The sequence below is a fragment of the Rhodococcus sp. NPDC057529 genome, from assembly GCF_042802055.1.
Taxonomy (GTDB): domain Bacteria; phylum Actinomycetota; class Actinomycetes; order Mycobacteriales; family Mycobacteriaceae; genus Rhodococcus_F.
This window is the reverse complement of record NZ_JBHVEY010000001.1, coordinates 230,687-287,083: the sequence shown is the minus strand read 5'-3', so window position 1 is coordinate 287,083 and position 56,397 is coordinate 230,687. Positions and strand designations below refer to the sequence as shown.

Genomic DNA, 56,397 nt, shown 5'->3' with positions numbered 1-56,397 from the left:
ACCCCCAGCGCGCTCCCACCGCGGCCACCGGGAGGTGGCAAAGTCGCGGGTCGAGGAGATCTCGCCGGCACTGCTCGAGTCGGCGTTCCCGGATCCACCCGCCCACAGGGGTGCCGTCCGCCTCGAAGATCTTCTGCAGATGCCGCACCGAAATATGATGCGCGGCAGCGACCATCGTAGTATCGAGGCCCGGATCCGACAGGTGATCGTCGATGAACGCACCGACCCGAACGCGGAGCGCTGTATGCCGCGATTCGAGCGACAGACTGTCGGTGATCTGCAGCTGTTCGGCAAATGCCGCGGCGAGCACATCGAGGACCGCGTCGTTGAGATGCACCGCCACCGCGGGCGCGGTATCGAAGACCCGCTCCCCCAGATCCTTGACGAACGGAGCGACCAGCGCGCCCATGCCCTGGCGGCCGGAGATCCTCCGCGCCGTGAGCTCGGCTATTCCTGTGGGCGGGACCCGCAGCAGCTCGCGCGGGAACATCATGACCAGCATCCGGAACCGGTCGTCGAACGAGAGTTGATAGGGCCTCGTCGTGTCGTAGATCGCGAAGTCACCCGGCGTCAACGCCGCCTCGCGGTCGTCCTGCGTCAGCACGCAGTAGCCGCGGACTTGCAACCCCACCTTGTAGAAGCCCGGATCGCTCGCGCGGATCGTCCTCGGTGTGCGGCGCACGGTGTGCGCCGAGGCGACAACCTCGGCAACCTGGACCTGACCGAGGGAGGTGCCGTGGATGTAGCCCTCGAAATCGGTGTCCGGGGCAATCGACGTCTCCAGGGGGACGAAGCTGTCGATCACCGAGGCTCGGAACGTGTCGAGATCGACGGATCGATTCCGACGTTCGACGATCTCACCCATAGGTGACTCGCTCCTCGATAGCGGAGCGCAGGTGCTCCGTCGGCTTCGACGAAGACGGCGATGCTTCTCGCCCGGATCTGCTCTGCTGGAGCAGGGCTCGCAGATGCGTGAGGGATCGTTCGGTCAACTCGGGGCAGCCGATGGTGATGTGATGGAAAACCAGGCCGTCGGCGGCCGCATAGATCAGGTGGCTCAAGGCGGGGTCGGGGTCCATCCCGGCGCACTCGAGTTCGAACTGGAGCCCATCGATGTACGCCTGGTAGATCGACTCGACGTACGGGCGCAGTTCCGGCCGGCGTCGGCACTCGAGGATCAGCTCGTACTGGAAGGCTTGATCGTCGGGGTTGTTCTCCACCATCCTCACCAACCCGGCGAAGACGGCGTCGAGATCACCACTTCCCGGACGGGTGCTGATAGAGGTCACGCTGTTGTCCAGGGAGAACTGCAGCGCCGCTTCGAGGAGCGCATCGCGAGAGCCGAAGTGATGGGCCACCAACCCGTGAGCGACGCCGGCCTCGCGCGCCACCGCCCGGTACGTCAATTTCCGGAGTCCCTGCTCGGCGACCACACGCACGGCCGCTGACAGGAGGGCGGTGCGGCCCTCTCCGTAGCGGGGCGCCTGACGGGCGGGGTCTTCCTGCGAGCTGCTCATCGTGGTCATTCTCCGATTCTGTACGCGGTCGTCGCCAACCTGGGCCGTTCCGGACCCTGCGAAGAAATTTCTCCCTGTCCACTTGACCAGTTTCTCCACGAGGTGCATTGTATGTGCCATAAGTCACTGCTGTCCAGATGGACAGTTCTCGGCCGGGCGGAAACCCCCCATGGCACCCGCGCTCGCCCGACCCACTGCCGCGGCAACGAATTCGTCCTTCACTTCTCAGGAGTACTGACATGCATTACGACACCGACGTGATCGTCGTCGGCGGTGGATTCGCCGGAATCACCGCCGCCCGGGAACTGACCCGACAAGGTGTGCGAACCGTCGTCCTCGAAGCACGCGACCGCATCGGGGGGCGCACCTGGACCCGCGACACCACCCTCGGGCGGGCGCTGGACATGGGCGGCACCTGGGTGCACTGGATCCAACCGCACGTGTGGGCCGAGATCAGCCGCTACAACCTGGACCTGGTCGCCAGCCCCGAACTCGACACCGCCTACTGGCGGGTCGGCGACGAGGTCCGCACCGGGACCGCCGACGCCATGCTCGATCTACTCGACGCATCGATGACCGAGGTCCTCGCCGAGTCCCGCCGGATTCTGCCCCAGCCGTACGACTATTTTCCGCTCTCCGAGGAGTTGAAGACCCTCGACCAGGTCAGCGTGGCCGACAAGATCGCCGGGCTCGACCTCGACCCGCAGCAACGCGCCCTCCTCGACGGCATGTGGGCACTGAACTTCAGCGGCGACCCCGCCCGCAGCGGTTACACCCAGGCCCTGCGCTGGTGTGCCCTCTCCGGCGGCGACTGGAAACTGATGTTCGAGGCATGCGCCACCTACAAAATCGCCCACGGAACCAAGTCGCTTCTCGACGCGATCGCCGCCGACGCGACCGGCGCCGACATCCGCCTGAACACCACCGTCACCAGCATCGACGAAACAGCCGACGGGGTCACCGTCACCTGCGGCGAGGGAACCAGCCTGCGCGGCAGAAGGGTGGTGATCACCGTGCCGCTCAACATTCTGGGCAGCATCACCGTCACCCCCGGCCTCGGCCATGGCCTCGAGGCGGTCGCCGCCGAGGGGCAGGCATCCAGCGGAGTGAAGGTCTGGATCCGCGTCAAGGGCGACATCGGGAAGTTCGCCGCCCTGGCCGACAGCGACGCCGTCCTGAACTTCGCACAGTACGAGTACCCGGTGGACGGCGACAGCCTGATCGTGGCCTTCGGACCCCGGTCCGGACTCATCGACCTCACCGACGCCCGCGCCGTGGAAACCGAACTACGCAAGTGGCGCCCCGACCTCGAGGTCGTCGCCGTCGACGCCCACGACTGGACCGCGGACCCGCTGTCGGGCGAAACGTGGCCGATGCTGGCCCCGCATCAACTCGACGCCGTCGCCCACGCCGCCCGCGACACCACCCGCCGAATCCGACTCGCCGGCAGCGACTACGCCCGCGGCTGGGCCGGATTCATCGACGGCGCCATCGAATCCGGGCTGCAAACCGCCCGGCACCTCGTCACCGAACTCGAAAGCGAGAACTGACCATGAGCTACTGCGTCGAACTTGTCCGATTCACCGTCGCCGACGCCGATGTCGACACCTTTCTCGAACGCCGACAGGAGGCGATCAAGGAGGTCAAGGCAGCCCATCCCGCGCTGTGGTCGGTGCCGCTGTGCTCGCGGAGGACGGACGGGACATGGATCGACGTCTGGATCTACGACACCGAGGACGCCGCCGATGCCGCCAACGCCGACGTGGAGAACCTGCCGAAGTTCCTGGCGATGGCGGCACTGATCGACAACGTCGAGATCGAGGCCACCGAGATGCCCACCGGCGCCGTCAGCCCGATCTGACCCCCGACAGCCCCTCCCCCATCCACCTCCCCGTTTCGAGGTAAACCCATGTCCGACAACACCATATCCCCGGCACACTCCACCGAGTCCCATCCCCCCAAGACCCTGCGCTGGTACGACGGGTTCATGCTCGCCCTGCCGATCGCCAACGGCCTGTTCGTCTCCGTCGGGTACGCAATCGGCGCCATCGGCGCCGTCCCCGCGGCGGCGATCTGCGTGCTGCTGTCAGTGGTGGCCCTCTGCCAGAACAAGCTGTTCGCCGAAATGGCCGCCATGTTCGCCGACAAGGCCGGCGGTGTGGCGATGTTCGCGGCCGAAGGCTGGAAGCGATACTTCACCCCCATCGCCCCGATCGCCGCCTTCGGCTACTGGTGCGGCTGGGCGCTGGTGCTCTCGCTCGTCGGTCTGACCATCGGTCAACTCGTGGCAGCGCAATGGTTCCCCGGCAACACCTGGACGCTGTTCACTCTCGGCAACGTCGCCTTCGGCCTACCCCATGCGATCTCGGCGTGCACCGTCGTCGCGTGCACCGCGCTGAACGTGCTCGGCATCCGCGTCGCGCTGCGCTTCAACCAGGTCATCGGCGTCGCCTTCGTCGTCGTGCTCCTCGCGCTGGCGATCGGGCCGTTCGCCTCCGGGCAGTGGTCGACCGCCAATCTGACCTCCCACCTGGACGGGAACTGGACGGCCTTCGTCGTGTGGCTCTACGTGTCCGCATGGGCGATCTACGGGTCCGAACTGTGCGCGGTCTTCGCCCCGGAATACCGCGACACCACCCGGGACACCTCCCGCGCCCTGACGTCGATCGCCCTGTTCATGGTCGGCGCCTACACCATCGTCCCGATCGCTACCGCCGGGCAGCTGACCGAGGACGAGTTCCTCGCCAACCCGATCACCTACGGCATCGTCAGCATCGGGCACATCTCCGGTGGACTGTCCGGGCTGATCACCGTCATCCTCTGCGGTGCACTGTTTCTGAGCATGGTCTCCTCCTCCGCCGACGCCGGCCGCGCCCTCTATGGACTCTCGGCGGACAAGATGTCGATTACCCAACTCGACCAACTCAACTCCCGCGGCGTGCCCAGCCGCGCACTGTGGGCGACGATGGTCGTCAACCTCGGCATCCTGGCCTTCGTCGGCAACCCGGTCGCCATCCTCATCGCCAGCAACCTCGGTTACATCCTGGCCATCACCCTCGCGGTGATCGCGTTTCTGCTGCTGCGCAAGGACCGCCCCGACTGGCCCCGCCCGATCCGGCTGCCGAGTATCTGGATCCCGATCGCCGTCGTCGTCGCCGCCTTCAACCTGATCATCCTCGTCGTCGGCGCCCTCAACCCCGGGCTGAGCTATGTCGGCAGCGTCAAAGAGGTGTTCCTCGGCCTGGCCCTGCTCCTGATCGGAGTCGTCCTGTTCGTCTACCGCAAACTCGTCCAGGATCGGGTTCCGCTGACCCTGCGCGAACCCGCAGAGAATCCGCCGGTACCCACACAAACACAGACATCGGACCCCACCCCGGCTGAAGGATTGCGATGACCAACCTGACCCCACCCCGACATGCCCCCGACAGTGTCACCGCATCGTTGGACGCCGGCTGGCAACTGCCGGCCGCCATGTACTCCGACCCCGATACGTTCGAGGCCGAGAAGGAACTGATCTTCTCGAAGGCCTGGCAGTACGTCGGCCCCGAACGGGAACTCGCCGAGCCCGGCGCGTATCTCACCGCGCAACTCGGCGATCTTCCCGTCGTCGTTGTCCGCGATCGCGACGGCGCCCTGCACGGGCACGTCAACGTCTGCCGCCACCGCCTGCATCCCGTCGCCGAAGGGAGCGGCTGCCGGCAGCTGTTCCAATGCCGCTACCACGGATGGACCTACACCCACGACGGGTCACTGCGCTCGGCGCCGGGCCTGCAGAACGAGGATGCCTTCGACCGGCAGACCCTGGGACTGCGACCGGTGCAGGTCGACACCTTTCACGGCTTCGTCTTCGCCAACCCCGACATCGAAGCTGCACCGCTGCACGAGTTCCTGACCGGCGCCCACGAGGTGATCGACGAACTGGACTTCGATTTCGCGGACTGGGAGTTCAGCGGCACCTACACCTACGACATCCCGGCGAACTGGAAGCTGTTCACCGAGAACGCCCTCGAGTGCTACCACTGCCCATTGGTCCACCAGGACACCTACGCCACCGTCTTCGACACCACCACCAAGAACTACCTCTGCACAGAGTTCGAGAACGTCGCGGTCCAGGTCGCGGCGCCCACTGCGGTGACCGAACGGCTCGCCGAGCGTGCCGAACTGGACGGCTTCCGGCTGCTGTACCTGTGGCCGGTGACGTTCCTGTCCGTCGACGACTTCATCGGGATCATCGCCCGCACGATACCGACGGGCTCACACGGCAGTCGGTTCGTCGTCGACACGTTCGTCAAACCCGGCACCGACCCGAAGGTGCTGGGGCAATGGCTCGACGTCTACGACCGCACCTTCGACGAAGACAAGACAGTCGTCGCCGCCCAGCAGGGCGGATACGACTCCGGCGCGGTCCCGCAGGGCCGGTTGATGACCAATTGCGAGTCGTCCATCGCCATGTTCCAACGCAGAACCTGGCAGGCCATGGCCGCCACTCACACCGCCGTCCGCCGGCGCCCGGCAGTGTCCGCGTCGGTGACCGAAGTACCGGCGAGTCCGCCTGTCCCCCGACGCACGCTGTGGGAGGCCGACCTGGTGGTCGAGGCCGTAGAAACCGAAGCCGACGGCGTCGTCTCCCTCACCCTCACACCACCCGCCGGGGTCACGCTCCCCACCTGGGAGCCGGGCGCTCATATCGACCTGTGCCTGAGCGACACCCTGACTCGTCAATACTCTCTGTGCGGCGACCCCCACGACCACGACAGGTGGCGCGTCGCCGTCCTGCGCGAACCCCGCTCCCGCGGAGGATCGGCGCACGTGCACGACCACCTCGCGGTCGGCGCATCGATCCGCGTTCGTGGCCCTCGCAACCACTTCCGCATGCCCGACGCCGAGTCGTACGTCTTCGTCGCCGGTGGCATCGGCATCACCCCGATCCTGCCGATGATCGAGGACGCCGAGCGACGCGCACAACCGTGGAAGCTGCTCTACGGCGGACGAACCCGATCGTCGATGGCCTTTCTGTCGCGCCTCGAACGCCACGGAGACAAGGTCCTCGTCAGCCCGCAGGACACCGACGGGCTTCTCGACCTCGAAGCGTTCCTCGGTTCCGCGGATCCGGGCACGACGGTCCTGGCCTGTGGGCCCGCGCCGCTCCTCGACGCGCTCGCTGCCGCGTGCAGCGCCGCAGACCTCACGCTTCAGACCGAACGTTTCAGCGCCCCGGCCCAGCACGACGAGATCGATACCGCATTCGAGGTCGTACTCGCCCGCAGCGGCGCCATCCTGCACGTCGAGCAGAACCGCTCCATCCTCGACGTGGTCCGCGAGCACGGGGTCCCGGTGCTCTCGTCGTGCCGGGAAGGGCTGTGCGGCACCTGCGAAACACCGGTCCTCGACGGCAGGCCCGAGCACCGCGACACCGTCCTGACCGGCGACGAGCGCGAGCGTGGCGACACCATGATGATCTGCGTATCGCGGTGCACGTCCGACCGACTGGTACTCGATCTGTGAATCGAAATGCCTCTGCCGGGCGGGAACCCCGCCCTAGACTCGGCCCCATGGGAAGGACCGACCGCGCCAGCCGGGTGATCGCGGCATCACCGACGACCGTGTACGACGCCCTGCTCGATCGGGAATCCGTCGAGGCCTGGCTGCCGCCGGAGGGCATGCGGGGTCGGATCGAGCGGTGGGACCCTCGGCCGGGTGGCGGGTTCCGGATGGTCCTCACCTACCTCGATCCCGCCGACAGCCCCGGCAAGAGTTCGGCGGCGACGGATGTCGTCGACGTCGGGTTCGCTGCCCTGGTGCCGCCGGAGCGGGTGGTGCAGCAGGCGGTGTTCGAGGCCGACGACCCGTCGTTCGCGGGCATCATGACGATGACCTGGCACCTCACCGCCACCGGTGACGGAACCGAGGTGACCGTCACCGCCACGGACGTGCCACCGGGCATCAGCCAAGCGGACCACGAGGCCGGCATCGCGTCCTCGCTTGCCAACCTGGCGTCGTATGTCGAAGTCTCCGGCTGACTTACCCGGTGACCGTCGCTGCGCTGCGAGCGCGTTCGAGGGTGTCGACGGCGAGGGCGACGGACTCGCGCTGGCCGAGGGTGTAGTCCTCGTTCTCGATCGAGAGCGGTCCGGAGTAGCCCGCGTCCCGGAGCGCGTAGACGAACGCGGCCCAGAATTCGACTCCCTGTGGGTGGCCGGTGCCGACCGCCACGTAGTTCCAGGCCCGCTCCCCGGTCCGCTCGTTGGGGGTGGTCTCGAGCCGTGACGCGACGGCGGCACGGTCTTCCATGCGGGTGTCCTTGGCGTGCACGTGGTGGATCGCACCGGTGAGCGCGCCGATCGCGGCGATCGGATCGGCTCCCATCCACATCAGATGGGAGGGATCGAAGTTCGCGCCGAGCGTGTCGCCGACGGCCTCACGCAGGCGCAGCAGTCCCGGCACGCTGTATACGAGTTGGTTGGCGTGCATCTCGATCGCCAACCGGACCCCGCGCCGTCGGGCCTCGTCGGCGATCCGGCCCCAGTAGTCGACGGCGACCGACCACTGGTGGTCGAGCAGTTCCAGATTCTCCGGCGGCCACACCGTCGTGATCCAGGCCGGAAAGCGGTCGCCGGGTGCCGCCGGTAGACCCGACATCGCCACCACGGTGTCGACCTCGAACTCCTCTGCCAAGTGCAATGCGCTGCGCAGGATGTGGTCGTCGGCGGCGCCGTTCACCGGGTGCAGCGGATTGCCCGCGGCGTTGAGGGCTTCGAATCGCAGACCGCGGGACGTGATGTCGCGCTGCAACCCCGCCCGGGCGCCGGGGTCTGCGAGCAGTTCGGCCAGGTCTGCGTGCGGGGCGGGCGACCACCCGCCGTGGTGGCCGCCGAGACCGATCTCGACGGTCTCGATCCCGAGTTCGGCTGCGGTGTCGAGGGCTTCGGCGCGAGTCAGCGTCGACAGGCTGTCGGTGAGCAGGCCGATCTGCATGTCAGACTCCTTCGGGGGTGAGGCCGAACAGGCTCCGGCGACGGACCGGGGACGTTTCGGGGACGTCGAGGTCGGCGAGACCGATGACACCGCGGCGGTGGGTGGGACCATCGACGGGCAGCGGGAGGCCGATGGTGGTGCCGAGCGCCGCGGACGTATATGCGGCGACGGTGGCTTCGAGGGTGCGCAGCGCGTCCCGTCCGGGTGCGGCCGGGGCCCGCCCGGAGTTCACGGCGTCGGCGAAGTCGACGACGGTCGAGTGCAGCGCCGCGGAGATCAGCGGGGCGAGTTCCTGACCGGCAGGGACGTCGACGGTTTCGGTGCCGGTCTCGGTGGTGAGGGTCATCGATTCGAACGGCGCCCACGGCATGGTGCCCTCGTCGCGGTACCGCAGGACGAGGCGTCCCTTTCTGCCGGTGATCCGGATCCCACCGGGCCCGTGGCCCCAGCCGATGTTGACCAGCGCCGCACGGTCGGCGGTTTCGAGGCGGCACAGGGCCAGTCCCTCCACGGCGTCGCCGGGGGTGGCCGCGTCGACGTACGCCGAGACCCGTTCGACGGGTTCGACGACGAGGTGCTCGGCGAGGTAGACCCCGTGCAGCATGTCCATCAGCACTCCGCCACCGGCGGCGGCCGGGTCGTGGCGCCACTGCGGGCGGTATCCGGCGGCACCGGGCGAGTCGACGACACCGAGCATGTCGACGACGACGCCCCGCACCTCGCCGATCGTCCCGCTGTCGATGAGTGTGCGGGCGGCGACGATCTCGGGGAAGAACAGGTAGTTGTGCACCACCCCGAGCACGACGCCGGCGGCGTCGGCCGCCTCGACCATGGCCGCGGCGTCGGCAGGGGTTGCAGCCAAGGGCTTTTCGCACAGGACGTGCTTGCCGGCGGCAGCTGCGGCGACCACCAGGTCGCGGTGCAGGTGCTGCGGGGTGCACACGTCGACGACGTCGACGTCGTCGCGGGCGAGCAGTTCGAGGGCGTCGGCGTGCACCTGGTGCGGTGCGAGTCCGGTACTCGCACGGCCGAGTTCGAGCCGCTCGGGCGTGGGGTCGGCCAGCGCGGTGATGGTGAACTGTTCCGGAGCGGCCTGGTAGGCGGGGACGTGGAAGTTCAGGGCGACGTTGCCGCATCCGACGATTCCGACACGCATGGTCATTCGATCTCTCCTCAGGAGCGTGCCGTCAGCGCGGGGTCTGCGACTGACGGGGCGGGGGTGACGGGCCTGCCGAGTTCGGCGGCCCGGCGGACGGCGTCCACGACGGCGGCCTGATCGATCGCGTCGGCGCGGCCGAAGAGCGGGGTCTCGCCGTGGCGGATGGCGTGGGAGGCGGCGTCGAACTCGATGCGGTACGCGTCGGTGTTCTCCGGGTCCTCGGCGTGGGTCAGCGCGTAGTTGTCGTCGGGGTCGACGTCCATGCGGCGGGTGTGGCCGTCGATTTCGAGTTCGATGTAGCCGGGGCGGCACAACCAGGGGTCGGGGACGGTGATCTTGCCCTTCGTGCCGATGACCTCGAGTTCGTCGCGGCGCGGGAAGTCCAGTGCGACATCGAGTTGAGCGAGGACGTCGTCGGGCATCTCCAGGGTGGCGGCCAGGCGCAGATCGCCGCCTTCGGCGCCGGGGGCGGTGTCGAGGACGCGGGCGGCGTGCACCCGGGTGGGGTGCCCGGCGAGCAGCCGGATCGCGCTGACGCAGTAGCAGCCCAGGTCCAGGGACGCTCCCCCGCCGAGGGCGGTGGTGCGCCGGATGTCTCCGGGGTCGACCGACACGGTCAACGCGGCGCGCACGTGCGCGAGCCGGCCGATCGCGCCGTCGGCGATCAGGCGCTGCACCAGCCGAGTCTGCGGGTGGTGCCGGTACATCAGGCCCTCGATGCACAACCGGTCGGCGGCCTCGGCGGCATCGAAGCATCGCTCGGCGTCGGCGGCGGTGACCGCGAACGGCTTCTCGCACAACACGTGCTTGCCGGCCTCGAGCGCCTTGACGGTCCACTCGGTGTGCATCGAGATCGGCACCGGGATGTACACGGCCTCGACGTCGTCGCAGGCGAGCACTTCCTCGTAGGAGCCGAAGCTGGTGGGAACGCCGATCTCGTCGGCATAGCGACGTGCCCGGCCGGCGTCGCGGCCGCCGACGGCGACCAGTTCCGCGTGCGGCGAGGACGCCATCGCGGCGGCGGCCACCCGGCCGATCCCCGCGGTCGAGAGCATTCCCCAGCGGACCGCGCTCATCGCCGTCCCCCTGCCGTGGTCGCGGCGGCCGCGTCGACGGCGACCGCACGCCCGGTCCGCAGGCTCTCCTCGGCCGCGTCGGCCAGCACCAGTGCGGCGCGGCCGTCCTCGAATCCGGGTTCGGGCGCCGAGTCGTCGAGAATCGACTGCACGAAGTGGTCGAGCTCGGCACGATAGGCCGGGGTGTAGCGGTCCAGGAAGAAGTCCAGGTAAGGGGCCGCGCTCTCGGTGCTCTGCGCGGTGAACGCGCGCACCCCGTCCGGGCGCAGGTTGTCCACGGACAGCATCCCGAGCGACCCGAAGGCCTCGAGGCGCTGGTCGTAGCCGAACGTGCAGCGGCGGCTGTTGGTGATGTGGCACAGCGCCCCGTCGGCGCCGCGCAGCGTCACCACCGCCCCGTCGATGTCGCCGAGTTCGGCGATGTAGTCGGCGACCAGGTTGCTGCCCATCGCCGAGACCTCGACGACGTCGCCGAGGAAGAACCGTGCCATGTCGAAGTCGTGAATCGTCATGTCGCGGAACAACCCTCCCGAGCCGGCGAGGTATGCGGCAGGAGACGGCGCCGGGTCCCGGCTGACGATGATCAGCTGCTCGAGCCGGCCGATCTCCCCGCCCGCCACCCGCTCGCGCACCGCGCGGAACGAGGGGTCGAAGCGGCGATTGAATCCGACCATCACCCTCGACTCGGCCGCCCCGATGCGCGTGCGGCATTCGTCGACCCGCGCCAGGTCGAGGTCGATCGGCTTCTCGCACAGCACGGCCTTGCCTGCCTCCACCGCCCGCGCGAGCAGGTCGACGTGGGTCGGTGTGGGCGACGCGACGACCACCGCGTCAATGGCCGGGTCGGCGAGCACGGCGTCGACGTCGGAGCCGGGAACACCGCCGAACCGGTCGGCCACCTCACGGGCGGACGCCTCCACGGCGTCGCAGACCCGGGTGAGTTCGGCCCGCGGATGCAGCGCGATCGACTCGGCGTGGACGCGTCCGATGCGCCCGCATCCGATCAGGGCGAAGTGCATGGAATTCTCCTACTTAGATCGTTCTAAACGGCGTGGTTCTCACAGTATGTGTGGGTTGGGTCTCACCCGTCAAGAGGAAATTTAGATCGTTCTATACTGGGAACCGCTGCGGCGGGAAATTCCTGCCGCGGACAGCGCTGGGAGGTTTCATGCCGGTACCGACGCCCGAGACGCAGCCCGGTTCGGCGCAGGCCCGCGCCGAGCGACGGCCGACGCTGGTCGATGTCGCCAAGCGCGCGGGCGTCTCACGCGCCACCGCGTCGCTGGTCATCCGGGACGCACCGGGCCCGAGCGCCGCATCGCGCGAGCGGGTGCGCGCCGCCGCGGCGGAACTCGGGTACCGCCCCGACGTCGCCGCGCAGGCCCTGCGGCGCAGGCAGAGTCGCCTGCTCGGGGTGATGTTCAGCGCGCACGACCCGTTCCACGCCGACCTGATCGAGAGCATCTACGCCGCCACCGAGGACGCCGGTTACAACGTCGTGCTCAGTGCCGTCGTCCCCAGCCGGGACGAGCACCGCGCGTTCGAGGCGCTCACCGCGTCCCGGTGCGCGGCAGTGATCCTTCTCGGCGCCAGCGAGGCCGGCGCCACCGACTTCGGCAGTCAACTGCCGGTGGTCGAGATCGGCCGCCCCCCGAAGGGAACGCAGTTCGACGCCGTGCACACCGCGGACGACGAGGGCGCGCGCCTGGCGGTCGATCACCTCGTGTCCCTCGGCCACCGCGACATCGTGCACATCGACGGCGGCGACCGCCCCGGCGCCGCCGAGCGGCGGGCCGGCTACCTCGAAGCGATGCACTCCCACGGACTCGAACAGCAGGCGCGGGTCCTGCCCGGCGACTACACCGAACAGTCCGGGTCCGCGGCCGCACGCACCCTCCTCGACGGCGGTGAACTGCCGACCGCCGTGGTCGCGGGCAACGACCAGTGCGCGGTCGGCGTACTCGACGAACTGCGCCGGTCGGGTGTCGACGTCCCCGGGCAGGTGTCGATCGTCGGGTACGACGACAGCCGCCTCGCCCGTCTCGCGCACGTCGATCTGACCACCGTCCGCCAGGACGCCGAGCAACTCGTCCGGCTCGCGGTCACCAGCGTCGTCGAACGTCTCGACGGCGGAAGGGAAGTCGATCCCGCACCCCGCGTCTTCTCGCTGTCCCCGCACCTGGTGGTTCGGGGATCCACCGCCCCCGCCCGTCTCACGCGTACTGACGGCTGAACCGTTCCTCGAGCTCCTCGAGGGACGTGCCGCGCGTTTCGGGAACCGCGCGGGTCACGAACCAGATCGCGCCGACCCCCAGGACCGCGAACGCGAAGAAGGTGTTGGCGATACCCAGCGCCTGCACGACCGGCGGAAATGCCCACGCCACCACGGCATTGGCGATCCACAGCGCGAACACGCTGACGCCGATGGCCAGACTTCTGATCTTCAGCGGGAAGATCTCCGACAGGATGACCCACACCAGCGGACCGATCGTGGCCTGCATCGAGAACACGAACAGCACGACGAACGTGAGGGTCAGGTACGACTTGGCGTCACCGTCGGGCAGGAGTCGCGCCGAGAGACCGACCAGCAGATGGAAAGTCGTCGTGGCGACGAAACCGGCGATCAGCATCTTCCGGCGGTCGATCTTGTTCATCAGCAGCAGGCCGATGGTCATGCCGATCACACTGAACAGGCCGTTGAAGGTATTGGCGATGATCGCCGAACTGGCCGAAAACCCTGCATCACTGAGCAGCTGGGTGCCGTAGTACATGATCGAATTGATCCCGGTGAACTGCTGGGCGATACCCAGACCGGCCCCGATCAACACAAGCCGACGAATCCACCGCACGCCCAGATCGATCGCGCCGGCGGTCTTCGCCTGCTCCTCCTCGGCGGCCAGCCGGTTCACCTCGCCCATCTCCGCCTCGGCGCGCTCGGGAGACCGGATCTGCCGCAGCACTGCGAGGGCGTCGCCTTCGCGGCCCTGAGAGACCAGCCAACGGGGACTTTCCGGCATCCGCAGCATGCCGACGAACAAGGCAATGGCGGGCAGGACCGCCACCAGGAGCATCACACGCCAGATGCCCTGCACGCTCTCACCCCAGACGTTGAAGATGACGGCGTTGACGACGAACGCCGCGAGTTGGCCGACGACGACCATCACCTCGTTGCGGCAGACGATTCCGCCGCGACGCTCGGTCGGGGCGACCTCGGCGAGGTAGACCGGGACGGTCGCGGAGGCCCCGCCGACCGCCAACCCGAGGATGAACCGGAACACGGCGAGGACCTGCCACGACGGGGCCACCACACACCCCAGCGTCCCGATGACGAAGACGATCGCGAGGACCAGGATGTTGTGGCGGCGTCCGTAGCGGTCCGAGAAGTACCCCCCGGCAAGGGCTCCGAAGGCGGCGCCGATGATCAGGATGCTCACCACGAAACCCTCGGTGAACGAGGACAACCCGAGATCTTCCTTCAGCGGGGCGAGCGCACCGTTGATGACGCCGGTGTCGTACCCGAAGAGCAGGCCACCGAACGTCGCGACGACGACCACGAGGCCGAGCCGACGCGAGTGCGGTCCGGGACGATCCGCCGGGAGCGCAGACGTCGGGGCAGGGGTGTCAGTTGTTGAGCGCATGAAACTGTCTCCTATCGCCGGGATCCGAGCGCAGGGCGCGGCCGATCCCGCGGGCCGTCGCATCCGAGACGCGACCACCACGTAAGGCCAGTGAGTGAGAACGTTCCGACTCCCAGCACCTTGGGCTTAGAACGTTCTAAGTTGCGAGGGCAATGCTGCGGGAAAGTGTGACGTGTGTCAAGCCCGGTAGGTTCGCGCTCACGGTCGCATGTTGCGTCGCGGCGGCCTGCGGACTCGTCGCTCGTTCACTGAATGACCACGGCAATCCGCATCAATTCCCTGGCATTCTCCAGCGATCAGGAAGCAGGAGCTGTTGCGACTGCTTGCGGAAGGCGCCGGGCATCACAAGCCCCACCAGCCGCATCAGCAAGCCGCTGAACCGGTATTCGCTCTCACTCACCCAGAGCGTCATCTCCGGACCGGCTTCGGTGAACCGGTCGCGCACGGCGCTCCACATGCCCTCGCCGACGATCTCGCGGTCGAAGTGAACGACGCTCCCTTTCGGGATCCCGTGCAGGTCTGCCGGTTCCCGACGCGTGATGGTCTCGGTGCACTCGAGCCTCTGCTTGCAATCGTCAGTCGGACCGAATTGCTAACGAGCCACATTCACCAGACGAGCGTCTGACCGTGCACACGAACACGTCCGAAGAACCGCTTCTCGCCGTCCGTGCCGTGGCGGTTGTATCCGTTCATGAGTTCCGCCAGTTCGTCAGCCAGCACTCGTAGTTCCGCGCTGGGGGTCTCGATTCCGCCTTCCGATACCCATCCCCAATCACGAGGGACGCCGTCGATGGTGATGACGATGCCTGCGTCATGTGGCGTCTCGACCGCGTAAGTGATCCCGGGAGGAGCATCGCGGATCGGATCGATCAGCGCCGGCCGTCCCGGCAGGGTTTCTGTCGAGACGACCACCCGCGCGAGCGCGATGTCTTCGCGCACCATGTCCGCGATGCGCGACAGACCAGCATGTCGGCCCACACGATCGTGGCGCGCACCAAACCTACGACCACCTGAGCCATCCTGGGTGTGGATGTTGCTCAGAATACGATCGAGCATCCGCTGGGCCGCGGCCCGCTCGCTATTGCCCGTGCGGGGATGCTCGATCAGAGCCCGCAGGCGCCCGATTCGAAGGCTTGCGTTGCCGGCCACCCATGCAGAGTATCGCCCCGACGCCTCGGTGTCGGTGGAAGATCCGCTTCCGGGGTCGGTGAAGGCTCACGGTTCGGACGATGCGTGTCGGTCCCCGACCCGCAAACCCGGGGCGAGACCGCCAACGGCACCCGGGGCCTTTACTTCGCGATGCCGCCAGAGCACCCTGGCAGTTGGTTCCCGCATTCCCTTTCCAATCACAGACGCGGAGGTCCGTCAATGCGACCACACCACCGACTCCGCGACACCTCGCTCGTCGCCGGAGCCGCCGTCGCAGTCGCGGGCGCGTTGCTGTTCGGGGCGCCGCGGGCCGCCGCGGTGCCGACCGAGACCGTCTTCCCCATTCCGATCGCCGGGATCAGCGCTGGCGTGACCGGACTCCTCAGCGCAGGTCACTTCTACATGACCGCCACCCCAGACCCGGACACACCGGGGATCACCCGTGTGGGGCCCTACACCGGAGTCTTCGTCCACTGGCGAAACATCTCGACCGGCGAGGGCGGCATCACGTACCTCGACAACCCCGGCGGCACACAAGTTCGAACCGGTTCTGGGACGGTGGTTGCTGCGATCACGGTGCCCGACGGGCCGGGAACCCGAATACTCGCCCTCCTGCCCGGCGCCGGCGCCTGGTCCGTGCCGTGACTGTCTGACACCCGCGGGTGTGGTTGCGGCACATAGGATGCCCGGTATCAGATCTTTCCCGGACAAGGCGCGTTGAGACACCTCAGCAGGTGTCCCGGTAGCCGACGGTTTAGCGGGACCGCACGCCGACGCCTCACGTGGTGTGGTCCGGGCTGATGCGGACAGTCCGTTCCCGCAACGGTCCGAGGAATGGTGTCCATCTCTTCGTCGAACCCACAGTGCAAAAGAGATTGTCGGAACTCTGCGTAACCACATCCTAAAACCTCATTAATAGTCGACTCTTGGGGTTCGCACTTGTTTGTGAATATGCAATAATTGAAGAATCTTAACCGTGGGTGCCGGGGTGCTCCCAGGAAGGGGATCGGTTGTGGCGACTCGTCGACCTCGCGATCGCAAGCAGCAAATCCTCGCTGCTGCGAGCGAATTGTTTCGCGAGCACGGTTATCACAATGTGTCGGTCGCCGACGTGACCACCAAGGTCGACATCGCCGCGTCTGCACTCTATCGGCACTATCGGAACAAGCACGACCTGCTTTACTACGCCGTTCTCTCCGGACTCGATTCTCTCCAGGAATCGGTCTCCGGTTCGACCGACCTGGACGCGCTGCTGTCGACGCTGTCGGTGACCTCTACCGGACGCCGCGGCCTGCCCATCCTGTGGCAACGAGAGGCTCGCTACCTCGACGGCGAGCCGCGAGCGGAACTGCGCACTCGGCTGCGGGCGGTGACCGCGGATGTGTCCCGACGGATCGCGATGGATCGCCCCGACCTGTCCGCCGCCGATTGCGAGCTGCTTGCCTACTCGGTCCTGGCACTGTTCAGCAGCGTGTCCGGACACCGCGTCACCTTGCCGCGTCGCCGCATGCAGGCGCTGCTGCGCTCGCTGTCCGAGCGCGTCGCCCGGTGCCCCCTCGGGACCGGCCCGCAGACCGCGGCTCCGCCTGTCGCCGGGGTGGCGATTCCGTTGTCGCGGCGGGAACAGCTGCTCACCGAGGCCATCCGCTTGTTCGACGAGCGCGGATATCACACGGTGAACAACGAGGACATCGGTGAGGCCTGTGGGATGTCCGGGCCGAACGTGTACAACCACTTCGACGCGAAAATTGATCTCCTTGTCACTGCGATCACACGGGGCTTCGACCGCCGCGGACTGGCTGCGCGGCAGGGGTTGGCTCGGGCCACCGGGCCTCGGGAGGCCTTCGGGAACCTGCTCCGCGCACATATCGCGTTCGCGCTCGAGGACGGTCATCTGATCGGTGCGATGGTCACCGAACTCGGCCATCTCCCGGACAATGTCCGCAGAGCGTGCGTGCAGGAGCAGCGCGACTACCTCGACCTGTGGGTACGGGTACTCGACGCGGTGCGCCCCGGACTGGACGACGCGCAGGCACGGATCACGATCAGCGCGGCGATGACCATCGTCGCGAACGCCGCCCGCACCGGTCGTTTTCGTCATCGCACGGACCTGGCGGATCGACTCGCGGAGATGTGCACGGCCCTGTTGCTCGACACGTCGTCGACGGACGAGGTGGGCGTCGTCGCCGGTACGTCGTCGACGACGGTCGGCTGAAGGTCCGGGCGCCGTGCCGCTCTTCCTGGTAGTTGCTGTTACGGGACGAGTGCCGGTTCCGGGGTGGTCGTCGATCGACGTGTGCGCAGCAGGACCTCCTGGTTGACGGTGGCGACCAGGGTGCCGGTCCTGGTCCATACCTGACCGGTGGTCAGCCCGCGGCCGTCACCGGAGGTCGGGCTGTGGTGGACGAACAGGAGCCAGTCGTCGGCGCGGCAGGGCCGGTGGAACCAGATCGCGTGGTCGAGCGAGGCGAGATACAGGTTCTGTGCCGGTGTCCCGGTTGTCCCGGTTGCGCGCAGGTGCCCGAGTGCGGCGGTGCGCGCCACGGTCAGGTCGGAGCAGTAGGTGAGTGCCGCAGCATGCACGGCGGGGTCGTCCGGCATGTCGGAAGCGATCCGGAACCACATGCGCCGATGCTGTCCGCCGGTTTCAGCGCCACTGCCGCCGTCGTCGGCGTCTCCGAGTACCGGTCGTACGTCCACGACCCGGCGGATCGGTGAGGCGGGGTCGATGCCGGACCACAACCGGTTCGCGGCCTCGCTCTGAGTGGGCAGTGCCGCCGGATCGGGTGCCGGTGGCATGACGACGTGCCGGTCCGCGGCCTCCTCCACCTTTTTGAACGACGCGGTGAGGGTGAACAATTCGTCCCCGCGCTGACGGGCTGTGACGTGCCGTAGCGCGTAGGTGCCGCCGTCGCGGAGGGTCTGCACCTCGTACCGCACTTGTTCGTCGGGGCGGCCCATGCTGAGGAAGTAGCCGTGCAGTGAGTGCACCGCCCGCTCGGGGTCGACTGTGCGGTGGGCGGCGAGTACCGCGTGCGCGGCGATGTGGCCGCCGTAGGCGCGGCCGCGCCCACCGGCGGCGCAGACGCCGTGGTAGGTGTTCGGGTGCGGATTGTCGAGATGCAGGACTTCACGCATGACAGGTGGTCTCCTACAGTCCGAGCGACTTGGCGATGATCGTTTTCATCACTTCGCTGGTGCCGCCGTAGATTCGGGAGACACGGGTGTCGGCGTACAGGCGGGCGATGGGGTATTCGAGGATGTATCCGTAGCCGCCGTGCAGTTGCAGGCACTTGTCGATGACACGGCCGGCCATCTCGGTGCAGAACAGTTTGCAGTGGGCTGCGTCGACGGCGGTCAGTTCGTGGGCGTCGTCGAGTTCGATCGCCTTGTCGACCATGGCTTGGGCGGCTTCGAGTTCGGCCGCGCATTCGGCCAGGACGAACTTGGTGTTCTGGAAGGCGGCGACGGGTTGGCCGAACACGTGCCGATCGCGGGTGTAGGCGAGGGCGTGTTCGATCGCGGCGCGGGCGGTGGCGCACCCGCCGACGGCGATGGCCAGACGCTCGCGGGGCAGATTGTTGCCGAGGTAGGAGAACGCGGCGCCTTCCTCGCCGAGCAGATCGGATGCGGGAACTTCGACGTCGCGGAACGAGACCTCGCAGGTGTCGCTGAATTTGAGGCCGATCTTGTCGAGTCGACGACCGACCTCGAATCCGTCGGAGGTGGTGTCGACGACGAACAGGGACAGTCCTCTGCGGCGGTCGGTGGAATCGGCGGGTGCGGTGCGCGCCACGACGACCATGAGATCGGACTGAGAGCCGTTGGTGATGAAAGTTTTTGCGCCGTTGAGGATGTAGTGGTCACCGTCGCGGCGGGCCGTGGTGCGGATGGCGGCGAGGTCGGATCCGGTGCCGGGTTCGGTCATCGCGACCGCGAGGACCGTCTCGCCGGCGGCGCAGCCGGGCAGCCAGCGTTTCTTCTGCTCGTCGTCTGCGAGCGTGAGCAGGTAGGGCAGCACGATGCCGGTGGTGACACCGTAGTTTCCGAGGGAGACCCCGGCGAGGGCGGCTTCTTCGGTCATGATGGTGATGTACTTGTAGCTGGTGGGTCCGGTGCCGCCGTACTCGACGGGGATGTCGAAGCCCATCACCCCCAGTGCCCCGAGTTTGCGGTAGAACCCGTGCGGGGCATAGCCCTGTTCCTCCCACTTGGGGAATTCCGGCACGACCTCCCGTTCGAGGAAGTTGCGGAACATTGTCCGGAAGTCCTGGTGCTGGTCGTCGAATATGGTGCGCTTCATGGGAAGTCTCCTCGGCCGGTGGCCGTCGGTTGCTCGAGTGTGTGTTGGCGGAGTGCGCGCTTGTCGATCTTGCCGGTGGCGGTGGTCGCCAGTGTCTGCACGAGTTCGATGGTGCGCGGGGCTTTGAAACCGGCGAGCCGCGTCTTGACGTGCTCGCGGATTTCCTCCACGGTCACCGTCTGACCGGGTTGCGGGACGATGATCGCGTGGACGCGCTCACCCCACTGCTCGTCCGGGACGCCGATGACCGCGCAACGCAGCACGGCGGGGTGATGGCTGAGCACGTTCTCGACCTCTGTCGAGTAGACGTTTTCGCCACCGGTGATGATCATGTCTTTCGCCCGGTCGACGATGAAGATGTAGCCCTCCTCGTCCATGTAGGCGAGGTCTCCGGTGTGGAGCCAGCCGCCGCGTAGCGCCGCCGCGGTTTCCTCCGGACGATTCCAGTACCCGAGCATGATGTTGTCGCCGCGGGTGAGGATTTCCCCGACGGTTCCGCGGGGCACCTCGTTTCCGTCCTCGTCGGCGATGATGATCTGTACGTGCAGGGTAGCGCGGCCCGCCGACTTCAGACGGGGCCCCCCGAGCCGGTGGGTGGCCCCGAGCAGGGAGGCGATGACGGCGGTTTCGGTCATCCCGTAGCCCTGCACGAACTGGGCGTTCGGAAAGGCGGCCATGGCCCGGGTGAGGACGGCTTCGGGCATCGGAGCCGCTCCGTAGACGATGGTGGTGAGCGAGGTTACGTCGGCGGCGGGGAAGCTGGGGTGGGTGTAGAGCAGTTGCAGCATGCCCGGGGTGGAGGTCATGGTCGTGACCCGGTGCCGGCCGAGAAGCTGCAGGACCTCGCCCGGTTCGAACCGGTTCGCGAACACCAGGGTGCCGCCCACCAGGGTTTGCGCCATCATGCCCAGCAGCGCCGCGATGTGAAAGACCGGGGCCATCACCAATGTGGCGCCGTCGGGCTCGCTGGAGCGGGCATACCCCATGCTTCCGAGCAGGGCGGTGGACAGGGATCGATGCGAATGCATGGCGGCTTTCGCAGCGCCGGTGGTGCCGCCGGTGTAGATGAGGGCGGCGAGCGTGTCACCGTGGGCTCGTATGTCCTCCACCGCCGGAGCGGTAGCGATCAGGTCCTCGTAGCGGACGGTGCCGGGCGGGGCCGTTCCGTCACCGAGGTGCACGATCACCGGGCCGTCCAGGTCCGCGATCAACGGCATGCAGTCCTCGTCGACCAGGAGGCAGCGACTGCCGGCATCGGCGACGGCATCGGCGACCTCCCGGAGCGACCAGCGACAGTTCAGCAGGGTGACCACGCCCCCGATCCACCAGGTGGCCATCACCGCCTCGAAGTAGCGGTCCGAATTGAACGCCAGGATGCACACCCGGTCCCCCGGCGCCACCCCCCGCTCTCGCAGACCGCCGGCCAGGCGCGCCACCCGATCGGCGACCTGACCGGCGGTGCGCTGGCGGGCACCGTACACGGTCAGCGGTTGGTGGGGCTGTTGTTGCACCGCCTTGTGCAGCAGCTGTGTCAGGTGCATGGCTCACGTTCTCCTCGAAGGTGGTAGCGGTAGGGGCGGGGTGCGCACAGCTGGTGCGCACCCCGGCCGTGGTCAGTCGAGCAGGAATTCTGCGTCACCGACCAGCGCGTTCACACCGCTCTGGCGGGCACAGGTCATCTCGATGCGCACCCGGCGACCGTCCTCGGCATCGAAGATGTCGACGACCTTCGCAGAACAGGTCAGTTCGTCTCCGGGCCAGACCTTTTCGGCGAACCGGATCTTGAATCGACGCAGGTTCTCCACGCCCAGCCAGTCGGTGACGTAGCTGGCGAGCATGCCGGCCTGCAGCATGCCGACCGAGAACACCGAGGGAAACCCGGTTTCGAGGGCATAGGTCTCGTCGTGGTGCAGCGGGTGGAAGTCGCCGGACGCGCCCTGGTATTTGACGAAGTCGGTTCGGGTCAGTGGTGGGTACGTCCGCGGCGGGGCCTGCTGGCCGATCACCGGTGTGCTGGTCGCGGTGGTCATCACTTGGTCCCTTCCGAGCTGCCCGTGGTCGCGGTCTCGATGATGGTGCTGTTCTGTGTCGCGACCAGGCGGCCGGTCTCGTCCCGGAACTCGGTGATCATCTTCGCGAACGTCATGACCCCGCCCCGCTTGCCGGGTTTTTCGAAGGTCTCCCCGATGCGGGTCTCCGCGGTCAGGGTCTGCCCGGCGCGCGGGAGCGGTCCGTGGAAGAGGTACTCCTCCTCACCGTGCAGGATCCGGCGCCGGTCGAACCCGAGCTTGGCGAAACCGGATTGCTCGGCCGGCTCCCAGATCATCCGGCCGCTGGTGAGCATCGTCGGTGGGATCACCGGTTTCGCGCCGGTGTGGGCGGGGTGCTCGGTCTTGACTGCTCGCGCGAACTCGCGGACCTTGCTGTAGTCGAGCGGGAATGCGTAGCTCATTTGGTGGCTCCTTGCACCGGGGGAATGCCCGCGCGGCGGGTTTCGACGGACTTGGGGAACACCTCCGAGCCGATGACCTCGGCGAGTTCGGCGACGTCCCACTGGCGGTCCGCGCGGACTTCGTGCGCGATCGAGTAACCGGCATAGAGCCCGACGTAGCCGCCATAGACGCCGAAGACCTGCCCGGTGAACTCGCACCCCTCGGTGCCCAGGTAGGCGACCAACGGGGAGATGTTCTTGGGGTTGTAGCGGTCGAAGACGTTGTCGTCGACCGGCTCACCGACGAGGTCGCTGATGCCCGGGGTGGCGGCGACGGGGGCGGTGCGCGCCACCGGGGCGATCGCATTGGCGCGCACTCCGAACTTGCCCAGCTCGCGGGAGGCGTTCACGACCTGGATGGCCAGACCCGCCTTGCAGGCCGAGTAGTTCCACTGACCGAAGTTGCCGTGTAGTCCGGAGCCGGAACTGGTGTTGACGATCGAGCGGTCCGCCGTGACACCCTCTTTCGCCTTGGTGCGCCAGTAGCGTGCCGCTGCCTGGGTTGCCGAGAATGTGCCTTTCAGGTGCACGTTGACCACCGCGTCGAAATCGCGTTCGGTCATGTTCCAGATCATCGAGTCGCGGATGATGCCGGCGTTGTTGACCAGCACGTGCAGATCCCCGAACGAGTCGACCGCGGCGTCGGTGAGTGCGGCGCCGACGGACATGTCACCGATGTTGCCTTCGACGGCGACGGCCTGGCCACCGTTGGCAATGATTTCGGCGACCGTGCTGTGGGCGTCGGTCAGGTCGTTGCAGACCACGTTCGCTCCCTCTGCCGCCATCAGCAGTGCGTGCTCGCGGCCGATACCGGCACCGGCGCCGGTGACGATCGCCACGCGTCCGTCCAATTGTCCCATTGTGTTGCCTTTCTCGAAGGGTGGGTGCTGACCGGGGGTCAGGAGACTTTTTCGTAGAGGGTGACGACACCGGCGCCACCGAGTCCGAGGTTGTGCTGCAAGGCCAGGGTTACGCCCTCGACCTGCCGGGCGTCGGCGGTGCCGCGCAGCTGCCAGACCAACTCGGCGCACTGGGCCAGACCGGTCGCGCCGAGCGGGTGCCCCTTCGACAGCAGCCCACCGCTGGGGTTGACCACCACGCGGCCGCCGTAGGTGTTGTCACCGTCGAGGATGAGCTTCTCCGAGCCGCCCTCCTCGACCAGACCGAGCGACTCGTAGGAGAGCACCTCGTTGATGGAGAAGCAGTCGTGCAGCTCGACGACCTTGATGTCGCGTGGATCGACGCCGGCGGCTTCGTAGACCTGGGCGGCCGCCGTCTTCGTGATATCGGCGCCGACGACCTTGAGCATGTCGTCGGCGGTGAACAGGTCGGGCAGATCGGTGGCCAGTGCCTGGGCGGCGATCGCCACGGTCGGCGTGATGGCGTGCGTGCGGGCGAACTCGTCGCTGCACACGATCGCGGCGCCGGCCCCGCACGTGGGCGGGCAGGCCTGCAGCCGGGTGAGCCCGCCGTACAGTGCGGGTGAGTCGAGGACTTCCTGCTCGGTGACCGGGTCCCGGAACACCGCGTACGGGTTGTTCGCGGCGTGCCTGCGGGACTTGACCGAGATCTTCGCGAACAGCTCCGGTGACACCCCGTACCGCTTGCAGTACTCCTGGGTCGCGCCGCCGAAGAACTGCATGGCGTTGGACGGGTTGTTCCGGTCCACCCCGTAGGTGCGGTCCAGGACCTCGAGGTGCCGGCTCATGGGCGCGGGCCGATCTCCCCAGGCGTTGAGCAGCGGTCCGGGCCGCATCTGCTCGAACCCGACGGCCAGCACGCATTCGGCGGCACCCGATTCGACGACCTGCCGCGCCAGCCACAGCGCCGAGGATCCGCTGGCGCAGTTGTTGTTGACGTTGACGATCGGGATGCCGGTCATCCCGGCCTTGTAGATCGTGCGCTGCCCGCTGGTCGAATCACCGTAGACGTACCCGGCGAAGGCCTGCTCGATCGCCTCGAAACCGAGACCGGCGTCCGACAGTGCGGCGCGAATCGCCTTCGCGCCCATGTCGAAGTAGTCCTCGCTCTTTCCCGGTTTGGCGAACGGCACCATGCCGACGCCTGCTACCAAGACCCTGCGACTCATTGTGTTCCTCCAGGTGTTTCTTTCGATGTGAATGTTTCGTTAAGCTGTTGCAGCTCAGAGCAGTTCGAGGATGGTGGCGTTGGCCATGCCCCCGCCTTCGCACATCGACTGCAACCCGTACCGGATGCCTTCGTCGCGCATGTGGTGCACCATCGTCGTCATCAGGCGCGCACCCGATCCGCCGACCGGATGCCCGATGGCCATGGCCCCTCCGTTGGGGTTCATGCGGGTGTAGTCGGCTCCGGTCTCGCGCAACCAGGCCAGCGATACCGCCGCGAAGGCTTCGTTGATTTCGTAGGTTCCGATCTGATCGAGCGTGAGCCCGGACTTCTTCAACGCCAGGGCGGTGGCGGGAATGGGGCCTTTGAGGATCGTCACCGGGTCGGTACCGGTGACGACCGCGGTATGAATCCGAGCCACAGGGCGCCACCCGTGTGTGCGGGCGATGTCGCTGGTGGTGACCAGCAGGGCGGCCGATCCGTCGGAGACCTGCGACGCGTTGCCCGCGGTGATGTCCCTGCCTTCGGCAAAAGGTGACGGCAACGTGGCGAGTTTCTCCAGGGTGCCCCCGCGGCGGATGCCTTCGTCGGTGTCGAAGATCCGAGTGCTGTCGTCGGGACCGGCGACCTCGATCGGGGCGATCTGTCCGGTGAACCGGCCGGCGTCGGTCGCGGCGGCGGCGCGGGCGTGCGAGTCGAGGCCGTGCTGGTCCATCTCGGTGCGGGTGATCCCGTATTCGTCGGCGATCATCTGGGCGCCGCGGCCCTGGTCGTACCGGTCGATGTTGTACCGCCCCAGCACCTGCGGTCCGTAGATCGGTCCGTAGTCACCGGCACGGGCGGCTGCACCGAGGGGGACGACGCTCATCATCTCCACCCCGCCGGCGACGGCGATGTCGTACTGGCCGGAGATGACTCCCGCGGCCGCCTGGTGCACGGCCTGCTGCGAGGAACCACATTGACGGTCGACGGTGACGCCGGGGACGTGCTCGGGCCATCCCGCGGCCAGCACCGCCGAACGGGCGATGCATCCTGCCTGCATGCCGAGTGTGCCCACGCACCCCCAGATGACGTCGTCGACCAGGCCCGGGTCCAGTCCGGTGCGCTCGGCGAGGGCGCCGAGCACGTGCGCGGACACCGCCACCGCGTGCATCCGCGACAAGGCGCCGTCCCGTTTGCCGACCGGTGTGCGCACCGCGTCGACGATCACTGCATCCCGCATGACTCTCCCTGTCCGAAGCGTTCTTTCGGGGTCGCTACAGACCCATGTCCTTGGCCACGATGGTCTTCATGACCTCACTGGTGCCGCCGTAGATCCGGGAGACGCGCGTGTCCGAGTAGAGGCGGGCGATTGGGTACTCGAGGATGTAGCCGTAGCCGCCGTGCAGCTGCAGGCACTTGTCGATGACCCGGCCGGCCATCTCGGTGCAGAACAGCTTGATCCGCGCCGCATCCGCCGACGTGAGCTCGCCGGTGTCGTCGAGCTCGAGGCCCTTGTCCACCAGTGCCTGTGCGGCCGAGACCTCGGTCTCGCACTCGGCGAGCACGAACTTGGTGTTCTGGAAGGACGCGACCGGCTTGCCGAACACGTGACGCTGCCGAACGTACTCCGAGGCGAACTCGATTGCCGCGACGGCCATTGACGTCTGGCCGACACCGATCGACAGACGCTCGCGCGGCAGGTTCTCACCGAGGTAGGAGAAGCCCTGGTCCTGCTCGCCGAGCAGGTTCTCGACGGGCACCTTGATGTCGGTGAAGGAGATTTCGTTGGTGTCAGACGCCTTCATGCCGATCTTGTCGAGCTTGCGGCCGAACTCGAAACCGGGGCTGTCGGTCGGGACGACCAGCAGGCTCAGGCCGAATCGACGATCCTCGGTGGGAGCGGACGTGCGGGCGGCGACGACACACAGTTCCGAGTTGCGGGCACCTGTGATGAAGGTCTTGGCGCCGTTGAGGATGTAATGCGTTCCGTCGTCGGACAGACGTGCGGTGGTCTTGATCCCGGCCAGGTCCGAACCCGTGCCCGGCTCGGTCATCGCGATGCACAGCATCGTGTCACCCGATGCGACCCCGGGCAGCCAACGCTGCTTCTGCTCCTCGTTCGCCAGCCGCAGCAGGTACGGCAGCACGATGCCGATGCTCACGGTGTAGTGGCCGAAGGCGACCGCCGCACGGTTGACCTCCTCCTGCATGACGGCCTGAAACTTGAAGCTGGTGGGACCGGCGCCCCCGTATTCCTCGGGAATGTCGAAGCCGGTGGCGCCGAGCTCGGCGAGCTTGTTGAACAGCTCGCGCGGAACCTGGTTGTCCTTCTCCCAGTCGGCGTAGAAGGGCGTGACCTCTTTCGCGATGAAATCGCGGATGGTACGGCGGAAGTCCTCGTGCTCGGCGTTGTAGACGGTGCGCTTCATTAGTGTGCTCCTACGGGTGTGTGCTGATGCGGCGGTGGTTGTGGTCAGACGCGGCCGGCGTCAACGACCAGGCACTGGCTGTTGATGTAGTCGGATTCGGGTGTGCACAGCAGGTACACCGCCCCGGCGGCTTCCGCCGGGGTGCCGCCGCGCCCGAACGGGATCATCTTCGAGACCATCGCCATGCGGTCGGGGTTCACCCCGACGCGGATGTCTCGCCCGTCGATGTTCAAGGTGGTGTCGGTGTCGGCGGTGACCTCGGTCATCCGGGTGATGATCAACCCGAACGCGACCGCGTTGACGTTCACCTTGTAACGGCCCCACTCCTTGGCCAGGGTCTTGGTGAGTCCGAGCAGGCCCGCCTTGGCCGCACCGTAGTTCGCTTGGCCGGCATTGCCGTAGAAGCCGGACACCGACGAGATGTTGACGACCTTGCGGTGATAGTCGGTGGGCGCCGACTTGATGAACGGTTGCGCCGCACGCAGAATCCGGAACGGCGCCTTGAGATTGACGTCCAAGATGGTGTCCCACTGCTCGTCGGTCATCTTCTGGATCACCGAGTCCCACGTGTATCCGGCGTTGTTGACGATGATGTCGAGGCCACCGAAGGCCTCGACCGCGGTGTCGACAAACCTTTCGGCGAATCCGTCCTCCGATACCGATCCGGCACAGGCGACAGCACGGCCGCCGCCTGCGGTAATCGCGTCCACGGTCTGCGAGGCCGGCTCCGGATCGAGATCGTTCACCACGACCGCGGCTCCCTCACGGGCCAGTTTCAGGGCGATCTCCCGCCCGATACCGCGCCCCGACCCCGAAACCAGCGCGGTCTTGCCGCCCAGTGTTCCCATCATGTCGCCTTTCATTGATGCCTGTCTGAAAATTCTGATTCACTCACCGGGAATCGCGCCGAAATTCACCTCTTACTGGCTTCTTATGGCACGAAGGCGAGGTATCCAACTGGCAAATATTGGTTATTCATGATTCACATTGCCGCGTCGCTGCCATCCTGTCAACCCCTTGTGTCGGCTAACGATCGCCCGGAAGGGGCGGGGGTTCCCGGCTGGGTGCGAGGACCCCCCTCGGCCTCGCCGGTGCGCAACCCTCCGGGAACCACTTGCCCGCCCACCCAGCTCGTCCCTTTACCGCGGAGTCGAAGTGACCCTTGACACATCGGCGGCAATGCTCAAAAGTGAATCGCTAGTAATTCCAACTTCGTGAGTTCTCCGACATCCGATAGGGACGGTTCGCTCGACGCCGGCATGTAACCACGGAAGAAATCCCGTAGCCAAGCCGGTAGAAACGCGCATCGACCGTCACGAACGGAAGGCGGAGCGCTTTACGACACGACCACGCAGAGGAACCGCGACATCAAGAGGAACGATCGATAACCAATATCCATAGCTGTCGCCAGGCCGCGCCGCGCCTGGCCGCATGGCACCGGAGGACATGGATGACTCGCTGTCTCGCTCGGCGAGGTCGGGCCCTTTCCGGTTCGGCTCGGTTCCGGCGTCAACCCGCACACTCTCGTAGATGATCCGAAAGGGACGTAGATGATCCGAAAGGGATTCGTGGTGACCACACGCGAAAACACATCGCAACGCCCACAGCCAACAAACTCGACCAACTCCGTCCGCTCAACGCGTGCATGGAGTTTCACCTCTCTGCTCGTGCTGCTGACGGTGGTCAACTGGAGCGACAAGGCGGTTCTCGGGATCATCGCGCAACCGCTGGCCAAGGAATTGGATCTGACGGCAGCGCAGATCGGCCTGGTCGGCAGCCTCTTCTTCTTCACCTTCATCATCGGCGGCTTCTTCTCCGGGGCGGTGAACAAACTGCTGTCGCTGCGGTGGGCCCTGGCCGTGCTGGCCCTGCTGTGGTCGGCGTCGATGCTGCCGATGGTGTTCACGGCAAGTTTCGCGGTGCTGCTGATCAGCCGACTGCTGCTCGGACTGGCCGAAGGACCGAGCGGCCCGTTGACACACACGGCCACCTTCTCCTGGCATCCGCCCGCCAAACGGGCACTGCCGGGCGCCCTGCTGGCGGGGTCCGCCTCCCTGGCGAAGATCGTCGTCGCGCCGGCGCTGGCCCTTGTCACCGTGTCCTGGGGATGGCGTGCCGCGCTGATCTGCCTCGCGATCCTCGGCGTGCTCTGGTGTGTGCTGTGGGTGCCGACCTGGTCCGAGGGGCCCTACATCCGAAGCGGGAAAGGTCATGGCGCCACCGAGTCCGGCACCGATGCAGACGAGCCCGCGGTCCCGTGGATCCGCATCTTCCGTACGCCGACGTTTCTCAGCTGCATGCTGCTGATCATGACCATCTACGCGTTGGTCGCGATCGTACTGACCTGGCTGCCCTCGTACTTCGAGGTAGCGTTGGGCTACAGCAGGTTACAGGCCGGATCGATGTTCGCCTTCCCCAGCATTGCGGGTCTGATTCTGATGCTGGCGTTGGGCGCCACCGGTGACCGGCTGACATCCCGGGGTGCGACGTCTCGGGTGGTGCGCATCATCATTCCCGCGACGGGGGTGTTGATCAGCTCGGCCATTCTGGTGACACTGCCCTATGTCAGCCTGCCCGCCCTCGCCGTACTCATCGTTTCGATCGGCTACGGGTTCCTCGCGTCGGGTTACCCGCTGATCATCGCCACCATCACGGAGTTGTGCCCACCGCGCCAGACGGCGGGGACGCTCGGGGTGTTCATGGCGATGATGGGTGTCGGCGGGCTGGTGGGACCGTATGTGACCGGACTGATCGTCGACGCCGCCGCCAGCCCGGCAGCGGGGTACGCGACCGCTTTCCAGGCCTTCGGAGTGGTCGCGATGGTATTCGCGATCGGCGCCCTCGTCGCCGCGAATCCCGAGCGCGACAAGCTTGCGGTGCGCGGGGACGCCTCCACCCGATAGCCATGTCGATCGACACGACGTCAGAAGACGTCGTCGCGTAGTTGCCGTACCCGGGAGTGGAGCGACGGCCATGACCGTTGTGGCCCCACCCCCGGCGGCTGCGTGTGCCTGAACAAGTCCTTTCCTGTTGGTTGCCACGATGAAGTGATAGGAGGCTCGAGCCGTGACCGGTCCCCTCGAGGGTGTCAGAGTGGTCGAGCTTGCGGGGATCGGTCCGGTCCCGCATGCCGCGATGGTTCTCGGCGACCTCGGCGCGGACGTGGTCCGCGTCGACCGCCCTGGTCCCGGGACCTCGCTGTACGACCGCGCCGAGGATCATCTGTTCCGTAACCGTCGTGCGGTGTTGGCCGACCTCAAGGATGCGGCCGACCTGCGCCGCGTTCGTCAGCTCATCGACCGAGCCGATATCGTGCTCGAAGGTTTCAGGCCCGGCGTCGTCGAGCGGCTCGGTTTGGGCCCCGAACAATGTATGGCGACGCACCCACGACTGGTCTTCGGGCGCATGACCGGATGGGGCCAGACGGGCCCGAGCAAGGATGGGGCCGGCCACGACATCAACTACATCTCCCTGACCGGGGCACTCCACGCCATCGGCCGCCCCGGGCAGCCGCCGGCGGTCCCTCTCAGCCTCGTCGGAGACTTCGGCGGTGGGTCGATGCTGCTGGTGGCGGGTGTGCTCGCGGCACTGGTCGAGCGCAGCGTCTCGGGTCGCGGCCAGGTGATCGACGCCGCGATGGTCGACGGTGCGAGCCTGCTGATGCAGCCGGTGTGGGGAATGTTCGGCGCCGGCTTCTGGCAGGACGAACGGGGCACCAACTTTCTCGATGGCGCATCACCGTTCTATCGCACCTACGAGTGCGCGGACAGAAAGTTCGTTGCCGTCGGCGCACTCGAGCCCCAGTTCTACGCGGCCCTCCTGCGCGGCCTCGGCCTCGAGGGCGACGACCTTCCCGCGCAACACGACCGCCGGTCCTGGCCTCAGCTGAGCGAGCGGTTCGCCGTGATCTTCGCCGGGCATACACGGGACCACTGGGGCGCGGTCTTCGCCGGCACCGACGCATGCGTGACACCGGTGCTTTCTCTCCGCGAGGCAGCCCAGAACCAGCACCTGTGCGACCGGCAGACCCTCATCGACGTCGAGGGTGTCGTACAAGCCGCGCCCGCTCCCCGCTTCTCCCGTACACCGCCCGGTGCGCCGCGTCCGCCTCGGTCCCACCAATCGATCGACGAGATCGCGCGGAGCTGGGCCCAATTGGCCCGGCACCCGAGGTAGCCGGCCCGTCGACTGCGGTAATCAGTTCACCGAAACCAATCTGCCGAGAACAACTTTCGAAGGAGACGCAGTATATGACGTCCGACGAACTTCTCAATGGTCTACCACGATCGCTTAGGTACCCGCAGGTCGGAATGGACTCGATGCTGGCCGGCGTGGCTGCGTCCTACGGGAACCGGATCGCGCTGATGGATGGTGACGACCACCTGACGTTCCGCGAACTCCAGGACAACGCGCTCCGCATCGCTACGTGGCTGCGGAGGCGGGGAGTCGACCACGGAGACCGGGTGGCGATTGCGATGCCGAACAACCTACGGTTCGCCGGGGTGTACCTCGGTACGATACTGGCCGGGGCGACGGCGTGTGTGGTCAATCCACTGACCCCGACAGCCACGCTCGCCGAGCAGTTCGAGGACTTCGACCCGATCGCGCTGTTCATCCACCCGACATCAGAGTCGGCACTCGAGGCCCGCACGTCACGGATGGAACTCGTCGTACGCGTGCCCGGCACGCACACATCCGGACGCGGCGCGGCCGGCCGGCCCGACTCGGCAGTGCCTCTTGCGGACCTGCTCGCGGTGCAGCCGCAACCACTGCCGGCGTGCCACCCCGACACCGTCGCGCACCTACAACTCACCGGTGGTACCACAGGAAATTCCAAGGGCGTGTTGATCACACACCGCAACATCCTGGCCAACATGATTCAGCTCGCTGCGCACCGGAGCGGAGCCCTTGCCGCACTCGACGGGAACGACACGATGCGGCTCGAGCTTCGCGAGGGGGCACAACACCGCTACAGCGATATCCCCGGGACCGGTGTGGCCCTGCACCTCGCACCCGTCTTCCACGGTGCGGGGCTGATGGGATTGCTCAGCTACATCTTCACCGGCACGACGACGGTGCTGCTGGGGCGGTTCCAACCGGAGAGCTTCGTCGATGCCATCGAACGTCACCAGGTGACGAAGGCCGGGGGTGTGCCCGCGATGTTCCATGCTCTTCTGGACCTGCCCCATCTGCATACCCGTGACGTCAGTTCGGTCTTGACCATCTCCTTCGGCGCTGCGCCGATCGATACCACGACGCTGAAGCAGCTCTACGACGTGTTCTCGAATGCTCGTGTCTGCGAGGGATACGGCTTGAGCGAGGCCACCTGCCATCTCACCTTGCAGCCGGTAGAACCTGACCGCCTGTCACCAATCGGCAGTGTCGGCCTGCCGCTTCCCGACACCGAAATCGAGATCCGTGATGCCACAGGGAAGCCGCTCCCGCCGTGCGCCACGGGCGAGATCTGGGCCCGCGGTCCCCAGGTCGCCAGTGGGTACCACAATGCACCGGAGAAGACGGCGGAGCAGTTCGTCAACGGCTGGCTCCGAACCGGGGACTTGGGCCACTTCGACGAGGGCGGCAACCTGTTCATCGACGGCCGGGCGAAGGAAATGCTGATCTACAAGGGATACAACATCTATCCGAACCACCTCGAAGAGCTCTTGGCGATGCACCCCGCGGTGGCGCAGTGCACGGTCGTAGGGGCCGATCGACCGGGCGTGGGGCAGATCCCGTTCGCCTTCGTCGTCGCGGCGGGAGGATACGAAGTCGGTGCCGCGCTGACCGAGGAACTCATGCAGTTCGTCTCCGCCCGGGTCGCACCGCACCAACGGATACGCGAAATCCGATTCGTCACCACATTCCCGATGAGCCCAGTGGGGAAAATACTCAAAAGAGAACTGGTCCAACACACCGCCCAACCAGAGAACTCATAGACAGGGCGGGTCTCGGCGGCATGCTGGGCTCGCCAACGTCCTGGCGGAGGCTGTACCCCGGTGTCGAGCGTGACGTCGACGTCTTGATGGTGGATTCGTTCCCTCGTCAAGGTTCTTCAGGTCATCCCCGAAGAATCGGTGTGCCGCCTCGTAAGTCGAGCGAATCACCGCGACAGCTGGCTACGAGAAGCACAGCTCCGTCTACCCGCGACCTCGTCAGCGGCATCGATTGACGTCGGTCGGGTCGGGGACGTTCGGGTAATCCGCGCCGGTCATGGTTCGCCGACCGGACGACGATCCGAAAACGGAACAACCTGTCCGCCTCCGCGCTGGCGGCCGGACTGTCCCGCTGGTGGTTCGGATTGCTGCACAGGACTCTACGCCGCCCCACGCAACGGGTGGTAACAGTACGGCGCGCCATCGACAGTGCACCTTGTCGCCGCGACCGGGGGGCCCTTCGGCGCCACGCGGTCAGGCCAGGCGCAGGTATCCGGCGATGCGGGGCAGGAAGGTCAGCGCCGCGCCGTCGCCGAGGGCGGAGCGGATACCGGCGGTGACATCGGCGTCGGGCTCGCCGAACACCTCGAAGCCCTCGACCTCGCAGTGTTCCATCACTCCCTGGATGTAGGGGTCGGAGAGCTGCCAGTGCAGCCGCACCGCGTCGGAGTCCCGGTAGAGCTGGAAGCTGTGGGCGAGCATCCGCTCCTCGTCCACGAACGTCTGGACCATGAGCTGCGGCCCGTGCTCCTCGGCGAAGTCCACGGCCCGGGCGATGGCTTCGCGGAACGGGTCCAGGTGGCCCGGGGTTATGCGCATGGTGTTGCGGAACAGCAGGGTCGTATCGTGCGCCTCGTGAGTGGTCATACGTAGACCCTCCGACATCAACCCCGGTTGAGGTCAAGCCTGTCTCGAGATTCGGGCGGCGACGTCAAGGAAAGGCAGCGCGGCGGCGCAGCGTTTCCACACCCACCGGGCCATCGCGGAACTGCACCGGGACCGGTTCAACGACCTCGAGTTCGCCGTGCCACTGCCCGATCGTTATTCGGCACGCGAGAATGCCGCTCCACTGCGAACCTCTGTCAGATTCAGAGGACGACTGCACTGCCAGCTGGCGCCTTGCTAACGCGTGCAGTCGACTTCTGCCCATACCGGCTCATGAGTCACGGGACGCGGGCGCACTGTTCTCAGGCAGAGGGAGCGGTCAGCGACACGCCTTTTCGCTCACCCGTGGACGACACTCGCGACGCGGATCGGCCCTTCATACGAAGGCGGGCTTGTCGCCATCGCTGCCGGGCTTGTTGATGCCCAAATTCGCACCTGACTCCCGGCTCGGGTCCTTGACGAGGCCGACGATGAGGGCGGCGACGCTCTTGCGACTGACCTCGGTCCCCTTGAAGGGTTCGCCCTTCTGGGTGACCTCGAAATCGACCTCGTCATGGTCGGTCAGCCAGGCGGGTCGGAGGATGGTGTAGTCGAGGCCCGAGGTCTCGATGACGTCGGCTGCGGCGCGGTAGGGCCCGAGCATGCTGCCGATCTGCCGGCGGTTCCACTCCCCGAACTTGCCCGGCACTTCGTCGTAGATGCCCAGGGCGGTGACGAACACCAGTCGCCGTACATCGACGGCCGTCATCGACGCGGCGATGGTGCGGGCCTGCTGGTCCAGTTCGCCGGCGAGGTTGGCGTAGACCAGGTCGTGGCCGCGCACGGCGGCCTCGAGGCGCGCATGGTCGAGGACGTCACCCGCGAGCACGCGGGCGTTCGCTGGGACGTCGGTGAGTTGCGCCGGGTTTCGCAGGAACAGCGTCTGTTCCACGTCCGCCGACTCCGCCAGCGACGCCACAGCATGTCGCGCGATTCGTCCACCCGCTCCGAGTATCAGAACCTTCGTCATTCTCTGTTTCTCTCTGTCCCCATGTCTGTGTGGCGTGGAGAACCCCGCACTCCGGGGTAGTGCCGGGTCATTTGAGGTGTTTGTCGAACCACCCGATCGCGACTTCGGGATGGACGCCGAAGTAGTTGTAGCCGTCGAAGCGGCGTTCGGTGCCCTCGATCCAGTGCAATTCTTTGTCGTCGACGGGAAGTGCGTCGTAGATCGATTGGACGTCCTCCGGGCGGGTCATCGTGTCGTGGTGAACCTGCGCGACGAGCGTCGGCACGGTGACCGCCTTGACGTGCTCGAGCGGTGACTGCTCGGCGAGGTGAAATCCGGTCCGCTCGTGCACGGCCCTGTCGAACTTCTCGTAGCCGTCGGTCATGCCGACGCCCTTGACGAACTCCTCGACGACGTACTTGGCCGACACCGGCTGCAACATGACCATCGCCTGGATCTCGGAGAACTCCTCCGGGTGTTTCGACCAGGCGACCGCCGTGGAGTCGGCGCCGAGGCACACCGACAACAGGACCTTCGTCATGTTCTTGGTGTCCGGGCGTGAGGCGGCGTAGCGCAGGGACCCGATCACGTCGCGGTACTCGAGCAACCCGATGCCGACGATGCCGCCGTTGCCCTGCCCGCTGAGGCCGTGGTTGCGGATGTCGTAGGCGAGGATGTTGTAGCCGGCGTCGTGCAACGCCTTGTACTCGGGCAGAAAGTTGATCTCGAATCCGCCGAACCCACCGAATTCGGGGAGGTGGCCGGGGTATCCGTACCGGTTGCCCGGCAGGAAGTGGTTGTGAATGATCAGTTTGTCGGAGTCGGCGGGGATGAACCACCCTTCGAGTGGCACGCCGTCCGTGGACGGGAAGGTCACGTCCTCGTAGTCCAGTCCCACCTCGTCGGGTCGCCGCAACACGGGCGCTCGCCGTCCGGCGGTCGTGCCCGTGGTCCACAGCGCCACGAAGGAGTCGAACGCGGCCTGGGCCTTGTCTTCGTCAGCCATCGGATGTCTTCCTTTCCGGCGCCGGAGCGCCATACCGGGTACTTCGCCGCAGCGGACGCTTCTGCTGTCGCGGTCCGGGTGCCCTGCGACGAAGCTCAACCATTACCGAGTGTTCTTCCCACCCGCCGACGTATCCAGGTGCTGCCAGCCCTCCCTTGTGTCGACGCCGGGCAGGGGTGGAGGGGTCAGTCAGACGTGTTCGGCGAGAAACGGAATGGCCCGATCCAGTATCTGGGTGACCGCGTTCTTCTCGTCGTAGAGGTCGTAGTGGGTGCCGCCCGCGATCTCCACCAGTTCCTTGTCCTTGGATGCGGCGCGACGATAGATTTCGCGGCCGTCGCGATAGGCGCCGAAGGCCCCGGGGACGTCACCGATCGCCACCAGCAGCGGTTGTGTGAGGAGCTTTTCCGCGCGATTGAATGCGTCCCAGCCCACCGCCTTGGACTGATACGAGAACAGCGCTCGGGTAGCCCCGTTGGGCTGTTCGCCGCGGGGGGTGCGGTAGTACAGGGTGGCCTCGTACAGGTCGACCTCGGTCGCGCCGGATTTCTCGGCCGCGTCGGGCGAGTCAGGCAGGTAGTTGTTGACCTTGGCTTCTCCGCCGCGGGCCTCCGCGGTGCGCTGCGCGGCCATCTGCTCGAGTGCGCCCACCGGGTCGAACTGAGAAAATTCCTCGTTCATCAGGCGTCCGAAGTTCACGCCTGTCACGCTGACGACGGCCTTGAAGCGTCGTTCGGTCATCGCGGAGTTGATGCAGTAGCCCCCGCTGCCGCAGACGCCGAGCACGGCGATGCGGTCGGCGTCGATGAAGTGCTGGGTGACGAGGTAGTCCACGACATGGCTGAAGTCGGCTGCGCGTTGGGTCGGATCTTCGATGAAGCGAGGTTGGCCGCCGGATTCGCCCTGGAAGCTGGCGTCGAACGCGATCGCGACGTAGCCCTCCTTGGCCAGTGCGGCGCCGTAGATGCTGCCGGCGGTCTGCTCTTTGCAACTACCGATCGGATGGCCACACACCACCGCCGGGTACTGCTTGTTTTCGTCGAAATCGGGGGGGAGCAGAAGGTTGGCGGCGATCTCCCACGCCAGCGCCGGCACCCGGACGCTGCGGATCTCTCCGTCATAGCCGGGATCGTAGGTCTCGACGTGTCGGTTGCTTCCGGTCTTCGTGCTGTCGGTCATCTCGTACACCCTTCGTCGTTGCCAGACAGAAGAAGCCTCATGCCTGTCACGGAGTCCGTGCTGCCGCCGCATCGAACGTAACGCTGCGATCACCCCCTGAACCAGGGGCTGGGAGTACCCCCTCTCGAGAGCACCTGGTAAGTGCGGGCGGCGGCCAGCACCCTGGTGCAGTGTTCGCCGGCGACCGCGGGTGAACCTGCCGCACGGCTCCCCTGCCCTGGGCACGGCTGATGCTACGAAGGGAATCTTTCATGGCCAAAACAGTCCTCGTCACCGGCGCGTCGTCCGGATTCGGCGAGACTCTCGTCGTTGCTTTCGCACACGCCGGCTGGAACGTCGCCGCGACGATGCGCAACCCGGCCAAAGCTCCCGCGAGCCTGCACGAGCTGTCGAACGTCCTCGTCCAGCACCTCGACGTCACCGACGAGACGTCGATCCGCGACGCCGTCGCGACGGTGGAGTCGCGCTTCGGACCGGTCGACGTGTTACTCAACGTCGCGGGAAATGTCGTCCAAGGCACCCTCGAAGAACTCTCACTCGATCAGGTCCGAGCCCAACTCGAAACCAACGTCGTCGGCCTCGTCGCGGTGACCAAGGCGCTCCTGCCCGGAATGCGGCAGCGCCGCAACGGACACATCATCAACTTCTCCTCCGGCGGCGGTCTCGTCGGCGTACCGCGGCTCGACGCCTACGTCGCGTCCAAGTTCGCGGTCGAGGGCCTCAGCGAGGCACTGTCACGGGACGTCTCTCACCTCGGTCTGCAGGTCACCATCGTCGAGCCGGGGGTCTTCGAGACCGGGCTCGGCGACTCCGCGGTGCCGCCGTCGCGCACCATCGATGCATACGCGCCGGCCACCGACCAACTACCCGGCCTCTACGACTGGACCCCCGGCAACCTCGAAGGTGCGGCGCGGACCATCGTCTCGATCGCCGACCAACCCGATGCGCCACTGCGCCTCTACGTCGGGCACGGACTCGACGACGTGCGCAGGCACTACCAGCAGCGACTCGACGACTGGGCGGCCGCCGAACACCTCACACGCGCCACCCTGTGAGCGATCGGCCGACGTCCAATGCAGCTCGCGCGATCCCAAAAGGCTTGTAGCTGAATTGGTTGCGCCGTGGTTCGGGTTGGCGGGGCGGTGTCGGCCGATGGCCCCGAGTCGGCCCGGGCCCCGAAATTGTCCGGCGCGTTCGTCGCGGAAACATCTGGCACGGTGTGTCGGGTTGGGATGTACCCCAACCCGACACACCACCCCCACCAACCCAACCGTCCTCCCCCGGAAACGCCGATTTCGGTGGACCGCGCTACGCCGTGGCCAGCGCAGGTTCGTCCGCTGTGCGGCGGGTAGCAGTGATGAGGGGAACGAGGGTGACCAGCGCCGCACCGACGATCGCAGGAATGGCAAAGGAGTAGAAGCTCCACCGAGCACCAAAACCGGCGTCGAGAATCCAGCCGGCCATCGCGGGCCCCACCAGTGCACCGATACGGCCGAGGCCCATCACGACACCAACTGCAGACCCGCGGTTGGCCACCGGGAAGTTGCTGGCGACGTAGCCGTAGAGCACCGCATTGGTCCCGGTACCACCGATCCCGGCACCCAAGATCGCGAGCATGAGCCATCCGGTGTCGAGCTTGTTGCTCAGAGCCAACAGGGAGACGGCACCCACGACGAACAGGACCATCACGACCCGCGCACACCCGACACGATCAGCCAGGTACGAGCCGGCGACGGAGCCGATTGCGCCCCCGGCCTGCAGCACCAGCATGAAGGTCAATGCCGAGCCGAGCGCGTAGCCCTGCTCGCGCATCAGCGCCGGTGCCCAGGTGTTGAGTCCGTACACGACAACATTCACACAGATGCTGATCACGACGAATACGACGAGCGGAAGCACCCACGGACGTTCGAACAGCCGACGAACTCCCTGTGTACCCGACACGGACTCCCTTCGGCTGCGGGCGGCAGATGCGGCGATGGTGTCGTAGTCGCGCCCGTAGGCCTCGGCCAGTGCACGTGCCTCGGCTTCGCGACCGCGCGCGTCGAGGTAGTCCACGGATTCGGGCAGACGGAAGTACATGATCGGCATCAGCACCACGAAGACCATGCCCAGACCGAACAGGACTCGCCAGTCGTGATGGGGGAGAATCCAGATTGCCGCCAACGAGGCAAGGACACCACCGACGGAGAATCCGGTGAGCATCGCACCGTTGTACAGCAGCCGCCGATTCCGCGGTGCGTATTCCATGGTCAACGCGACCGCCGACGGAACGACACCGCCGATACCGATGCCCGTGAGGAACCTCGCGACCCCGAACACCTCGACGTTCATCGCGAGGGCGGAGAGCAGCGAGCCCGCCGAAATCCACACGACTCCGATGAGCATGAGCTTGCGACGGCCGATCCGGTCGGCGAGTGGGCCGGCGGTCACGAATCCGACCATGAGGCCACCCAGCGTCCAGCTGCCGATGAGACCCGCAGTGCCGGGGGTGAGATGCCAGCCCGGTTCGTGCAGGATCTTGGGGAGTGCGACCCCGTACACGACCATGTCATAGCCGTCGGCAACGATCGTGAGAAAGCACAGGATCAGGACAGTCAAACCGCTTCGGGGACGGCTCTGAGGTCTGGGCACGGAATCCTCCAGGAAATGGCAGTGTGCGAGCAAGGCTGTATCTGCGGGCGACGATGATGTGCTGCGCAGGTTGCGGATTCAAGATTGCGACCTACCTCACACCGCACATTATGCATGATGCTTCGGAGGAATCAAGCGGCAAATCGGCATCGACTACGTCCGAGTTGCGGCATGAGTTCCCCCGCGGCGGCGGGATTCGTCAGCGCGGCGGATCGGAAACGCGCCGGGTAACACGCCGATGCAGGCTTCCCTGCAGAGGGGGCGTGGCATTGCCGGCCGGGTGTGCCGAGCAGCAGAACGGCGATCGGACGATCCGACGCCGCAGTCCAAACTATGAAACTTCACAGTTCAAGACATGGGATGGCCGAGGCGGCCATCGCTGGTAGGACACTCGGCGCGACCGGCGCCAGCCTAGGTTCCGGAATATATTATATTTCGAAACGGGATATTTGGTTTGTTATCTGATTAGACGCCACTCAGCCGGGGTTCGATTCTTCGGCCAGGTTGGGACGCCCACCCTCAGGATCTCAACGGCACGATCCCACAGCGCCTCGTTGCCTTGGGTCGCGGGTCAGCGGGTTCATACCCGCTGCGATGTCTTGGTGCCGGAAAGGGCCGGGTGACTTTCGGGCAGGCCGTTCTGGTACGGGATGCCGAGGTGCTCACGCAGGGTGGTACCCCCGTACTCGGTGCGAAACAGGCCGCGCCGCTGCAGGATCGGCACCACGTGGTCGACGAAGTCCTCGACGCCGTCAATGGCGTCGGGAGTGATGTTGAAACCGTTTCCCATGCCGGCTTCGAACCATTGCTGCAGCATGTCGGCTACCTGTTCGGGGGAGCCGACGGCGACCGGGTGGTAGTTGATCGGCCCGTGGGCGATGACGTCGCGGACCGTCCAGCCTTCCTTCGCCAGGCGGAGTGCGAGCGGCGCGCGTGGGTCGCCGGGGTGCGCACGAGCCCCGCGCAGCCGATCCTCGGGTACCGGTTTGTCGAGGTCCTCCATGTCCAGCGACACCCCGATCTGCGTGCCGAGGTAGGCGACCCTGGACTCCAGATCACCGAGTTCGTCCAGCTCCCGACGCCGCTGGAGAGCCTCACGCTCGGTGGAAGCGACCGACGTGATGATCCCGTTGAAGATCGTCATGTGATCGGGGTTCCGGCCGTAGGCCTGCGCGGCCTGCCGGACCGCCCGCCAGTGGGCCGCACCGGAGGCAATGTCGAAGGGGCCGTTGTAGACCCCGTTGGCATACAGCCCGGCCAGTTCCAGCCCGTTGGCGCCGCCGCCGGCCTGAAACACCACCGGTTGGCCCTGCGGAGAGGGCGGCAGGTCCAGCGGACCACGGGAGAACATCCGCTCGCCACGTACATTCACCGGGCCGATCCGCTCGGCGTCGGCGAAGCGCCCGTTCTCCTTGTCGAGCAGTGCACCTTCGGGCCAACTCCCCCACAGCGCCATCACCGACGTGATGAACTCGTGGGCCTGCGCATAGCGTTCGGCGCGGTCGGGCACCTCGGCGCCGTAGTTGAGGGCGGCCTCGGGGCGTCCGGTGGTCACAGCATTCCAGCCGACCCGGCCGCCGCTGATCAGATCCAGGGCGCGGAACTGGCGGGCGACCGTGTAGGCGTGGTTGAACGTCGTGGACGACGTGGCGACCAGACCGATCCGCTCGGTCGCCCGGGCGAGCGCGGTTAGCAGCACAACCGGTTCCAGTGGTGCCCACGACGGCCAACCGGTCGCCGGATCGTCCACGATCGCGGGGGTGTCGGCGAAGAAGACCGCGTCGAACTTGCCCCACTCGGCGGCCTGGACCGCTCGAACGACGGGATCGACGTTGATGTAACCATCGGCCTGGACGCCCGGCCAGCGCCAGGAGCCCCGCTCGATCCCCGTACCGCCGGGAATCTGCATGGTCAGATGCATCTGTGATGTGGGCATATGGTGTCCTCGTGTGCGCTGAGCTCGACCTATTCACAAAACGGAGTCAGTCTCCGCTTTCGCGGCAGACGATACGGAGGTAGCCTCCGGTACGCAAGGACCATCGCGGGACAGGAGGAAGGCCATGGCCGACCAGGGCCCTTCGGCGCGCAAACCACGCAAGGACGTGCTGCGCAACCGTGCCGAAATCCTCAACGTGGCGCTGCGGCACTTCACCGACCAGGGAATCGGAGCCTCACTGGAAGCCATCGCCGGGGAGGCCGGCGTCGGGCCCGCGACCCTCTATCGACACTTCCCCAGCCGCGAGGCGCTGCTCGCCGCCGCACTGGCCGCACGCGAGGAGGAGTTGCGCACCCGCCGTGTGGAGATCGAGCGGATCGCGGACCCGGACGAGGCGCTGAGGCAGTGGCTGCGCGCCCTCGAGGACTACCTCAGCCTGTTCAACGGGTTGCCCGACCCCGTCGTCAAGGCGCTCAAGGAGCCGGACTCCCCGCTCGCAGCATCCTGCGACAAACTGATCGAGGACACCGACCGCATACTCGCCACAGCACAACGTGACGGTACCGCCCGGGATACGGTCCACGCCGACACCCTGTTCCTCGCCGCCCTCTCTCTCGCCTGGGTCAAAGGCGCCCGGAACACCGACGACACCAGGATGCAGACCCTGCGGGTAATGATGGCAACCGGGTACATGGGCGGGCCAGCCCTTGAACTCGAAAACGAGAAGTCACGCCACACCAGACATCAGGGCGGCTGAGCGCCGTTCACGATTGCCTGACGGGCATTTCGCTCGTCGAGCCCGCGGGCTCGGGGGCGTCCGGCGACCCAGGCCTGCGGCCACGGTGCGGAACTGCGACCGAGGAGGCGCTACCTGGCGCGAGGGCGGTGATGGATCCGTTCCACGTGGTGCACCTCGCGGCGGAGAAGCTCACCGCCTGCCGGCAACGCATCCAGCAGGCGACGTGCGGTCACCGCGGGCGGGTCGGTGATCCGCTCTACGGGATCCGCCGGATCCTGCTCACCCGCACCGACCTGCTCACCGACAAACAGAAGACGAAACTCAAGGCTGCCCTGGACGCGAACGATGCGCACGCCGCGGTAGTGGTCACCGCGTGGTGTTACCAGGACCTGATCACCGCCTTCCCCGACCCGGATAAACGAGCCGGCAAGCTGTTGATGTTCAAGTTGCTCAAACGAATCCGATCCGGACTACCCGCAAGGTTGGAGGAGTTGGCACAGCTCGGGCGGAGCCTGTGGCGCCGGCGTCACGAGATCCTTGCCTACTTCGACGTCGGTGTCTCCAACGGTCCGGTCGAGGCGATCAACGGTCGCCTCGAGCACCGAGGTTGCCTTCGGGGGCTGAGGGATTAGCCGCTCGCCACCCGCAGGTCACCGTCCATTCGAGGTTTCCCTTGAGCGTTTCAGAGAGGATCTCGATCGCTGACTCTTCATGCGGGGCTGATCCGTCAACACCCATTCTCCGAGGTTTTCAGAGAGATCATCCGAACGCAATTGTTGTCGAGCCGCTCGTTCCACTTCAGGATCGGGAACCGACGAAAAGTAGGCCTGCCCTCGTCGCAACACGCAAACAACCACGTAGAGTACTCAAAGCACCCAAAGTCCCCTCACCGGTCGCGTCTCCGTCATGACGCACAACATGACACTTCATGACGAAAGGGCCACGCCCCTTTTCCGCCGGTGAACCCGCACAGACCGCGTCGAGCGCGGCAAGACGGCGCAGCAATCCTTTACCTCGCACAATGGCGTCAGCGTGTGGAATGGGTTGAACGTAGGGTGCGCTACGGACCGAGACCGCGACCGGCACGCGACAACAGAGTGACCATCACAGGCGAACTCACCGGATGCCCCGCGTGTGACAGTCGGCTTCTCGGCGACGGACCGCGGGACGGTCTCGAACGCCTTATGCGACGCGACGGCCGACGCGCTCACCGTCTTCGAGTCGCAGTTACCCGACTCGACAAGAGATATCGCGACGCAACTGTTGAAGTCGAGGCTCCCGCATCCCTCCCCTGGTGGGACAGGCGCATCCCCTGGGCATGAAATCAGCCCAGCAACCACGCTAGTAACCGGGGGCACTGCCGACTCCCGGCGTGCTTCTCAACGGAAGATGGCAGATGGAACATCGCCCCAATGGCCTGCCCGATCACCGTCTAATTGTCCGATAGCCGAACGCTGACCGGCGCGTCCCGAAAGCCGGCCGTCGACCGGAACTCACTGACCAGCGCTGTCCCGGTAGCCCCGTCTGATGACGATCATCAGCCCGGGGCCGTCAATCGGGATACCCCGAACGATCTTGATCACGCCGCCACCGCGGCGATGCAATTTTGCACATCCCCCTTGCAGGTTCGGTGATTCCACGATCGTCCCCGCGCGGGCACACTCGAAACCGTTCCCGGCGGAGAGCGACGCGCAGCGGCCCGCTTCCCCGGGGCTCCACGACCTGTTGTTCGGATCGATGCCCCGTGCGTGGAACGTCGGCAACCACAAGGAGTACAGATGAGCAAGATCGCTTTCCTCGGGCTCGGAAACATGGGCCTGGGTATGGCCACGAATCTGACGCGGGGCGGCCACACGGTCGTCGGATTCGATCCCTCCCCGGCAGCGGCGGAGAAGGCGAAAGCACACGGAATCGCCTCCGCCGACAGCGTTGTCGCCGCCGCCGAGGATGCCGACGTGATCATCACGATGCTGCCCAGCGGCAAGCACGTGCTCGACGTCTACGCCGACCTCGTTCCCGCTGCGCGGCCGGGAACCCTGTTCCTCGACTGCTCGACGATCGACGTCGCCGATGCGCGGGCGGCCGCCGAACTCGCCGTCACCGCCGGGCACCGTGCAGTGGACGCCCCCGTCTCCGGCGGCACCGTCGGTGCGGACGGCGGAACCCTCACATTCATGGTCGGTGGTCCGGCCGACGCGGTGGACCAGGCTGCCACGTTCCTCGACGCCATGGGGTCCCGCATCGTCCGATGCGGCGACGCCGGCGCCGGACAGGCCGCGAAGATCTGCAACAACATGATCCTGGGAATCTCCATGATCGCCGTCAGCGAAGCTTTCGCGCTGGGCGCCAAGCTGGGCCTGACCGACCAGGCACTGTTCGATGTCTCGTCGACCGCGTCCGGTCAGTGCTGGGCACTGACGACCAACTGCCCGGTCCCCGGACCCGTGCCGACCAGCCCCGCCAACCGCGACTACGCCGGCGGATTCGGGAGCGCGTTGATGCTCAAGGACCTGCGCCTCGCGCAGGCCGCCGCCACCGACAACGGGGTGGACACCTCGCTCGGACGGCGCGCGACCGAACTGTACGAACAGTTCGTCGCCCAGGACGGCCCGGGCCGCGACTTCTCCGCGATCGTGACGGCGATCCGTTCCGGCGCCCTCGACGCGAAGGCATGACCCGTGCGCATCATTCTGACCGGACCGCCCGGAGCGGGTAAAGGAACTCAGGCGCAGTCGCTTTCGTCGACACTGCAGCTCCCCCACATCTCGACCGGCGACCTGTTCCGCAGCCACATCGCGCAGGGCACGGAACTGGGCCGTCGAGCGAAAACGTTCCTCGATGCGGGCGAACTGGTACCGGACGAGGTCACCATCGGGATGGTGGTGGAGCGACTCGCCGACGACGACACGACCGCCGGGTTCATTCTGGACGGCTTCCCCCGCACCGTGGCTCAGGCGATCGCCCTCGACGACTTCCTGGCCGAGCAGCTGATCCAGATCAACGCTGTTCTCGATTTCTCGATCGCGGACGACGCCGTCGTCGGGCGGATGCTGGCCCGCGGACGCGCCGACGACACCGAGGACGTCATCCGTCGACGCCTGCGGGTCTATCACGACGAGACCCGCCCGCTGCTCGACTACTACTCGGCACTGCTGCTGACGGTCGATGCGGACGGCGACGTCGACGACGTCTATGCCCACGCGGTCGACGCGCTGTCCGAGCGCGGCAACGTCGCTCCATCCGCCTAGCACCTTCCCTGCACCCCGGCAGACCTATCCGTACTTCAAGGAGATTCCGACATGACCTCCACACAGTCCACACTCGCCGATCTCGAGATTCCCGAAGCCCGCGACTACCCCATGTTCGTCGACGGCAGTTGGGTGGAAGCCCGCTCCGGCGAATGGACGGACGTGACGACCCCGGTCCTGCGTGAGCACGTGATCGGCCGGGTCCCGTCGTCGAGCACCGAGGATGTCGATCGGGCGGTCCGTGCGGCGAACAAGGCGTTCCCGCAGTGGCGTTCCCAGCACTTCACCGCCAGGGCCCGGATCCTGGCGAAGATCGCCGACGCCATCGACGCCCGCTCCGAGGAACTCGCACGGCTCACCGCCCTCGACACCGGCAACGCGCTGCGCACCCAGGCCCGCCCCGAGGTCGTCACCCTGGCGAACCTGTTCCGCTACTTCGCCGGCGTCGCCGGTGAGATCAAGGGCACCGTGCTGCCCGCAGGCGACGACCAGCTGCAGTACTCCCGGCAGGAACCGCTCGGTGTCATCGGCGCCATCCTGCCCTGGAACTCCCCGCTGATGATCGCCGGCTTCAAGATCCCCGCGGCCCTCGTCGCCGGCAACACCGTCGTCGTCAAGGCCGCCGAGGCCGCACCGCTCAGCGTCCTGCTGCTCGCCGAGATCTGCGCCGAATACCTGCCCGCCGGTGTCCTCAACGTCATCACCGGATCCGGGTCGGTGGCCGGTGAGGCGCTCGTGCAGCACCCGGATGTCCACAAGGTGTCGTTCACCGGTTCCACCGAGGTCGGTCGCCACGTGGCCCGCGAAGCCGGTGGCCGCCTGGCGCACGTCTCCCTCGAACTCGGCGGCAAGAACCCCTCCATCGTGTTCCCCGACGTCGACGTCGACGACGACTTCATCAACCAGCTGCTGCTCTCGACCCGGGTGCACCGGCAGGGCCAGAGCTGCACCGCCGGATCCCGGCTGTTCCTGCACCAGGACATCTACGACCAGGTCCTCGACCGACTCGTCACCACCCTCGCCGGCCTGAAAGTCGGTAACCCGCTGGACGAGTCGACGGACATGGGCGCCATCATCAACGACAAGCAGTTCGCGTCGGTGAATGGATTCCTCGAGGACGGCCTGAGCTCGACGAAGGTCTCCACCGTCCTCGACGGCTCCCCCGACAGAATCGGCAACACCGACGGCTACTACATGGGCCCGACCGTCTTCTCCGGCGCCGACAACACCTGGCGACTGTCGCGGGAAGAGATCTTCGGACCCGCCCTGGTCGCGATCCCGTGGAACGACCACGCCGACGTCGTCGCGATGGCCAACGACTCGCACTACGGTCTGGCCGCGTACGTGTGGACGCACAACCTCGACCTCGCGCTCAATACCGCCCACGCCCTCGAAACCGGGTGGGTGCAGGTCAACCAGGGTGGCGGCCAGATGATCGGCCAGTCGTACGGCGGATACAAGCAGAGCGGCCTCGGCCGTGAGGTGTCCCTCGAGGGCATGATCGCCGGGTTCACCCAGACCAAGCAGGTCAACGTGCGCCTGCGCACACTCTGAGGAGGGAACGCATCATGACTGTCGGACCTCTGAACGACATCCTCGTCCTCGACGTCTCCCGGGCACTGGCCGGGCCGATCGCCGCGATGATGCTCGGCGACCTCGGCGCCCGCGTGATCAAGGTCGAAGCCCCGGGCACCGGCGACGACTCCCGCACCTGGGGGCCGCCGTTCGTCGGGCCGCAGGACGACCCGCAGTCGTCGTACTTCATGTCGGCGAACCGGAACAAGGAATCGATCGTGCTGGACCTGAAATCCGAGCACGGCAAGGACGCGCTGCGTCGCCTCATCCGGCAGGCGGACGTGCTGATCGAGAACCTCCGGCCCGGCGCCTTCGACCGCCTCGGATTTTCGACGGAGGTGCTCGAAGAACTCAACTCACGGCTGATCACGTTGTCGATCACCGGGTTCGGGCACGACGGGCCGGAAGGATCCCGCGCGGGCTACGACCAGATCGCCCAGGGCGAGGCCGGACTCATGTCGGTGACCGGTGACCCCAACGGGGAACCGACGCGGATCGGTGTGCCGATGGCGGACGTGCTCGCGGGTGTCCACGGGACTGCCGGAGTGTCGGCGGCGCTGGCGGCCCGGGAGAAGACCGGCAAGGGCATGGTGGTCCGGACGTCGCTGTTGGCCGCGGCCGTCAGCGCGCACACCTTCCAGGGCACGAAGTGGACCGTCGGCGGTCAGGTCGCGCAGCGGTCCGGCAATCACCATCCGCAGATCGCCCCGTACGGCAGTTTCCGCTGCGCGGACGGCTACGTGCAGGTCGCGGTCGGCAGCGAGGCGATCTGGGCGAAATTCGCCCCGGTCGCCGGTCTGTCGGCCGACGATCCGCGGTTCGCGGTCAACCGTGACCGGGTCGCGGCCCGGGATGCACTGATCGCCGCCATCGAGGCCGACTTCGCCGGTCGTACCCGGGTCGACGTGCTCGCCGCGCTCGAGGCCGCGGGTGTTCCCGCGGGATCGATCCGGACGATCGACGAGGTGTACGAGTGGGAGCAGACCCGCAGCCAGGGACTGCTGCTCGAGGTCGAGCACCCGGTGGTGGGACCCGTGCAGTTGCCCGGTCCGTCCTTGCGGATGGAATCGGCACGCGGCGACTCGCTGGTGCGCGCCGAGCATGCAGCACCACCGGTGCTCGGGCAGCACACCGAACAGATCCTCGACTGGCTCGACGCGGTGGACGCCGCCGATCCGCTCGACACCAGGGTGCCCGCGCAGGCGTGACGCCGACCGGCGGAACTACCTGGTGGGGACCAGTTCGTCTCGACGGCTGAGCGCCTCTTCCTGGATCGCTTGCCGCACAGCCTGTACCGCAGGATTGGTCAGGCTTTCGCGGCGAGCGGCCAGGGAGAAGGCGAGGCGGACGTCGACGGTGTCGGGCAGGATCCTGCGCAGATCGGCGTGCTGGTCGGCCATGAACGCCGGCAGCAGCCCGATGCCGCCGCCCGACCGGGTGGCCGCGACGTGCGCGAAGATGTTGGTGGACATGAATTTCGCCGCGACGCCGGGCAGATGCCGGCTCAAGTCGAGATCCCCGACCTGCAGCAGGGAGTCGACGAAGAAGACCAGCGGGTGCGCCGCCAACTCCTCGATGCTGCCGGGTTCACCGTGATCGCGGAAATACTGTTCGCTGCCGTACAACCCGAGCGAGTACTGGCACACCCGTTCGGAGACCAGCCGGCTGGTGATCGGTGTCCCCACCGCGACGGCCAGGTCGAACCCCGATTGATAGAGATTGAGTTGCCGTGTATCGGTGACCAATTCGACGACGAGATGCGGATGATTCATTCTCAGCTTGGCCAGCGCCGGAGCGACGAACAACGAGCCGAATCCGTCCGGGGCGGTGATCCGGACCGTTCCCCGGAGTGGATTCTCACTGATACCGAGGACCACGTCGGCCGCTTCCTGAACGGCCTCCTCGATCTGTTGCGCCTTCTCCGCGATCGATCGGCCGACATCGGTCAACTCCCACCCGTCGGCACTGCGCTGCAGCAGTCGGACGCCGAGGACCTTCTCGAGCGCGCGCACTCGCCTCGAGACGGTGGTGTGATCGACGCCCAGGTCCATCGCCGCGGATTGGCGACGACCGGTGCGCGCCACGGCGAGCAGGTACCGCAGATCATCCGAGCGAATGTTGCGTACGTCGATCACGGCCGACCCTCCGACATTTCGGCGGCCGCGGTCGATGCCCGCCGGGTTGCGGTGAGTAACTGTTGCAGGCCCTCGTGCAGACGGTGCATGTCCTGCGGGTCCGCGAGAGCGACGCCGTCGAGGGCCCGGCTCGCCGAGGCCCCCACCGCGAGGCCCTTGTCGGTGACCGTGACGAGGGTCGAGCGACGATCGGAGCGATTGATCGTCCGCACGCACAGCCCTGCCTCTTCGAGGCCGTCGACGAGCGTTCCGATGGTGGTCGGGTGCCGGTCCAGGGCACGGACGATGCGCACCATGGGCAGCGGGCCGTTCGCGGCGACCATCATCGCCAGGACCTCGTACCGGGCGAAGGACAGGCCGAGTGGGCGCAACGTGGAGTTGAGGTGATGGGTGATCAGCTTCTGCGTCTGCAGGACGGCGGCGATCAGCGCCGTGGCCGGCGCCGGGTGGGGTGGTTGCGTAGTGGCCACCGGTAGCCTCCTCGTGGTTCGTACTCGGGCATCCAATGAACGACCACTTTCGGGTCACATCCCACTGGCAATTTACATGGATATCCAACTATAGTACTTCCAACTACCCGAACCTGAAAGGGTCGATTTGTATGTTCACCTTGACCGATGACGAGCGGGCGATCAGTGACACGGCCCGTGATTTCGCGGCCGAGCATCTGGCGCCGCATGCGGTGGAGTGGGATCAGGCCAAGCATTTCCCGGTCGATGTGCTGCGGAAGGCGGCGTCGTTGGGGATGGGCGGGATCTACGTCCGCGAGGACGTGGGCGGCTCCGAGCTGAGCCGGGTCGATGCGGCCCGCATCTTCGAGCAGTTGGCGAAGGGGTGCCCGTCGATCGCCGCCTACATTTCCATCCACAACATGGTCACCTGGATGATCGACCGGTTCGGCACCGAGGAGCAGCGCCACGCCTGGGTGCCGGGGCTGTGTGCGATGGATCAGCTGGGCAGCTACTGCCTGACCGAACCCGGTGCCGGCTCGGATGCGGCGGCGTTGAGCACCCGGGCGGTCCGCGACGGCGACGACTACGTCCTGAATGGGGTCAAGCAGTTCATCTCCGGGGCCGGGACGTCGGAGGTGTATGTGGTGATGGCCCGCACCGGCGAGGGCGGGCCGCGCGGCATTTCGGCGTTCATCGTCCCGAAGGATGCGGTCGGGCTGTCGTTCGGGCCGAACGAGGTGAAGATGGGCTGGAACGCCCAACCGACCCGGCAGGTGATCTTCGAGGACGTGCGGGTGCCGGCGGGCAACCTCCTCGGTGCGGAGGGTGGCGGGTTCCGGATCGCGATGGCCGGCCTGAACGGGGGCCGGCTCAACATCGCCGCCTGCTCGGTCGGCGGCGCGCAGACCGCGTTGGACAAGGCCGTCGCGTATCTGGCGGACCGCAAGGCGTTCGGGTCGTCGTTGCTCGACTCGCAGGCGTTGCAGTTCCAGCTGGCGGACATGCGCACCGAGCTGGAGGCGGCCCGGACCCTGTTGTGGCGGGCGGCGGCCGCCCTGGAGGACGGTGCCCCGGACGTGGTGGAGTTGTGTGCGATGGCGAAGCGGTTCGCCACCGACACCGGCTTCGAGGTCGCCAACCGGGCGCTGCAGCTGCACGGCGGGTACGGCTATCTTGCCGAGTACGGGATCGAGAAGATCGTCCGCGACCTGCGGGTGCATCAGATCCTCGAGGGCAGCAACGAGATCATGCGAGTGGTCATCGCCCGCAGCGTCGTCAGAAACCGAGGAGTGGCATAAATGAGCGAACCAAACACCGACCCCGAAGTCCTCATCGACCAGCGCGACGGCCTCGGCCGGATCGTGCTGAACCGGCCCAAGGCGATCAACGCCCTCAACCACACCATGGTGACGCGGATCGCGGCGGCGCTGGCGGAGTGGGCCGGGGACGACGCGGTGAAGGCGGTGCTGATCACCGGCGCCGGGGACCGCGGGTTGTGCGCGGGCGGGGACATCGTCTCGATCTACCACGACGCCAAGGACGGGGGTACCGGGTCGCGGGAGTTCTGGCGGGACGAGTACATCCTCAACGCGACGATCGCGAACTACCCGAAGCCGTATGTGGCGGTCATGGACGGCATCGTGATGGGCGGCGGGGTCGGGGTGTCGGCGCACGGGAGTGTGCGGATCGTGACCGAGCGGTCGATGATCGGGATGCCCGAGACCGGGATCGGGTTCGTCCCCGACGTCGGCGGCACCTACCTGCTCGCCCGTGCCCCCGGGGAGCTCGGCACCCACATCGCGCTCACCACCGCCCGCCTGGGTGCGGGGGATGCGATCGCGTGCGGGTTCGCCGACCACTTCATCCCGTCGGAGAAGATCGGACAGTTCGTCGAGGCGCTGTCGAGCGTGTCGGTGGAGGCGGCGGTGGCGGAGTTCACCGAACCGGCCCCCGACTCGGACCTGCTGGCCCAGCGGGGGTGGATCGATGCCGCGTATTCCGCGGACAGCGTGACCGAGATCGTGGCCCGGCTGCAGGCCGGTGGGGTGCCGGAAGCGGCGAAGGCGGCCGGGCAGGTGCTGGCGAAGTCGCCGACCGCGTGCACGGTCACCCTCGCATCGCTGCGCCGGGCGCGGGTCGCGGGCAGCCTGGAGGAAGTCCTGAACGAGGAGTTCCGGGTGTCGGTGGCGTGCCTGGGTTCGGCCGATCTGGTCGAGGGGATCCGGGCGCAGGTCGTCGACAAGGACCGCAACCCGCGCTGGTCACCCGCCACCCTCGATGACGTGACCGACGCCGCCGTCGCACAGTTCTTCACCCCGCTCGGCGACCTCGAACTCGGCCTCACGGCCCCTACGACAATCGGAGATCAGCAGTGACCGACTACGACACCATCCTCCTCGACCGCAAGGGCCGGGTCGGAATCATCACCCTCAACCGCCCGAAAGCGCTGAACGCGTTGAACTCCCAACTGCTGCGCGAACTCGTGACGGCAATCGAGGAACTCGACAGCGACAGCGACATCGGCGCGATCCTCATCACCGGCTCCGACCGGGCGTTCGCCGCCGGCGCCGACATCAAGGAGATGCAGACCAAGTCGTACATGGACGTGTACCTCGACGACTTCTTCTCCATCGGCGACCGCATCGCCGCCGCCCGTAAACCCATCGTTGCCGCCGTGGCGGGATACGCCCTCGGCGGCGGGTGCGAACTGGCGATGATGTGCGACATCCTGCTCGCCGCCGACACCGCCAAGTTCGGTCAGCCCGAGATCAAGCTTGGCGTCATCCCCGGCATCGGTGGCTCACAGCGCCTCACGCGTGCCGTCGGCAAGGCCAAGGCGATGGAACTGTGCCTGACGGGCCGGACAATGGACGCCGTGGAGGCCGAACGCGCCGGACTCGTCGCCCGAATCGTCCCGGCCGCCGACCTGTTCGACGAGGCATTGCTCACGGCCACCACCGTCGCCGAGATGTCGCTGCCCGTCGCGATGATGGCGAAGGAAGCGGTCAACCGGTCCTTCGAGACCACCCTCAGCGAAGGGATTCGCTTCGAGCGACGCGTCTTCCACTCGACATTCGCCACCGAGGACCAGAAGGAAGGCATGGCCGCGTTCGTGGAAAAGCGGTCGCCGGAGTTCACCCACCGGTAGTTCCCCACCGACACGAACACCCCGCACCGAGCATCCGGTCCGGGGTGTTCGTGTGTGTACCGTCCTCGTCTTCCGCGAGCGGACACATCGCTACACCGGCACGACCACCGAATCGTTCTCCACCGGCTGATCTTTCGACCGGCGGTCGAGTGCGGTGGCGACGATGAGGACCGCGAGCGCGGCCACGGTCAGTGCGGCACCCATCCAGATCGGGGACGTGAAGCCGAGTCCCGCGGCGATGGTGATACCACCGAGCCAGGCCCCGAGTGCGTTGCCCACGTTGAAGGCGGCGATGTTGGCGCCGGACGCCATGGTCGGCGCCTGCGCCGCGTAGTTCATGATGCGCATCTGCAGTCCGGGGACGGTCGCGAATCCGAAGGCGCCCATGAAGAACAGGGCGACGATCGTCATCGGCTTGCTGCCTGCGGTGAGGGCGAACACGACGAGGACGACGGTGAGCACGGCGAGGACCGTGGTCAGCGTGCGGGTGAGGGCCTTGTCGGCGGCGCGTCCGCCGAGGACGTTGCCGACGAACAGGCCGCCGCCGAAGAGCACGAGAAGCCACGGGACGCTGGTCGACGCGAATCCGCCGACCTCGGTGAGGGTGAACGCGATGTAGGTGAACGCACCGAACATGCCGCCGAATCCGAGAATGGTGACGGCGATCGAGAACCACACCTGCGGATTCCGGAAGGCCCGCAGTTCTTTGCGCAGACCGGCAGGTTCCGGTGCGTCCGTCGGACGGGACACGGACGGCACCAGCGCGGTGATGCCGATCAAGGCCACGACGCCGATGACGGTGATGGCCCAGAACGTGGAGCGCCAGCCGAACTGCTGGCCGAGGAACGTGCCGAACGGGACGCCGAGAACGTTGGCGATCGTCAGTCCGGCGAACATCGTCGCGATCGCGGCGGCCCGCTTGCTCGCGGGCACGAGGTCGGCGGCGAGGACCGACCCGATGCCGAAGAATGCGCCGTGGCACAGGGCCGCGAGGACGCGTCCGCCCATCATGACCTCGTAGGTCGGGGCGACGGCCGACAGCAGGTTGCCGCCGATGAACAGCACCATCAGCGCCTGGAGGACTGTTTTGCGGTCGAATCGGGTGACCGCCGCGGTGATGACGATGGCACCGACGGCGACGGAGAGGGCGTAGCCGGAGATGAGGTAGCCGGCCACGGACTCGCTCACCTGAAAGTCGGCCGACACCTCCGGCAGCAGTCCCATGATGACGAATTCGGTGAGACCGATCCCGAAGCCGCCCATTGCGAGGGCGAGCAGACCCAGTGGCATCGCAGCCACTCCTTTCGTACAGACTCGAGAGATAAGAGCGCTAGCTCGAATACCGCGTCTGCAGTAGTTGCAGGCGCGTCATAAATAGTTGCACACGCCTGCTACGTGCGCAAGCTGGTATTCTGACCTGGCACTCGTATCCACAGGAGGTGGCCATGGCAGTCGCTGACGACGCCGTCGAGATCCGGTCGCAGGGATGGCGCACGCTCGCGGCCCTGCACGGTCTGCTCGAGGCGGAACTGGAACGCGCCCTGCAGCGGGGTCACGACCTCTCGGTGGTCGAGTACACGGTGCTCGACGCACTGAGCCGCCAGGACGGCTGGCACATGCGGATGGCGCAGCTCGCCCGCGCGGCGGCGCTGAGCAGCAGCGCCACCACCAGGCTGGTGAACCGATTGGAGAACCGCGGCCTGCTCACCCGGATTCTGTGCGACGACGACCGTCGCGGCATCTACACCGAACTCACACCCGCGGGCCGGGCGGCACTGGACGAGGCGCGTCCCACCCACGACGCCACCCTGGAGTCGGCGCTGGACCGGGCGGCCGAGGTTCCCGAACTCGCCCACCTCGCCCGCACCCTGCACGAGCTCCCCGCATAGGTGAGTGGCAAAGCGTGCGGGAGCACACTTTGCCACTCACCTCAGGACAGCGGCGTGAAGTCGCGCGACGCGATGTAGTCCGGCCGCGGCCGCGGTGCGGCGAACGGCTCGACGAGCGTGTTCTCGACACTGTTGAACACGAGGAACAGATTCGACCGCGGGTAGGGCGTGATGTTGTTGCCCGACCCGTGCATGACGTTGGAGTCGAACCACAGCGCGGTGCCGGCCGCACCGGTGAACTGGTCGATCCCGAACTCCGCGGCCATCCGGGTCACGTCTTCCCGGCGCGGAACCCCGACCTCCTGCTCGACGAGGGACGACGTGTAGTTGTCGTCGGGGGTGGCACCGACGCACTGGACGAACCGCGTGTGCGAACCGGGCATCACCATCAGCGACCCGTTGAACGGGTAGTTCTCGGTGAGCGTGATCGAGCAGCTGACGGCCCGCGGCACGGGCAGTCCGTCCTCGGCGTGCCAGGTCTCGAAGTCCGAGTGCCAGTAGAAGCCGGTGCCCTTGAAACCGGGCATCGAGTTGATCCGGCTCTGGTGGATGTAGACGTCGGAGCCGAGGAGTTGCCGCGCGCGGTCGAGAATCCGGCCGTCGCGGATCAGCGCGGCGACCACGTCGCTGCGCCGGTGGACGTCGAAGACGGACCGGACCTCGTCGGAACCGCGTTCGGTGATGACGCGACCGCCGTCGAGCATCGACGGGTCCCGGGACAGCCGGTCGAGTTCCTCCCGGCACGACGTCACTTCGCCGGCGTCGAGGACGTTGTCGACGATGGTGAAGCCGCGTGCCTCGTGTCCGGCGAGGGCGGCCGCGTCGAAGGGGCCGTCGGCGGGCTTACCCCAGACGGCGGGTTCGTTCCGTTGGAGCATCGACGGCTCGGAGGCGATCCGAGTGGGGTAGCGATCGTGACGGTTGGTGTATCCCTGAACCTCAGCTACCTGGGTCATTGCCCCTCCTCGGCAGTTACCTCTACTGCACTGCCGCTACGACGACAGCGTCTTCTGATCGGCGCGGAGCCGCTGGACGGCGTCGTCCAGGTGTTCGGCGAGCAGTTTCTGCACCTCGCCGGCCGTCCCCGACCGGATCGCCTCGCGCAGGGTCGCGTGTTCCTGCGCCTGCTCGCGGATGTCGTCGTACGTGGTCTGCAACGCACCCAGGCACATCCGGGTCTCGATCAGCAGCGTCCGCGCCGCGCGGATGAGCCGCGGGCTCTGCGCGCTCTCCACCAGGATCTGGTGGAACTGCTGATCGGCGTCCGAGACGGCGGCGGCGTCGCCGCGCTCGGCCGCGGCCTGCATCACGAGAACGGTGGGTTCGAGCGCCAGGTAGGTGGCTTCCCGGCGACCGTCGGCGAGAATCATCTCGAGGGCCCCGCGCTCGATGACCGACCGGCTGCGGTACACGTCGACGACGTCGTCGAGGGTCAGCTCCGTCACGAAGATCCCGCGGTGACGGATGCTGTGCAGTATGCCCTCGGACACGAGCCTCTGCATGGCTTCGCGCAGCGGTCCGCGCGAGACCTGGAAATGCGCGGCCAGTTCCGCCTCGCCCAGCTGTGCACCCGGTTCGAGGGCGCCCTTCATGATGGCGACCCGCAGGCGGTCCGCGATGAATTCGGCAGTCGATTGACGACTGACGGGTTCCAGGTCAGTCAGAGCCATGACTGTGGCCTTTCTCGAACAAGGTTCCTAACGACGGGTGCACCGCCGTGTGGCCCGCAAGACGCAGGCCTTCCCAGATGGTCACCTGGTTTGCCGTGAGGACCGGCTTGCCGAGGCGCTGCTCGAGAGTACTCAGCGCGCCCAGCGTCCTCATGGCCGTGTCGGGGATGAGCAGG

At 66.9% G+C, this 56,397-nt stretch carries 52 protein-coding genes and 1 pseudogene (2 of these 53 only partly in view); 22 read left to right on the top strand and 31 right to left on the bottom strand.

Translation table 11 applies throughout. From position 1 onward, the window contains the following. Window positions 1–865: the 5' portion of a helix-turn-helix domain-containing protein gene (locus tag ACFU5V_RS01330; RefSeq protein ID WP_378696219.1), read on the bottom strand. The gene continues 104 nt to the left of window position 1, outside the view; only the first 865 of its 969 coding nucleotides appear in the window; its start codon is at window positions 863–865; its stop codon lies beyond the left edge, outside the window. Next, on the bottom strand, window positions 858–1,517 hold the full coding sequence (locus ACFU5V_RS01325) for a TetR/AcrR family transcriptional regulator (RefSeq protein WP_378696217.1): 660 nt from the start codon (window positions 1,515–1,517) through the stop codon (window positions 858–860). Before ACFU5V_RS01325 ends, ACFU5V_RS01330 begins: the two co-directional genes overlap by 8 nt. A gap of 239 nt (window positions 1,518–1,756) precedes the next feature. On the opposite strand from ACFU5V_RS01325, the gene ACFU5V_RS01320 reads away from it, so the two are divergent. From ACFU5V_RS01320 to ACFU5V_RS01300, 5 genes are read left to right on the top strand one after another with little or no spacing between them, the layout of a single operon-like run. Continuing rightward, window positions 1,757–3,067 carry a flavin monoamine oxidase family protein gene (locus tag ACFU5V_RS01320; protein WP_378696215.1) on the top strand — a complete coding sequence of 437 codons (1,311 nt, stop codon included), beginning with the start codon at window positions 1,757–1,759 and terminating at the stop codon, window positions 3,065–3,067. Between the two features lie 2 nt (window positions 3,068–3,069). Continuing rightward, a complete protein-coding gene (locus ACFU5V_RS01315) occupies window positions 3,070–3,378 on the top strand; it encodes a hypothetical protein (RefSeq protein WP_378696213.1) in 309 nt (102 codons plus the stop codon). Between the two features lie 48 nt (window positions 3,379–3,426). Next, window positions 3,427–4,911 (top strand): APC family permease, encoded by a 1,485-nt coding sequence (locus tag ACFU5V_RS01310; RefSeq protein ID WP_378696211.1) that lies wholly within the window; start codon window positions 3,427–3,429, stop codon window positions 4,909–4,911. Next, the gene (locus tag ACFU5V_RS01305) at window positions 4,908–7,022 is read left to right on the top strand and encodes an SRPBCC family protein (RefSeq protein ID WP_378696209.1); all 2,115 of its coding nucleotides are present in this window, start codon (window positions 4,908–4,910) and stop codon (window positions 7,020–7,022) included. Before ACFU5V_RS01310 ends, ACFU5V_RS01305 begins: the two co-directional genes overlap by 4 nt. A 47-nt stretch (window positions 7,023–7,069) precedes the next feature. After that, entirely contained in the window at window positions 7,070–7,537 is a 468-nt protein-coding gene (locus tag ACFU5V_RS01300) for an SRPBCC family protein (RefSeq protein ID WP_378696207.1), read from the top strand. Window position 7,538: 1 nt separating this feature from the next. Here ACFU5V_RS01300 and ACFU5V_RS01295 read toward each other — a convergent pair whose 3' ends face one another. The 4 genes from ACFU5V_RS01295 to iolG are packed head-to-tail and all read right to left on the bottom strand — an operon-like array spanning window position 7,539 to window position 11,746. Then, entirely contained in the window at window positions 7,539–8,492 is a 954-nt protein-coding gene (locus ACFU5V_RS01295) for a sugar phosphate isomerase/epimerase family protein (protein ID WP_378696205.1), read from the bottom strand. A 1-nt stretch (window position 8,493) separates the two neighbouring features. After that, window positions 8,494–9,654, bottom strand: coding sequence for a Gfo/Idh/MocA family protein (locus ACFU5V_RS01290; protein ID WP_378696203.1), 1,161 nt, complete (start codon window positions 9,652–9,654; stop codon window positions 8,494–8,496). An 11-nt stretch (window positions 9,655–9,665) separates the two neighbouring features. Further along, a complete protein-coding gene (locus ACFU5V_RS01285; protein WP_378696201.1) occupies window positions 9,666–10,727 on the bottom strand; it encodes a Gfo/Idh/MocA family protein in 1,062 nt (353 codons plus the stop codon). Continuing rightward, entirely contained in the window at window positions 10,724–11,746 is a 1,023-nt protein-coding gene (iolG, locus tag ACFU5V_RS01280; protein ID WP_378696199.1) for an inositol 2-dehydrogenase, read from the bottom strand. Before iolG ends, ACFU5V_RS01285 begins: the two co-directional genes overlap by 4 nt. A 149-nt stretch (window positions 11,747–11,895) precedes the next feature. Between iolG and ACFU5V_RS01275 the strand changes: the two genes are divergently transcribed. Next, the gene (locus ACFU5V_RS01275) at window positions 11,896–12,960 is read left to right on the top strand and encodes a LacI family DNA-binding transcriptional regulator (protein WP_378696197.1); all 1,065 of its coding nucleotides are present in this window, start codon (window positions 11,896–11,898) and stop codon (window positions 12,958–12,960) included. Here ACFU5V_RS01275 and ACFU5V_RS01270 read toward each other — a convergent pair. From ACFU5V_RS01270 to ACFU5V_RS01260, 3 genes are all read right to left on the bottom strand, one after another. Next, window positions 12,941–14,365 carry a sugar porter family MFS transporter gene (locus ACFU5V_RS01270; protein WP_378696195.1) on the bottom strand — a complete coding sequence of 475 codons (1,425 nt, stop codon included), beginning with the start codon at window positions 14,363–14,365 and terminating at the stop codon, window positions 12,941–12,943. The two genes, ACFU5V_RS01275 and ACFU5V_RS01270, sit on opposite strands and share 20 nt — an antisense overlap. 271 nt (window positions 14,366–14,636) lie before the next feature. After that, window positions 14,637–14,810 carry a hypothetical protein gene (locus ACFU5V_RS01265; RefSeq protein ID WP_378696193.1) on the bottom strand — a complete coding sequence of 58 codons (174 nt, stop codon included), beginning with the start codon at window positions 14,808–14,810 and terminating at the stop codon, window positions 14,637–14,639. A gap of 161 nt (window positions 14,811–14,971) precedes the next feature. After that, a complete protein-coding gene (locus ACFU5V_RS01260) occupies window positions 14,972–15,514 on the bottom strand; it encodes a hypothetical protein (RefSeq protein ID WP_378696191.1) in 543 nt (180 codons plus the stop codon). Between the two features lie 219 nt (window positions 15,515–15,733). Here ACFU5V_RS01260 and ACFU5V_RS01255 point away from each other — a divergent pair, with 219 nt between their 5' ends. Together ACFU5V_RS01255 and ACFU5V_RS01250 are read left to right on the top strand one after the other, a co-directional pair. Further along, window positions 15,734–16,159: a hypothetical protein gene (locus tag ACFU5V_RS01255; protein WP_378696189.1), complete on the top strand. Its 426-nt coding sequence runs from the start codon at window positions 15,734–15,736 to the stop codon at window positions 16,157–16,159. A gap of 331 nt (window positions 16,160–16,490) precedes the next feature. Continuing rightward, window positions 16,491–17,729, top strand: a complete 1,239-nt coding sequence (locus tag ACFU5V_RS01250) for a TetR/AcrR family transcriptional regulator (protein ID WP_378696187.1) — start codon at window positions 16,491–16,493, stop codon at window positions 17,727–17,729. 38 nt (window positions 17,730–17,767) lie between these two features. Here the strand turns inward: ACFU5V_RS01250 and ACFU5V_RS01245 are convergent, their stop codons facing one another. The 10 genes from ACFU5V_RS01245 to ACFU5V_RS01200 form a co-directional block, all read right to left on the bottom strand. Beyond that, window positions 17,768–18,652 (bottom strand): acyl-CoA thioesterase, encoded by an 885-nt coding sequence (locus tag ACFU5V_RS01245; protein ID WP_378696185.1) that lies wholly within the window; start codon window positions 18,650–18,652, stop codon window positions 17,768–17,770. Window positions 18,653–18,665: 13 nt separating this feature from the next. Next, on the bottom strand, window positions 18,666–19,817 hold the full coding sequence (locus ACFU5V_RS01240; protein WP_378696183.1) for an acyl-CoA dehydrogenase family protein: 1,152 nt from the start codon (window positions 19,815–19,817) through the stop codon (window positions 18,666–18,668). Further along, complete coding sequence (locus ACFU5V_RS01235; protein WP_378696181.1) at window positions 19,814–21,358, bottom strand: class I adenylate-forming enzyme family protein; 1,545 nt, start codon at window positions 21,356–21,358, stop codon at window positions 19,814–19,816. The genes ACFU5V_RS01240 and ACFU5V_RS01235 overlap by 4 nt, the downstream gene beginning before the upstream one ends. A 72-nt stretch (window positions 21,359–21,430) precedes the next feature. Further along, entirely contained in the window at window positions 21,431–21,847 is a 417-nt protein-coding gene (locus ACFU5V_RS01230; protein ID WP_378469801.1) for a MaoC/PaaZ C-terminal domain-containing protein, read from the bottom strand. After that, the gene (locus tag ACFU5V_RS01225) at window positions 21,847–22,269 is read right to left on the bottom strand and encodes a MaoC family dehydratase N-terminal domain-containing protein (protein WP_378696178.1); all 423 of its coding nucleotides are present in this window, start codon (window positions 22,267–22,269) and stop codon (window positions 21,847–21,849) included. The genes ACFU5V_RS01230 and ACFU5V_RS01225 overlap by 1 nt, the downstream gene beginning before the upstream one ends. Beyond that, window positions 22,266–23,168: an SDR family NAD(P)-dependent oxidoreductase gene (locus ACFU5V_RS01220; protein ID WP_378696176.1), complete on the bottom strand. Its 903-nt coding sequence runs from the start codon at window positions 23,166–23,168 to the stop codon at window positions 22,266–22,268. The genes ACFU5V_RS01225 and ACFU5V_RS01220 overlap by 4 nt, the downstream gene beginning before the upstream one ends. A 38-nt stretch (window positions 23,169–23,206) precedes the next feature. Further along, entirely contained in the window at window positions 23,207–24,397 is a 1,191-nt protein-coding gene (locus tag ACFU5V_RS01215) for a lipid-transfer protein (RefSeq protein ID WP_378696174.1), read from the bottom strand. Between the two features lie 54 nt (window positions 24,398–24,451). Then, entirely contained in the window at window positions 24,452–25,618 is a 1,167-nt protein-coding gene (locus tag ACFU5V_RS01210) for a thiolase family protein (protein ID WP_378696172.1), read from the bottom strand. Window positions 25,619–25,652: 34 nt separating this feature from the next. Beyond that, window positions 25,653–26,807: an acyl-CoA dehydrogenase family protein gene (locus ACFU5V_RS01205; RefSeq protein ID WP_378696170.1), complete on the bottom strand. Its 1,155-nt coding sequence runs from the start codon at window positions 26,805–26,807 to the stop codon at window positions 25,653–25,655. 44 nt (window positions 26,808–26,851) lie between these two features. Continuing rightward, entirely contained in the window at window positions 26,852–27,655 is an 804-nt protein-coding gene (locus tag ACFU5V_RS01200; protein WP_378696735.1) for an SDR family NAD(P)-dependent oxidoreductase, read from the bottom strand. 819 nt (window positions 27,656–28,474) lie between these two features. Here ACFU5V_RS01200 and ACFU5V_RS01195 point away from each other — a divergent pair. The 3 genes from ACFU5V_RS01195 to ACFU5V_RS01185 all read left to right on the top strand — a co-directional run bounded on the left by ACFU5V_RS01195 (window position 28,475) and on the right by ACFU5V_RS01185 (window position 32,743). Further along, window positions 28,475–29,710, top strand: coding sequence for an MFS transporter (locus tag ACFU5V_RS01195; protein ID WP_378696168.1), 1,236 nt, complete (start codon window positions 28,475–28,477; stop codon window positions 29,708–29,710). A gap of 163 nt (window positions 29,711–29,873) precedes the next feature. Next, window positions 29,874–30,983 (top strand): CaiB/BaiF CoA transferase family protein, encoded by a 1,110-nt coding sequence (locus tag ACFU5V_RS01190; RefSeq protein ID WP_378696166.1) that lies wholly within the window; start codon window positions 29,874–29,876, stop codon window positions 30,981–30,983. 74 nt (window positions 30,984–31,057) lie between these two features. Further along, window positions 31,058–32,743 (top strand): class I adenylate-forming enzyme family protein, encoded by a 1,686-nt coding sequence (locus tag ACFU5V_RS01185; protein ID WP_378696164.1) that lies wholly within the window; start codon window positions 31,058–31,060, stop codon window positions 32,741–32,743. A gap of 471 nt (window positions 32,744–33,214) precedes the next feature. On the opposite strand, the gene ACFU5V_RS01180 is transcribed toward ACFU5V_RS01185, so the two are convergent. The 4 genes from ACFU5V_RS01180 to ACFU5V_RS01165 form a co-directional block, all read right to left on the bottom strand. Further along, window positions 33,215–33,607 carry a hypothetical protein gene (locus ACFU5V_RS01180; protein ID WP_378696162.1) on the bottom strand — a complete coding sequence of 131 codons (393 nt, stop codon included), beginning with the start codon at window positions 33,605–33,607 and terminating at the stop codon, window positions 33,215–33,217. Between the two features lie 394 nt (window positions 33,608–34,001). Next, window positions 34,002–34,634, bottom strand: a complete 633-nt coding sequence (locus ACFU5V_RS01175; RefSeq protein WP_378696161.1) for an SDR family oxidoreductase — start codon at window positions 34,632–34,634, stop codon at window positions 34,002–34,004. Window positions 34,635–34,701: 67 nt separating this feature from the next. Beyond that, the gene (locus ACFU5V_RS01170; protein WP_378696159.1) at window positions 34,702–35,619 is read right to left on the bottom strand and encodes an alpha/beta hydrolase family protein; all 918 of its coding nucleotides are present in this window, start codon (window positions 35,617–35,619) and stop codon (window positions 34,702–34,704) included. Between the two features lie 189 nt (window positions 35,620–35,808). Then, a complete protein-coding gene (locus ACFU5V_RS01165; RefSeq protein WP_378696157.1) occupies window positions 35,809–36,870 on the bottom strand; it encodes an alpha/beta hydrolase in 1,062 nt (353 codons plus the stop codon). Between the two features lie 179 nt (window positions 36,871–37,049). On the opposite strand from ACFU5V_RS01165, the gene ACFU5V_RS01160 reads away from it, so the two are divergent. Next, window positions 37,050–37,853, top strand: a complete 804-nt coding sequence (locus ACFU5V_RS01160) for an SDR family oxidoreductase (RefSeq protein WP_378696155.1) — start codon at window positions 37,050–37,052, stop codon at window positions 37,851–37,853. Window positions 37,854–38,106: 253 nt separating this feature from the next. Here the strand turns inward: ACFU5V_RS01160 and ACFU5V_RS01155 are convergent, their stop codons facing one another. Together ACFU5V_RS01155 and ACFU5V_RS01150 are read right to left on the bottom strand one after the other, a co-directional pair. Further along, window positions 38,107–39,396: an MFS transporter gene (locus ACFU5V_RS01155; protein WP_378696153.1), complete on the bottom strand. Its 1,290-nt coding sequence runs from the start codon at window positions 39,394–39,396 to the stop codon at window positions 38,107–38,109. A gap of 613 nt (window positions 39,397–40,009) precedes the next feature. Then, on the bottom strand, window positions 40,010–41,365 hold the full coding sequence (locus tag ACFU5V_RS01150) for an NtaA/DmoA family FMN-dependent monooxygenase (protein ID WP_378696151.1): 1,356 nt from the start codon (window positions 41,363–41,365) through the stop codon (window positions 40,010–40,012). Window positions 41,366–41,489: 124 nt separating this feature from the next. Here ACFU5V_RS01150 and ACFU5V_RS01145 point away from each other — a divergent pair, with 124 nt between their 5' ends. From ACFU5V_RS01145 to ACFU5V_RS01120, 6 genes and pseudogenes are all read left to right on the top strand, one after another. Continuing rightward, on the top strand, window positions 41,490–42,122 hold the full coding sequence (locus tag ACFU5V_RS01145) for a TetR/AcrR family transcriptional regulator (RefSeq protein WP_378696149.1): 633 nt from the start codon (window positions 41,490–41,492) through the stop codon (window positions 42,120–42,122). A 92-nt stretch (window positions 42,123–42,214) separates the two neighbouring features. Next, a pseudogene (locus tag ACFU5V_RS01140) lies at window positions 42,215–42,733 on the top strand (transposase); the annotation flags it as partial. Between the two features lie 1,119 nt (window positions 42,734–43,852). Beyond that, window positions 43,853–44,779, top strand: coding sequence for a 3-hydroxyisobutyrate dehydrogenase (mmsB, locus tag ACFU5V_RS01135; protein ID WP_378696147.1), 927 nt, complete (start codon window positions 43,853–43,855; stop codon window positions 44,777–44,779). Window positions 44,780–44,782: 3 nt separating this feature from the next. Then, window positions 44,783–45,352: an adenylate kinase gene (locus ACFU5V_RS01130; protein ID WP_378696145.1), complete on the top strand. Its 570-nt coding sequence runs from the start codon at window positions 44,783–44,785 to the stop codon at window positions 45,350–45,352. A gap of 51 nt (window positions 45,353–45,403) precedes the next feature. After that, window positions 45,404–46,906: an aldehyde dehydrogenase family protein gene (locus tag ACFU5V_RS01125; RefSeq protein ID WP_378696143.1), complete on the top strand. Its 1,503-nt coding sequence runs from the start codon at window positions 45,404–45,406 to the stop codon at window positions 46,904–46,906. Window positions 46,907–46,920: 14 nt separating this feature from the next. Continuing rightward, window positions 46,921–48,135: a CaiB/BaiF CoA transferase family protein gene (locus ACFU5V_RS01120; RefSeq protein WP_378696141.1), complete on the top strand. Its 1,215-nt coding sequence runs from the start codon at window positions 46,921–46,923 to the stop codon at window positions 48,133–48,135. A gap of 15 nt (window positions 48,136–48,150) precedes the next feature. Here the strand turns inward: ACFU5V_RS01120 and ACFU5V_RS01115 are convergent, their stop codons facing one another. Beyond that, window positions 48,151–49,062: a LysR family transcriptional regulator gene (locus ACFU5V_RS01115; protein WP_378696139.1), complete on the bottom strand. Its 912-nt coding sequence runs from the start codon at window positions 49,060–49,062 to the stop codon at window positions 48,151–48,153. After that, on the bottom strand, window positions 49,059–49,532 hold the full coding sequence (locus ACFU5V_RS01110) for a MarR family winged helix-turn-helix transcriptional regulator (RefSeq protein WP_378696137.1): 474 nt from the start codon (window positions 49,530–49,532) through the stop codon (window positions 49,059–49,061). Before ACFU5V_RS01110 ends, ACFU5V_RS01115 begins: the two co-directional genes overlap by 4 nt. 131 nt (window positions 49,533–49,663) lie before the next feature. Here ACFU5V_RS01110 and ACFU5V_RS01105 point away from each other — a divergent pair, with 131 nt between their 5' ends. From ACFU5V_RS01105 to ACFU5V_RS01095, 3 genes are read left to right on the top strand one after another with little or no spacing between them, the layout of a single operon-like run. After that, the gene (locus tag ACFU5V_RS01105; protein WP_378696135.1) at window positions 49,664–50,812 is read left to right on the top strand and encodes an isobutyryl-CoA dehydrogenase; all 1,149 of its coding nucleotides are present in this window, start codon (window positions 49,664–49,666) and stop codon (window positions 50,810–50,812) included. Next, entirely contained in the window at window positions 50,813–51,889 is a 1,077-nt protein-coding gene (locus ACFU5V_RS01100) for an enoyl-CoA hydratase/isomerase family protein (RefSeq protein ID WP_378696133.1), read from the top strand. It abuts the gene before it with no gap. Beyond that, a complete protein-coding gene (locus tag ACFU5V_RS01095) occupies window positions 51,886–52,662 on the top strand; it encodes an enoyl-CoA hydratase (RefSeq protein ID WP_378696131.1) in 777 nt (258 codons plus the stop codon). Before ACFU5V_RS01100 ends, ACFU5V_RS01095 begins: the two co-directional genes overlap by 4 nt. A 90-nt stretch (window positions 52,663–52,752) precedes the next feature. On the opposite strand, the gene ACFU5V_RS01090 is transcribed toward ACFU5V_RS01095, so the two are convergent. Next, window positions 52,753–53,952: an MFS transporter gene (locus ACFU5V_RS01090; RefSeq protein WP_378696129.1), complete on the bottom strand. Its 1,200-nt coding sequence runs from the start codon at window positions 53,950–53,952 to the stop codon at window positions 52,753–52,755. A gap of 155 nt (window positions 53,953–54,107) precedes the next feature. Between ACFU5V_RS01090 and ACFU5V_RS01085 the strand changes: the two genes are divergently transcribed. Then, the gene (locus ACFU5V_RS01085) at window positions 54,108–54,551 is read left to right on the top strand and encodes a MarR family winged helix-turn-helix transcriptional regulator (protein ID WP_378696127.1); all 444 of its coding nucleotides are present in this window, start codon (window positions 54,108–54,110) and stop codon (window positions 54,549–54,551) included. Window positions 54,552–54,592: 41 nt separating this feature from the next. Here ACFU5V_RS01085 and thpD read toward each other — a convergent pair whose 3' ends face one another. The 3 genes in view from thpD to ACFU5V_RS01070 are tightly spaced (at most 36 nt apart) and all read right to left on the bottom strand, a layout consistent with a single transcriptional unit that may run on beyond the window. Continuing rightward, window positions 54,593–55,507 carry an ectoine hydroxylase gene (gene thpD, locus ACFU5V_RS01080; RefSeq protein WP_378696125.1) on the bottom strand — a complete coding sequence of 305 codons (915 nt, stop codon included), beginning with the start codon at window positions 55,505–55,507 and terminating at the stop codon, window positions 54,593–54,595. Window positions 55,508–55,543: 36 nt separating this feature from the next. Next, complete coding sequence (locus ACFU5V_RS01075; RefSeq protein ID WP_206007171.1) at window positions 55,544–56,221, bottom strand: GntR family transcriptional regulator; 678 nt, start codon at window positions 56,219–56,221, stop codon at window positions 55,544–55,546. After that, window positions 56,208–56,397, bottom strand: the end of a protein-coding gene (locus ACFU5V_RS01070) for a maleate cis-trans isomerase (RefSeq protein ID WP_378696123.1). 551 nt of this gene lie beyond the right edge of the window; 190 of the gene's 741 nt are visible here — the last part of the coding sequence; its start codon lies off the right edge, out of view; it ends in the stop codon at window positions 56,208–56,210. The genes ACFU5V_RS01075 and ACFU5V_RS01070 overlap by 14 nt, the downstream gene beginning before the upstream one ends.

What these genes read in the sequence shown, in the direction of transcription:
- ACFU5V_RS01325 (WP_378696217.1), bottom strand. Translation starts at nt 1,517, where the DNA reads ATGAGCAGCTCGCAGGAAGACCCCGCCCGTCAGGCGCCCCGCTACGGA.
- ACFU5V_RS01320 (WP_378696215.1), top strand. Translation starts at nt 1,757, where the DNA reads ATGCATTACGACACCGACGTGATCGTCGTCGGCGGTGGATTCGCCGGA.
- ACFU5V_RS01315 (WP_378696213.1), top strand. Translation starts at nt 3,070, where the DNA reads ATGAGCTACTGCGTCGAACTTGTCCGATTCACCGTCGCCGACGCCGAT.
- ACFU5V_RS01310 (WP_378696211.1), top strand. Translation starts at nt 3,427, where the DNA reads ATGTCCGACAACACCATATCCCCGGCACACTCCACCGAGTCCCATCCC.
- ACFU5V_RS01305 (WP_378696209.1), top strand. Translation starts at nt 4,908, where the DNA reads ATGACCAACCTGACCCCACCCCGACATGCCCCCGACAGTGTCACCGCA.
- ACFU5V_RS01300 (WP_378696207.1), top strand. Translation starts at nt 7,070, where the DNA reads ATGGGAAGGACCGACCGCGCCAGCCGGGTGATCGCGGCATCACCGACG.
- ACFU5V_RS01295 (WP_378696205.1), bottom strand. Translation starts at nt 8,492, where the DNA reads ATGCAGATCGGCCTGCTCACCGACAGCCTGTCGACGCTGACTCGCGCC.
- ACFU5V_RS01290 (WP_378696203.1), bottom strand. Translation starts at nt 9,654, where the DNA reads ATGACCATGCGTGTCGGAATCGTCGGATGCGGCAACGTCGCCCTGAAC.
- ACFU5V_RS01285 (WP_378696201.1), bottom strand. Translation starts at nt 10,727, where the DNA reads ATGAGCGCGGTCCGCTGGGGAATGCTCTCGACCGCGGGGATCGGCCGG.
- iolG (WP_378696199.1), bottom strand. Translation starts at nt 11,746, where the DNA reads ATGCACTTCGCCCTGATCGGATGCGGGCGCATCGGACGCGTCCACGCC.
- ACFU5V_RS01275 (WP_378696197.1), top strand. Translation starts at nt 11,896, where the DNA reads ATGCCGGTACCGACGCCCGAGACGCAGCCCGGTTCGGCGCAGGCCCGC.
- ACFU5V_RS01270 (WP_378696195.1), bottom strand. Translation starts at nt 14,365, where the DNA reads ATGCGCTCAACAACTGACACCCCTGCCCCGACGTCTGCGCTCCCGGCG.
- ACFU5V_RS01255 (WP_378696189.1), top strand. Translation starts at nt 15,734, where the DNA reads ATGCGACCACACCACCGACTCCGCGACACCTCGCTCGTCGCCGGAGCC.
- ACFU5V_RS01245 (WP_378696185.1), bottom strand. Translation starts at nt 18,652, where the DNA reads ATGCGTGAAGTCCTGCATCTCGACAATCCGCACCCGAACACCTACCAC.
- ACFU5V_RS01240 (WP_378696183.1), bottom strand. Translation starts at nt 19,817, where the DNA reads ATGAAGCGCACCATATTCGACGACCAGCACCAGGACTTCCGGACAATG.
- ACFU5V_RS01235 (WP_378696181.1), bottom strand. Translation starts at nt 21,358, where the DNA reads ATGCACCTGACACAGCTGCTGCACAAGGCGGTGCAACAACAGCCCCAC.
- ACFU5V_RS01230 (WP_378469801.1), bottom strand. Translation starts at nt 21,847, where the DNA reads ATGACCACCGCGACCAGCACACCGGTGATCGGCCAGCAGGCCCCGCCG.
- ACFU5V_RS01225 (WP_378696178.1), bottom strand. Translation starts at nt 22,269, where the DNA reads ATGAGCTACGCATTCCCGCTCGACTACAGCAAGGTCCGCGAGTTCGCG.
- ACFU5V_RS01220 (WP_378696176.1), bottom strand. Translation starts at nt 23,168, where the DNA reads ATGGGACAATTGGACGGACGCGTGGCGATCGTCACCGGCGCCGGTGCC.
- ACFU5V_RS01215 (WP_378696174.1), bottom strand. Translation starts at nt 24,397, where the DNA reads ATGAGTCGCAGGGTCTTGGTAGCAGGCGTCGGCATGGTGCCGTTCGCC.
- ACFU5V_RS01210 (WP_378696172.1), bottom strand. Translation starts at nt 25,618, where the DNA reads ATGCGGGATGCAGTGATCGTCGACGCGGTGCGCACACCGGTCGGCAAA.
- ACFU5V_RS01205 (WP_378696170.1), bottom strand. Translation starts at nt 26,807, where the DNA reads ATGAAGCGCACCGTCTACAACGCCGAGCACGAGGACTTCCGCCGTACC.
- ACFU5V_RS01200 (WP_378696735.1), bottom strand. Translation starts at nt 27,655, where the DNA reads ATGGGAACACTGGGCGGCAAGACCGCGCTGGTTTCGGGGTCGGGGCGC.
- ACFU5V_RS01185 (WP_378696164.1), top strand. Translation starts at nt 31,058, where the DNA reads ATGACGTCCGACGAACTTCTCAATGGTCTACCACGATCGCTTAGGTAC.
- ACFU5V_RS01180 (WP_378696162.1), bottom strand. Translation starts at nt 33,607, where the DNA reads ATGACCACTCACGAGGCGCACGATACGACCCTGCTGTTCCGCAACACC.
- ACFU5V_RS01175 (WP_378696161.1), bottom strand. Translation starts at nt 34,634, where the DNA reads ATGACGAAGGTTCTGATACTCGGAGCGGGTGGACGAATCGCGCGACAT.
- ACFU5V_RS01170 (WP_378696159.1), bottom strand. Translation starts at nt 35,619, where the DNA reads ATGGCTGACGAAGACAAGGCCCAGGCCGCGTTCGACTCCTTCGTGGCG.
- ACFU5V_RS01165 (WP_378696157.1), bottom strand. Translation starts at nt 36,870, where the DNA reads ATGCGGCGGCAGCACGGACTCCGTGACAGGCATGAGGCTTCTTCTGTC.
- ACFU5V_RS01160 (WP_378696155.1), top strand. Translation starts at nt 37,050, where the DNA reads ATGGCCAAAACAGTCCTCGTCACCGGCGCGTCGTCCGGATTCGGCGAG.
- ACFU5V_RS01150 (WP_378696151.1), bottom strand. Translation starts at nt 41,365, where the DNA reads ATGCCCACATCACAGATGCATCTGACCATGCAGATTCCCGGCGGTACG.
- ACFU5V_RS01145 (WP_378696149.1), top strand. Translation starts at nt 41,490, where the DNA reads ATGGCCGACCAGGGCCCTTCGGCGCGCAAACCACGCAAGGACGTGCTG.
- ACFU5V_RS01125 (WP_378696143.1), top strand. Translation starts at nt 45,404, where the DNA reads ATGACCTCCACACAGTCCACACTCGCCGATCTCGAGATTCCCGAAGCC.
- ACFU5V_RS01120 (WP_378696141.1), top strand. Translation starts at nt 46,921, where the DNA reads ATGACTGTCGGACCTCTGAACGACATCCTCGTCCTCGACGTCTCCCGG.
- ACFU5V_RS01105 (WP_378696135.1), top strand. Translation starts at nt 49,664, where the DNA reads ATGTTCACCTTGACCGATGACGAGCGGGCGATCAGTGACACGGCCCGT.
- ACFU5V_RS01100 (WP_378696133.1), top strand. Translation starts at nt 50,813, where the DNA reads ATGAGCGAACCAAACACCGACCCCGAAGTCCTCATCGACCAGCGCGAC.
- ACFU5V_RS01090 (WP_378696129.1), bottom strand. Translation starts at nt 53,952, where the DNA reads ATGCCACTGGGTCTGCTCGCCCTCGCAATGGGCGGCTTCGGGATCGGT.
- ACFU5V_RS01085 (WP_378696127.1), top strand. Translation starts at nt 54,108, where the DNA reads ATGGCAGTCGCTGACGACGCCGTCGAGATCCGGTCGCAGGGATGGCGC.
- thpD (WP_378696125.1), bottom strand. Translation starts at nt 55,507, where the DNA reads ATGACCCAGGTAGCTGAGGTTCAGGGATACACCAACCGTCACGATCGC.
- ACFU5V_RS01075 (WP_206007171.1), bottom strand. Translation starts at nt 56,221, where the DNA reads ATGGCTCTGACTGACCTGGAACCCGTCAGTCGTCAATCGACTGCCGAA.